The following is a 57,671-nucleotide window of genomic DNA, read 5'->3' on the forward strand; positions in this document are numbered from 1 at the left end:
TTCGATTCATCAAAAAATGATTATCTTAAAGGGCAGCAAGTTATCAGGCGATCATACGAAGATTTATTTGGTGAAAATTATTACATCCGTTACATTGGCAATATTCTTTACACTTGTATATGTGGAACTTGATGGAGGTAATTACACAAATTTAATTTATGGGTTGATTCTCACCTTGATTTTGAGTTTTTATTTAGTAAAAGATTTAGATAAAAAGGTAAAACAGCGAAAAGATTCTATCATAATTGAGCTTCCGGAGTTCGTTAATAAGGTGATACTTTTGGTAAATGCCGGTGACACGGTTCAAGGTGCCATAAAGAAATGTGTTGATCAAAACCAAAGTAAAGTATTTGATTCTCCATTATATTTTGAACTAAATGAAGCAGTAAACAAAATGTCATCCAACACTCCCTTTCAGGAGGTGATGAAGGACTTAAACTACAGGTGCGGAATTCAGGAAGTATCTATATTTACTACCACAGTAATGATGAATTACCGCAAAGGTGGGGCACTATTAGTTCAATCACTTAAGGAATTATCTGTTTCATTATGGGATAAACGTAAGACGATTACCAGAATTAAAGGGGAAGAAGCATCATCTAAACTGGTTTTCCCGATTATATTTATATTTGGTGCTGTATTACTAATCGTTATTTATCCGGCAATAGCAATTTTTTAACTATAAAAATTTCGTTATGAGGAGAGAAAGTAAATGGAAAAAAGCAGTTCTTTTTGGAAGAAATTTTGGAATGATGAAGAGGGGTTAGAAACAATAGAAGTATTGCTAATATTAGCAGTATTGGTTGCGATTGCTCTTTTATTTAAAGACAGAATTGAATCTTGGGCAAATAAATTATTTGACAATATTGATAAAAAGCTTCCAGGCGGCGAGTAAAAGCAAGAAGGGAGGCGTATAGGAATGAAGTCCTTTTTCAAGGATGAAAGAGGAAGCTTTACAATTGAAGCATCACTGGTATTTCCTTCATTATTGCTATTCACGCTGCTCGGTGTCTTCTTTTGTATCATTATTTTTCAAATAGGATCTGCGAATTATGCAGCTCAAAAAGCCGCTTCACAAACTGCTTATGTATGGAATAATTCTCATAAGGATTTAACAACAGGCGCATTTGATAAAAACTATTATGCGGGGTTGGATAAAGGCGGAGATGGATTATACTGGAGAATATTTGATGATGGCATTTTGCAAATATTTGGAATCAATGGGGGATTTCCGGGTGAAGGTGTAAAGGGAAGGAAACTTGAAAAAGCCAACAATGAGTTTGGTGAGGGTGCAATTAGTGTGAAATTATCGTATAGAAACAATATTGCGTTCAGCTATGTAGAAGCAGAAGCTGAATCATCATTGTATATCCCTTCCTTTGTAAAAAATATATTGGGACGTGATAATGTTGTGGCCACTTCAACCCATCTCGTTACCGAAAGCCCTGAACTAATTCGTAATTTTAACTTTGCTAAGTATGTATGGACAAAATCAGGAATAGGGGGGATGTTAAGTGGGGCTATGAATTCCATTACACAATTTTTCGGCGGGACTCCTGCCCCCTAAAATCGTAAGGTGTTGAGATTATGAAAAAAAAATTAAAACGCTTATTTTATAAGGATAATGGCTCTGTCTCCATCTATATGATCATTATTATATTGCCGATTTTTTTATTAAATGCATTGTTGATTGATACATTAAGAATTTTGTCCGCTGAGCGGGAAATTGAAAATGCTATAGATACAGCACTACGATCGACAATGGCATCATTTAATACGGACTTGGCAAATGTTGGATTGTTTGCGTATGGTGGGGACAACGATGTTAGTAATACCTTTAATGGTTATGTAAATGATCAATTTTATAATAATGGATTAAGTGGATATCAGAACCTTATTAGTCCAAGAATTGATTCCGCGACTGCTACTTTTGTAGAAGGTCGAGAACTTGTGGAATTAGATGTGTTCCGACATCAGGTATTAGAAAGTATGAAATACCAAGCACCAGTTCAAATGGGAGAATCTATTTTCACCCTACTTTCCGGGGGAAAGGGTATTTCACAGGAACAAATTGATAATGCGGAGAAATTGGTTGAGAATTATGAAGAGATTATTGGATTGATGAAGAAGAGGAATGCGGAGATTGAAGAAGCCCGTAAACAACTGGAACAAATAATTCAGGTAATTCAAGTTGATATACCTGAACGTGTTATTGGGACTGTACCAAACGGTGAAGAAAAACCAATTCCGAAAGATTTAAAAACTTTTAACCAAGTTCTCTTTTACTATGATCGGTACAATGAACTTAAAGACAAAGAAAAGTTATCCGATGATGAACAAAAAGAAATTGATAACTTTGAAAATGGTTTGAATGAAGAAACGTATATTTCAGTGGTGAATGTTGAAACGTTTGTTAAAGGCATTAATGATCATTTATTTGGCGAGAATGGAACTGTAACAAAACCAAAGGAAGGATCAGCAAAATTCTATAATGATAAAATCAATGATTTGATGGAACCAAATATGGAATTATTAGATGATCTTAAAAAGTTTACTTTAACAGATGCTTTTTTTAAGGATATAAAAACAAATATAGAGACTATTTATGAAGAAATAAGAATTGATAAGCCGATTAATGGGGAATTAAATATAGAAGATTACTCCATAGGTCAGTTGTTTGGCGCATTTTATCTTTCGATTTCCGGGAATTCTAAACCAATTGCAGAGTCTATTATTGAGTATATTCAAAACAAGTTAATATTATTACAAGAGAATCAGATTGTGCCTATAGAGGATTATATTAATAGATTTATAAAGTTAAGAAAAGATTTAAATAATGTTGATACAAAGAATGAAGAAGAAAAAGCAGATAAAAACTTTGGAGATCTGTGGGCTATTTTAAATGTATATAGTGACGTTAAAAATCAGATAGAAGTAGACTCTGAAATATACAAAGAGTTGAACAAATATGTTTTGGAATACAATGGAACATCGGGTGGTAGTGAAACAGTTGATGAACCATCACGTCTACAATTTATTAAAGATGCATTTAACCGCTTTAAAGAATTTGTTACTTTTATTCAAGGATTCCCCGAATCGGTTAGGAATGAGCTATATATTAATGAATATATTTTAGCTAATTATGGCACTCAAGCACCATATGAATTGATTGGGACTAAGGCTTACCAGTCCTTTAGTTACGCCACCAAACAGGCACAATATATAACATATGGTTATGCACAACCTGGGGTAAATTATTTTATGTTTATTAAAGATATTGCTTTGATTATGTTCGTCGCAAATCTTTTATCACAAGTGTTGCAAGGAGGATTTGCAGGTCCATTAGGATTTTTTAAGGCACTGGCTGCATCGTTAGCTACTACTCTAAATGATCTTCAAGAAATAACAAGAGGACCTCATTATGAATTAACTTGGTCACCGTTTAGCGCGTTTGGAAAAAGAGGTGTAAAGGTGACAATGCCCATGTTTTTACGGATAATAATGATGATGAAATCAACAACTAAATCATATAACAATGAAAAATTGAGAAGGTTACAGGCGGTAGTAACAAAGGAAACAAATCAAAAGCTAAATGATGCATCAACCTATCTAAAGGGTAATATAGAAGGAAAAATTAAATTATGGTTCATACCAGCATTAACGGAAATGCTGCCTAATGATTTTGGGAGAGTACAAGGAAGTTATTACTATATTGATAAGGATAAAGTCTATTCATATTAAAAAGGAGTGAATCTGTATGAAAAAAATATTATTATTATTTTTATTCACATTTGCGTTATTAGCCGGTTGTAGTGATGATTCGGGTGATAATAATGATTCAAATAATTCTAGTGATTCAAGTGAAAGTAATGAACAATCAATAAAAACCGATAGTGAAGAAAAGCAGGAGGATAAAAGCGTCTATCAGATTGGTGAAACAGCAACTATTACGAGTGACAGTTATGATTTCGATTACGAAGTCACAGTGACGGACTTTAATTTAGCTAATGAGGTTAATGATGTTACAATTGAAGAATTTATTGCCGGAGCAGGAGAAAGGGATAAATTTGCGGTAGTAGATGTCACAATAAAAAATATAAGTGATGAAGCTTATGTACCAAATGAAATGTTTTCTGCTAACTTTTCTGGATTCGATGAAGAAGGCGGTCATGTATCAATTGATGAATTTTTCACGGTAGGTGATAAAAAGTTAGAACCGGGAGATGAATTAAAAGGTCATTTAGTATATACAACTACAGTAGATTATGCGGATAAATTTTTATTAAAATATGAGGTAATGTCAGATGAAGAAACTCATTTTGTATTACCAAATCCGGAAATGTAATTAAGTTTTATAAAAAATATAGTTACCAGTTATTTTATTACGGTGAGGAATTAGTATTACTATTTCTTCACCGAATGTAATAATGATAAAAGAAATATTTTGCCTGGAGGTTATTATGAAAAAAATTCTTTTTCTATTATTAGCTATTTCATTAGTAGCAGGTTGTAGCAGTAATTCAAAAGATAATGATTCAAAAAATGAAGAGGAGCAGGCATCCAAACCTGAAACTCAGGAAGTAGCAGTACATAAAATCGAAGATACAGTGAAGGTTAAAAGTCATGATTTTGGTTTTTCTTATGAGGTAACTTTAAACAGTTATGACGAAAAAAAAGAATATAACGGAAAAACTGTTAAGGATTTAGTTGAAGGTGAAAGTTTGACAGGTGACTCCTTTGCTGTTGCAAACGTAACAATAAAGAACACTAGTGATCAAACATTTGTTCCAATGGAAAAATTAGAGCCGGTTTTTGATATCTCTGTCCCAATTGGAATTTATAAAGAGCTTTCTCCAAAATTAAATAATAGTTTAAAACCTGGGGATGAAATTACTGTAGATTTAGTATCGGGTTCTGGAAATAATAAGAATAATATATATCTGGTTTTTGAGTATATGAAAGACGAGGAAGCAAGATTTCTATTAAATAAAGTTGATGGATAATGCATTCATGGATTGTATTGCTGCCCTTAGGAATGGAATAATTCAGATAATATTTCATTCCTAAGTATAGTAACTAATGAGAAAAAAGATTCGGAACTAAATAAACTACATTTTAAAAAAGAGAAACCAATTGAATAAACTATTTATATTATTTTTAACAGTAGCACTTATGTTTGTGATAACTGGTCGCGACGGTGATTCTAGTGAAAATGAGAAATCAAAAGGGATAAATGAACAAACAACAGAATTGTAGGCTGCAGTAATGCTAACAAAAGAAATCGGAAACAAAGAGCGGAAAACTTTATGATATAGATGAAACAGTCAACGTTACTAATTTAGAAAAAGGATTTACATATGAAATCACTGTAAATAATACTGAGGTTACAAAACAATAAAAGGTACACTGGAATAGATAAATTGAAATCTGGAAAATTTGCAATTCTAAATATCGCTGTTAAAAATACGGGGATCAATCTATTAATCTAATAGAAAAAAAGGGTACAAGGGCATGTTAACAAACAATTTATTGTTTTAAGGTGAATTATTTTAAATGTGTATATTATTATCATACTAGTGAATATTCCATTAATTTAATATACAATTCAATCTGGAGTTATGTAAATAAGGATTTAGATAGTTGAAACAAAAATAGTCCAGAGCATTCAGCTAGTTTTCAATATCTCTTGACCAATAGGAATCTATAACAAAACTCTCCCTAAAATTTAATAATGGTCAACACCCTGGGAAAAAAGTCACTTGGATTTAGTTTCTGAATCAGAGACTAAGGAAAAACATATACCGTGTTTATGAATATTTGAAGAAACAAGTTTTCTATTAAATAATATTGATGGATAAAGTATTTATGGGTAGAGTTGCTTCCCTTAAGTTTAGATATACCAATGTTATGTTTGAGTATATAAGATATTCATAAATATAGGGGTGAAACAATTTGAAAAGGTTACTTATTTTATTTTTAGCAACTTCACTGGTATTAGTAATATCAGGTTGTAGTGATAATTCTGTTAATGAAAACAAAACAAATCAAGACACAAACGAAACACAAAGTGAAGATGTTAATAATAATAGTGACAATGAAAGTAAGAGTGAAAATGAAAAGAAGAAAATTTATCAAGTCGGGGAAACAGCTAAAATTATAAGTGGTTTGTATGATTTTCCATATGAAGTAACGGTAAACAGCTTTGAATTAATTAGAAAAGAAAAAGATGGAATTAACCCCAAAGAACTCTATGGTGGTGAACTGGAACCGGAAGAATCAATTGCTATAGCTAATGTAACTATAAAAAATATAAGTGATATGCCATTTATTCCAAATGAGAAAATTTCTGCTCAATTTTTAATGGAAGGTAAAGCATCACAAAATTCATTTGATCAATTCTTTACAGAAAGAAATGAAGAGTTAAAACCCGGAGAAGAAATAACAGGGAATTTAGCATATTTTAAGATGTACGATTCAAACGAAGATTTTCAGCTAGTCTATGAATTTAAAGATAAACAGGAAACCAAGTTTTTATTGCCGAATCCCAGCAAGTAATTTCTATAAATAAAACAATAGATAATATATAAAATGACAAAAAAGTTTATTTAGGGTACAAGGGCACGTTAACAATCAATTTATCAATTTAAGTTAAATTATTTTATATTAGTACATTGTTATCATGTCCCCCTATCCAATAATATTAAATTCAGTCATTTCCATGTTAAACGTTTTAGGGAAAAAAGAGGGAGGGTATCTTAATGAAAAAGTTAATAATCGTATTAATGCTAACTTTTATAGCAGTAGGTTGTAGCAATTCCAAAGAAAATAATGAAACTTCTGAAAGTGAAGATAATGCTGATCAAGAAATAGCTACACAAGGCAAAGTATACGATTCTAATGAAACCGCAAAAGTTATAGATTCGGATAGCGGATCTACATACGAAGTTACATTTAATAGTGCCAAGTTAATGGAAGAGTATAATGGTAAAACTGTTCAGGAATTTACAGGACTTGAGGAATTTAAATCAGATAAATATGTGGTGATTAATGCAACTTTCAAAAATACTAGTGAACACCCTATTAATTTAAAAGAACAAATCAATCCGGAATTTGGTAAATATGGAGTTGAATCGGCAGTATTAAGTAACTATGAGATGAAAATAGATAAGGGTATTAAGGCTGGAGAAAAATTTACAGTTGACTTGTTGTATCTCTGGCAAGATTTTGATGAAAATGTTAAATATTTCCTCACCTTTGAAAACTTTAAGGAAAATCAAACTCACATAACGGTACCTTATCCAGGTTAGTTTAACTAGGGTGGTTTTGCTGCCCTTAGGAATGGAATAATTCAGGTAATATTTCATTCCTAAGTACAGCAATTCATTAATTACTAAGTGTATAAAAGATTTGGAACTAATCAAATTGTATTAAAAAGGAGTGAAACCAATTGAATAAACTATTTATACTATTTTTAACAGTAGCACTTATATTTGTGATAACTGGTTGTGGCGATGATTCTAGTGAAAAAGAGAAATCAAACGGAACAAATGAACAAAAAACAGAATTAAACGATGACAATAGTAAAACTCAAGAAAGAGAGGGCAAAAATGTCTATCAAATTGGTGAAACGGCTCAAATTATTAGTGATTTATACGATTTCCCATATGAGGTTACTGTAAACAGTTTCGAATTGACTACCGAACCAGTGGATGGAGTTAAATTAGAAGAGAAGGTACTTGAAGTTGGCGAAAATGATCGCTTTGCAGTTGTAAATGTAACAATAAAAAATGTTAGTGACGAAGCCTTTGTGCCCAATGAAATGATATCCGCACAGTTAATTGGAGAAACAGTAGGTGAAAATTCATATGATGAAGAATTCTTTACTGACAGAAATAAAGAATTAAACCCTGGGGAAGAGATTACAGGTAATTTGGTTTATTTAAGTAACAATTTTGTAAAAGAGGATACTTTATATCTTGCTTATGAATATATGGCAACGGATGAAGAAACACGGTTTAAGTTACCAGTTTCTAAATAATTACAGAGATTCAAGGACTAAGGGTAGCTTGCTACCCTTAGAATTAAGAGAGTAGATTAGCTTATTAATCCACAACGTTTGTTGCAGATGTGAAAGTTAATAATAGTATTAATGGTGTACTTGGTTTAGTCGTAATGCTTGATGATTATAAATAATGTAATTTGTTCAATTTATAAACTGTTGCATATCAAAGGGTGTGATTACCTATATGTCCATATTAAAAAAAGAAAACGGGAGTATTACATTAGAAGCGGCAATGATTATTCCGTTATTTCTGGCATTGATATTATTGCTGACATCTTTTGTCAAAATAACAATAGCAGAAATGGCCTTGAAAGAGTCTGTCAGTGAAACGGCACAAACTGTTGCCCATTACTCGTATCTGACTTTGACAGCAGTAAATGCTATTGACCAAGCTACTGATGGATTTATTGATTCACTCGGGGAAGGGGCTGCGAGCAGAGCGGGGAATAGTGAAATTGCAAAAGTGCTAATGTCTAAGTTTGCAGATAAAGCAAAGGGTGCTATTCCATCTTCAGGGAAGCTATTAGAATCTGTTGATCAGTCTGTATATAAAGAGGTTGTAACTGAAAAATACAAACAAAAAGTAGGCAGTTCAGGTTTTTATAATGCTGATGGAATCAAAATTGTAAGTTCAAGTGTACCTACATCGACAGACAGTGCCATGGCAAAAGTGGAGGCAGAAGTAGAATTAAACCTTGTCATACCTTTTTTTGAAAAAACTATAAAAATAAAGAAAAAAGCTTTAGAGCGTGGATGGGTTGGAAATTAGTATGGAAAGGAGAAGATTGGATGTCGATTCATTTTTACATATTAATAATTTTTCTAGGTACCGCTGCATTTTATGATGTGAAATATTCCAGGCTGCCTAACTGGCTAAATGTTAGTGGGGTTATGGTTGGGTTATTGTATCACTTGTTATTTAATCAAATGGATGGATTTTTAAATTCATTTTTCGGATTATTGGCTGGCGGTGTTGTTATGCTGATTTTGTATATTTTCAAAGCTATAGGTGCTGGCGATGTAAAATTATTTGCAGCAATTGGGGCGATTTGCGGGCTGTTATTTACACTGTATTCCATGATGTATACGATTATCTTTGCCGGATTAATTGCAATCATTATTTTATTGTTTACAAAAACATTCCTAGTTAATATGACCTTGGCATTCTTTCATATTATCGAATCTATTAAAGATAAGTCGTTAACACCGTTGGACGAATTTAAAAATAATGTCTCGAATCGTTTTCCATTTATATATGCCGTAATACCAGGTGTTGTAACTTCATTTTATTATATGTATTTGGCTTAAGGAGGAAATTTAAGTGAATGAACTGTATAACTTTCATGTGGATTATGATCAAGCGAATGGACTATATATGAAACTGCGAAAATCAAAAGATAAAGGATTTGATAATCATGATTTTGAGAATTTGCAGCTAAAGATGATTCAGTCTAATACTATACCTAGGCTGATTCCAATGAGCTTCGAAGAAATTAATGGTGAGAGTACTATTTTTTATCGACTTGAGGGTTTAAGACAATTACGCCCTATCTCAAAAGAGAAGCCTTTAACAATGCAGGAGTATTATGCGCTATTTATAAACATTGTTCAGGCATTACAGGATTCTAGCAATTATATGCTAAGTGATCAGCAATATGTGTTAAACGAGGATTTTATCTATATTGGAAACGGTTATCATCAGGTTTATCTAACGTATTTACCAATGAATAAGATAAAAAACAAATCTTCCATTTATGAAGAGCTTAAGAAATTAATTCTAAATATGGCCAGTGAGGTACAGGGGCTAAAAGGTGTACAATTTAAAATGATATTAAGCTATATCAAGGATCCTGGCTTCAGCTTGCAAGGACTAAAACAACTGTTGAGCCAATTGCAAAATACACAACAACAGACAATGCAAGAGGAAACTGAAAATACTGTACCTGAACAGGATGAACAAACAACGATAATAAAAAAAGTCAAGAAATTGCCCCCACTACCAAGGAAAATGAAAACCTATTCTCTTTTATTTGGGGCATTGGCATTAGCAATTGTATGGAAATTATACGATAGCAGTCCAAATTCGATTATGCTCGGGGTTTCATCTGTTTTAAGTGTTTTAGTAATTGTGGCCGTGTATGTTTATTGGAAGGTTTGGCGTCCGGGTGTAGAACCGATTATTACTGAAAAAGAAGCAGCAATTAAGAAAAAGCAAAGTAGAAGCAAGCAGACAGTAAAAAGTGAAACAAAAATGGAAAAACTCCAACAAATTGATAAAGATTCAGAGCCAACGGAGGAGCAAGTTTTTCACCAGCATAATCAGGAAATAATTAACCAAGCGTTAGCCCAGCAAAGTGAAAGTGCTTCGGCATTACATATGAATAGTTCACCAATAGCTATAAGCGCGGAAGCCAATATTTCATCAAATCAAAGAGATCAAACGATGTTATTGGATGAAGAGGAAATGACTGGAGGTAAATTACCAGTTGTAAAAAACTATATTATAGTTGAGAGAGAAGACGAAGACGAGAGAGTTGAATTACAGAAGGACAATTATATTATTGGTCGTGCAGATAAAGGCACTGATTATGTTGAAAAGACTATAGGTGTATCTAGATTGCACGTTGAATTTATAAAGCTTGCTGACACATATGGCATTAAAGATTTAGGTTCAAAAAATGGAACGTTCATTAATGATGAAAAGATCATTCCATACAAAATACACGAATTAAAGAATGAAGATAAAATTCAAATAGGAAAAATAATCTATATGTATAGGGTGTCACAATAATGAAAGTTACGAAAGACGTTGATTTTGGATTATTGACCATGAAGGGTCCCGACAAAACGGTTAATGAAGATTACATCGAATTTACAACAAGCAATCTTAATCGGGATGATGAAGTTCATATCTTACTTGTTGCGGACGGAATGGGTGGCCACGCATTTGGAGATGTGGCAAGCTTTTATGCGTCGAATTATATTTTGAAATGGTGGAGAAACAAGCTGCTTCAGCATGATCATCCCGATCGTTTTTTAGAGGATTGCCAGGATACGATAGGCGGTATTTTCCAAGTGATTAACCAAAAGCTAATCGAAATTGGCCAACGTGAAAATTATCATTTAGGAACTACTTTAAGTGTGATCATAATGGTAAAAGATAAATATCTTGTTTGTCATGTTGGCGATACAAGAATATACCGAATGCGAAAAAAAGCAGATATTAAATTGGATGACAATGACGAAACAATTGATTTGAATCAATCCAAGAGCTTTGTCCAACTAACCAAGGACCATTCCTGGGCTAGAATGCAGGTTGAAAATGGGTCTATGACAGAAATAGAAGCAGAAAATGATGATAAATCGCATTTGCTGACACAATGCATCGGTGTGAAAGGTGATATAAATCCGTATATTTCAATGGATACTATTTTAGAGCAAGATCAATTCATTCTGTGTACTGACGGCTTGCATTCCCTGTTCACTCAGGATGAAATGTATAAACATCTCCGAGAAGGCTTGGAACAAGATACCCCTTTACAAAATACAGCAGAATATTTAATCGAATTTGCAAGAAATGCACCATATCAGGATGACGTTTCTATTCTGATATTTGCACCAAAAGGAAGAACAGATGTGCCATGAAGGTAAAGGTAAAGGATTGTATTAATGGAAAATATTTAGTAAAGAAATATCTGTGTGAAGGTGGAACATCACACCTTTACGAAGCTGAAGGTCCTGACAAACAAACAATTATTTTAAAAGTAATTAAACAGCCCTCAACATTATTTATTAATCAAATTAACAATGAAGCTAGAATACTGGCTTCGATAAATCATGCAAATATACCGACTCTATTTGATGTTATAACAATAAATAGCAATTATAAAGCAATTATTATGGAAATGGTTGCAGGTACAAACCTGGCAGATTTAATCGAATCGGAAAATAGAAATTTCGATTGGAAAAGGGTCCTGCATATCGGTAATCAAATTGCCAGTTTAATTCAGGTACTTCACAATATGAATCCAGCAATTGTAATACGGGATATCAAGCCATCAAATATTCTATTAACGAATGACAATAAAATATATTTAATAGATTTTGGTACCTCGGTTTATGAGAATAAATCAAATCAGACTTCTGCGCTGGGAACGATTGGATTTGCTGCACCAGAACAGTTTGAAAATGGTGTTATTGACAAACGCTCTGACCTCTTTTCACTTGGTGCTACATTATTTTATCTGATCTCAGGCGGCCAAAATGTTTACACTGCAAATAATAAGGATATATTGCAAGAACGCTTGCCGAAGTCATTTTCCAAAATAATAAAAAAGTTGACCGAGACAGATGTTAGAAAACGTTATGATTCCATTAAGGAAGTGAAAGAAGCACTATATAATGTGCGGGTATCATGGAGAGAACGGAAAAAACAATTTAGGTAATCATTTCTAAAAGAAGGTGATTGTTTGACTGATAAGTTTGAATTAAACGATGGGAATATTAAAAAAAACAGTGATACTGTAACGTTCGAAATTCCAAGGGAGAAAACAAACATAGCTGCAGAAGAACAATTAGAAGAATTAAAAAGAGATGCTTCTCTATTTTTGACTTGTAAAGGGTATGTCGTGGATGAATCAACTGTCCATATAGAATACAGCATTAATAGTGGATTCAAGTCATTGATCAATTATGTGTCATCGAATAGAGATTTAAAATGTAAAATTGCCCGAAATATATTAGCTGTTGATGATTTGTTTGGTACGCAATATACAACTATCCTGCATCCAGATAATATTTATGTCGATAAAAGTGGTCAGATTAAATTCGCGCACCGCGGTATACGATCTGTTTTACCGCCAAAGGAATATTCATCATCACAACTGCTTCAGGACTTAAAAAATGTTTTTCTATACCTTTTTAATGCCAGTGGGGATCAGGATATGATTATACATATCCAATCCGCAACTTCAATTAATCAGCTAAGTAATGCACTTGAGCTTGCTCCGATAAGTAACTATAACCAGCCAAATTCAACGACCGGGCTGCAGGCAGAGACGAAAAAAACGCAATCCAAAAATGCAGTTAAGCCATTCAATAACAAAATGGCAACAGGCAAACGGTCGTTAATTATCGGAACGGCTATTGGACTTATATTGGGTATGGTATTGGTTTATTTTGTCAAGGTGGTGCCAAGTTCAACAACAGCCAGTACAAAAGCCACAGAACTCAATGAACAGGAGGATGAAAATGAAGCATTGCGAAAACAGCTGAAAAATGAAGAAACCATTGTAAAAGGATACCGGTTTGCAATTGCAGGTAAAACGAAAGAAGCAATAGCTAGTTTTGAAAGTATTGAACCCCTTGATGAAAGTGAAAAAAGTTTGCTAGCAGAACAGTATTTTAAAATAAACACTTTGGAAAGTTTAACTAAACTAATAGAAATGGATGATTTATATCTTGTAAAAGCAGTTGGGAAATTAGTCGGGCTAAATTCCAAAGAAGCAAATGAAAAGATTCTTAGCATAGAGTCTGATAAACCCGAGATTATAATAGAACAAGCATGGTTGAATAAAGACTATAAACAAGTGTTGGAAATTTATAAAACAATTACCGATAATAAACGAGCAAAGTTGCTGGCTGCTAATAGTTATATAGAAACGGATAAACCAAAAGAATCATTGAAACTTGCAAAGGCTTTAAAAAACCAAAAGCTGCAATTGGCAAGTTTACAAAAGGAAAAAAAACTTGTAAAAGCTGACGATTCATTAAAAAAAGATGAAAAAGAGGATAAATTGAAAAGTATCGATAAGGCAATTGATAAATTAAAGAAATAGTTCTATAGATAAAATCATTGGTGGAGATGGTGGGGAATAGTATTCGATCTACAATCATGATAACGATTCAACAATCACCCTAGTAAAAATTATCCATTCTATAACCGACATATCATATTCCCATACAAAATATGATACTATAATAAAGTATAGTATGGGAGGGAAGATGAATGTCTGACTTTGATAATCATTCGCGAGTAGATAAATTTGAAAAACGAAGAAAAAATACGAAGCTTTTGTCTATCATGTTAGTTCTAGGCGGTATATTCATTGTTGCTCTGATCGGTCTGTTTATATTTGGCGGAGGCGATGACGAACCATCTGAACTACCAAATAATATATCAAGCAGAGAAACGTCAAGTGAATCTGATCAAAAGGCTGATGATGCGGAAACGGATGATTCCACAAATACTGAAGATAAGAATGCATCATCCGATGAAAAGAATACCGCTGACGATGAAGATACATCTGATGCTGATGAGGATAATAACACAGATGTTGAAACAGAGCCAGTTGAATCAAACGATGAAAATGTCGAATCAGCATACACTGGTGACTGGCAACCAATTGGTACACAGCAGCAGGGACCACATACAACAACCTATGATGAAGGAACACAGGATCGCAATGAAATGGAGAAAGCTATCCGTGTAGCGACTGGACTTCAGGAGGGTGACATGATTACATGGTGGCTAGAAAATGGTGGAGATCAAAAAGTTATTGGAACAGTTTCCAATAATGCACAAACAGAGACGTATCGTGTTTATTTATCATGGATGGAAAACCAAGGCTGGCAGCCAACAAAAGTAGAGGTTTTAAAAGAAAATGATAAAAAATAGCGATACACAATACAGGAGGCATTTCACGTGACAATTGGAATAATCGCTGCAATGGATGAAGAAGTAGAATTCTTATTGGAAAATATGGCAGATAAACAAGAAACAACTGTTGCAAATTGCTTATTTGTTGAAGGAACATTACAAGGAAAAGAAATTGTGTTACTAAAATCAGGTATTGGAAAAGTAAATGCAGCAATGGCTACAACTATTATGCATGAACGGTTTGCGCCTTCACACATCATCAATACAGGATCTGCTGGTGGATTTGCCAAAGATCTTGAGGTTGGGGATGTTGTCATTTCAACACAGGTAGTTCATCATGATGTAGATGTAACGGCGTTTGACTATGCATATGGACAAGTTCCGGGAATGCCGGCAATGTTTGCAGCTGATACAGAGTTAATTACGATTGCTGCTAAAGCTTGCGGCGGATTGGATATCCAATCAAAGGAAGGAATTATTGCTACTGGTGATGCGTTTATGGAAGATCCTAAACGTGTGGCATTTGTAAATGAAAAGTTTCCAACCATGATAGCGGCTGAAATGGAAGCAGCAGCTGTTGCACAAGTATGTTATCAATACAATAAGCCATTTGTTATTATACGTGCATTGTCAGATATAGCAGGCAAACAATCATCCATTTCTTTTGATGAATTTTTGAAAAAGGCTGCAAGAAATGCATCAGAATTAATTATGACTATGATGAAAGATTTGTAATATCCATCATTTACCTTCCGAATCTATAAAAATCCTATGTTATGATTTTTATAGGGGAAAGGGGAGGTATGATGAGCAAAAGGAAAGAATTAGAATTAAAACTTAAAGACTATAAACATTTTATAATAACGTTATTATTATTAAGCATTTACCTTTATTTGGGAGCGGTCATAAACACATATGTCCAGCCTGCCAATGATGGAGAGTTCTTATTTAATCTATCATTTGGCATAACATTGGTTATCATTTTGTTCGGATTACGCTTCCGCCGATTAAAGGCAAAATTGGAAGAGCGCGTATGATTCTCAATCATCGCGCTTTTTTTGTAAGAACAAAATGTTTAATGTCCCCGTCGTTCTTTGCGGAAATATTCATGGAAGACCTTCATTAATGCCCTTTTTTCTATTCGCGATACATAACTTCTGGAAATATTTAATTTCTTTGCTATTTCCCTTTGCGTCATTTCTTGATAATCATTTATACCGTAACGATAAATAATCACTTCTTTTTCTCTGCTATTAAGTATAGATAAGTAATCTTTCATTTTATCAATTTCCATGTTTAATTGAATATACTCAATTATATCTTCGCTTTCCGCTTCAAGTATATCAATTAGGCTAATTTCATTTCCTTCTTTATCCTGCCCAATTGGGTCATGTAAGGATACATCTTTTTTTACCTTTTTCAATGCCCGCAAATGCATCAGAATCTCGTTTTCGATACAGCGGGCGGCATACGTAGCAAGCTTTGTACCCTTATCGACAGAAAAGCTTTCAATACCTTTAATTAATCCGATTGTGCCAATTGAAATTAAATCCTCCATGTCCTCTCCTGTGTTTTCAAACTTCTTCACTATATGTGCAACTAGACGAAGGTTATGTTCAATTAGCTTATTACGAGCATCTTCATCTCCATCCTGCATTTGTTTAATGTATTTTGCCTCATCTTCTGGTGGAAGTGGCTGTGGAAAGGCATGATTTTTAACGTACGATACAAAAAATAGCGCTTCTTTAATAAGTAATGCTAGAACACTTAGTATCCCTGACAAACACATACACCTCCTAAAATGATTACTGGGCATTTGCCTATATAATTATCCTTATGAAGGTGTTAACAAAATTGTGTCTGTCCGTAATTCAAAACTAAAAAGAAAAAGTGACTTTCCTAAAAAGTCACTCAAAGTTATTTTTCTTATAAAGTTGAATCGCATCTTCATATGCATCGCTTCTATGGTTCGTAACAGGCTTTACACCATTTTTGTGTGCCGCCCGTGAAATCATGTGGCCGGAAACCGGTGCGGTTAGCAGCGTAAATACAATTGCCAGCAATAACTTTCCGCTTATAATGGAATGGGTCACATATAAAAACAAAAAAGCACCAATCAATACACCAGCTATGCCTAATGTGGATGCCTTTGTAGCGGCATGCAGTCTGGTATAAACGTCCGGAAATCGAATAACACCAATTGAACCAGACAGGATGAAAAAGGTTCCCGATAATAAAAGCAGCACAATGAGAATATTTAAGATGATGTTAATCCACGTTTCGATCAATGATAACACCCTTTTCAAGAAATTTAGCTATAGCTAAGGTTCCAATAAATAATAGGATACCAATTAATAAGATGACGTCATTTAGCTTGGTCGTGACGATAATAATAGCCAATAATGCTGCTAAACCCATTAAATTGATGCCGATTCCATCTAATGCTACTGCTCTATCCGCATTAGATGGGCCTGCAAGTGCGCGATATAAGAGCAATAATAGTGAAATGGAAATTCCTATGACACATATTATTGTTGATATTTTAATCATTTGTTCAGTCAATTCAAGGAGATTATTCATCGTGTCACCTCCATAATTGCTTTTTCAAAGGTATTTTTAATTGCCATTATCTCATCTTCAATATCATCTATATCCATCGCATGAATGTAAATATGAGAGTTGTCATTTGATATTGCTACCGATAGGGTACCAGGTGTTAACGTTATTAAATTGGCTAACAATGTAATTTCCCAATTACTTGTTAAATCTGTAGGCATGGAAAATATTCCTGGTTCTATATCCAGTTTAGGCTTATACACCAGCTTAACAATATCGATATTTGCCGAAATTAGTTCCTTTATAAATAGGAGGATAAGCTTAATAATTTTGTACACCCGCCTTAGGTAAAACGAGTCCGGGACGAAACGATTTAGTAAAAGTAATAATAGAATCCCCCATATGTATCCTGCAATAAAACTAGGAACAGTATAAGATTCACTAAGGAACATCCACATTAACGCGATAATTAAATTAATCACAATTTGAAAGGCCATCGTTCATTACTCCTTTAAAACAGAATCAATATAAACTTCTGGATCTAGCAGGTAGGATGAAATCGTGTCAATCGATGGATATATAAATTCTGCCCCTATTCCTAGAATAACAGAAAACGCCAGCAAGAAAACAATTGGTCCAACCAGCCCTTTTGTCGGTTTCTTTACGAATGATTCATCCTTTTCCCCCCAAAAGCCCTGAATAAATATTTTCATAATCGAATATAGAATTAAAAGACTTGATAGTAAACCTAGAACGACGATAACAATTTCATCATTTGTTAATGCACCTTTTAACAATAAGAGTTTCCCAATAAACCCGCTAAATGGTGGTATACCTGCCAGGATAAATGCAGAAACAAATAATAGCCATCCAAGAACCGGGTAGTAATGAATGAGGCCGCTAAATTTCCGCAGATCTGATGTGCCGGCTACATAGGCTATCGTTCCAACAAGTAAGAAGAGGGCACATTTTATGATCATATCATGTACCAGGTAATAAACGGCACCACTGATAGCATCCTGATTAAATACACCGATTCCCATTATAATAAATCCAATGGCCGGAATAATGTTATAGGCTACAATCAATTTAATATTGGATGTAGATAATGCACCGATAATTCCGAAGACCATCGACAAACCAGCAAACCAGATGAATGCTTGGTGTGTTAAATCTAGCTTATAGACAAAAATTAACGAGAATACTCGTAAAATGGAATAGATTCCTACCTTAGTCAGCAATGCACCAAATAATCCGGAGATAACTGGATTTGGAACAATATAGGATTTGGGCATCCAATAATACAATGGGAATAATGCTGCTTTTGTTGCAAAAACAAAAAATAGCAGTACAGCAATTGTCGTAAGGATTCCTTTTTGTTCAACCTCCTGGACACGCTCAGCAATATGTGCCATGTTTACTGTACCCACAACAGAATATAGAAAAGCAACAGCCGTTACGAATAAAACAGACGAAAACAAATTGATTAACACATATTTAATCGATTCCCGTAATTGAACTTTGCCTCCTCCTAACACAATCAGTGCATAGGAAGCCATCAATAGTACTTCAAAGAACACGAACAGGTTAAACAAATCACCTGTTAGAAACGCACCAGATACTCCAGTGATCAAAAAGAAGAAAAATGCATAAAAATAATGTGTTTCTTCTTTTATGTTCATGGAATGGGGGGCATAAAAAGCACATGCTGTTGCGATAATATTTGTAGTTAGTACAAGTGTTATCGCAAGTGGATCAGCTACTAGGATAATCCCATAAGGTGCTTCCCAGCCTCCAGTTTCTAAAATAACTGCTCCATCAGTAAATACTATCCACGCAATATAGGAAACTAACCCTAAATTACTAATGGTTAAAATTCGTGTTAACCATCTGGAAACAGTTACTTTTTTATGAAAAAAAGCAAGAATGATTCCTGATATTAACGGGATGATGATTGGCAGTACCGCTAAATTACTCATACTCATGTTCTTCACCCCTCAATTGTGCCATGTCATCTGTTTTATTTTCTTTAATTGCCCTGTATGTTAGAACTAATAGAAGACTTGTTATACCAAAGCTAATGACAATTGAAGTTAATATTAGTGCTTGTGGCAAAGGATCTACATAATCCTTAATTCCTTCTATTAAAATTGGGGGTTTAGCTCTTTTTAATTCACCCATCGTTAAAATAAATAGGTGAGCACCGTGTGATAAGAGAACCGTGCCAATAATAATTCTTAGTAATTGCTTTTGCAGCAGATTATAGATAGCAGTAGCAAATAAGATACCTGCAAGGATCGAAATAATTATCTCCATTTTAGTCCGCCTCCTTATTTTTCTTTAGTTTAATGAGGCTAAATATGGCAAGAGCAGCTATACCTAACACAGTAATTTCGAACAAGGTATCAAATCCACGCATGTCTACTAGAATTACGTTTACAATATTATGTCCGCCGCCTAGCTTGTATGATGTTTCGATAAAGTAGTTTGCAATAGAATCAAACCATTTACTGCTATGTGCAGAGATCCCGATAATTGTCATTAAGGCTCCAAATCCAACAGAAATAACAATGTTTACGGCTTTTGAACGTTTCGTCTCATCCCGTTTTCGCAGTTTAGGCATATGATAGAAGCAAAGTAGAAATAGAACTACTGATACGGTTTCAATTACCAGCTGTGTCAACGCTAAATCAGGTGCACGGTAGATTACGAAAAGAACTGCAACTCCATATCCTACGACCCCTGCAATTAAGATGATTGCAACATTGTGTCTGGCAAATATGGTTCCAACCGCTGCGACAATCATAATAAGCACTACAGATAGGTCAATAATCCTTACATCGGATAAATTGTTAAATTGGATTGTAAAGCCATCTGTTGCACCCATCGTGATAAATGTAAGGGTCAATGTGGTTCCTAATATGATGGCAACGTACAATCTAAGTGATCCTGTCATGTATTGTTTCGTAACGCCGTTTGATACGGAATTTAGTTTATCTAGTACGATGTCATAGAATTTAAACAAGCTAAGTTTCCCTGGCAGGAACCGGTAAACTCCTGCCCATTTTTTCCGTGTAAACGTGAGGATAGTACCAATTCCAACTACAATAAGTGACATCATGAATGCTGGTGAATCCCAACCGTGCCAAAACTTAATATGCTGATCAGCAGTCACTGCACCTTTAATTGCATCAGCAGCATGAGCAAGAAATGTTCCGTTAACTAAATTTGGGAACAGTCCAATAATAATTACACCTAAAACCAGGACGATAGGTGAAATCAGCATGCCAATTGGTGCTTCATGCGGTTTTTTTGGTAACAGATTGAACTGTTTTTTCCCTCCGAAAACTCCGAAAAAGAAATACATCGAGTAAACAAAAGTAAAAATGCTTCCGAATACCGCCAAATATGGTATTACCTGAACAAGGAAATCAGCAAAACCGCTTATTCCGGCAGTTAAATCGATACTGGAATCGAAAAATAATTCTTTACTATAAAATCCATTGAAAAATGGTAAAGGCACACCTGCCATTGAGAACGTTCCGAATAAAGCAAGTGTTGCTGTCATTGGCATGAAATTCAACAAGCCACCAAGTTTTCTAATGTCTCTTGTACCGGTTTCGTGGTCAACGATACCGGCAACCATAAATAGACTTCCTTTAAACGTAGCATGGTTTAAAATATGGAAAACCGCTGCATAGACAGCAATCTCTGTGCCAAATCCGAGCATTGCCATAATCATCCCTAATTGACTAATTGTTGAAAATGCAAGAATCGCTTTTAGGTCAGTCTGTCTCACAGCCATGTAAGATCCCCAGCACAATGTAACAATCCCGACAATGCTTACAATGATAAAAAACCATTCGTATCCAGAGAAAATAGGGGAAAAGCGAGCCACCAAGAACAAACCAGCTTTTACCATTGTTGCTGAATGCAAATATGCACTAACAGGTGTTGGGGCTTCCATTGCGTCAGGCAGCCATATATGAAAAGGAAACTGTGCAGATTTCGTAAACGCTCCTAATAGAAGCAGCACTAATATAAAAGGCAAATATGTACTGTTTAATATAATATCTTTTTGCTCAATCATGGATTGAATACTAGTTGTGCCAGTTATAACAGAGAGTAATATGAACGCACCAAACATGCTTAATCCGCCAAATACAGTAATCAGCATCGATTTTAATGCGCCATATCTTGAACGTTCATTAAAATGCCAATAACCAATTAATAAGAAAGAAGAGATCGATGTCAGTTCCCAAAAAGTATAAAGGACAAATATATTATCCGATAAAACAACACCCAGCATAGCTGACATAAACATTAGCAGATATACGTAAAAATGTCCTAAACGCTCACCCTTACCTAAATAATAAATAGAATATAAAACAACAAGGGCACCTATACCGCTTATTAGCAGCACGAATAACAAACTAAGACCATCCAAGTAAAAGTCAAAGTTTATTCCTAATGCCGGTATCCAATCAACGGTTTGGTTCACCGTCGTAAAATCAGAACCAACAAATTGTATGTAATATAGAAAAATAGCTAAAGGGATGAAAAATACAAAGATTCCAGTATGTATTTTATCTTTGATTTTACTTATTAATGGAACGAAACATGCAAGTAGAAGTGGTATTAAAACTGTAAATATCATTTCATTGGATTCCTCCTAGTAATAGAGTATGCGTTTTTAGATCATATATAATGACACTAGCTATGCTATATATGAAATGTATTTGAGGACTGATCAACTGAAACAAAATCCGAGGATAAGGCACGTGGTTAGGAAATTAAACAGAAAGTTCCACTAGCCTAATGCAAAATCTTCTATGTATATTATATAGTTAAAAGTATGCTTCATAAAGTTTTAATAAAAAGATTTTCAAAGGATAGCTTATCATATAATGGGGGCATAAAAAATAAAAAACCCCTATCATTCATAAAAATGACAAGAGTTAACAAAATGATACACGTTATTATGCTGCAAGGCTTCATTAACTAGAACACTTTATTTTATGTGTCAACGATCTTTTTTGAATTTCTTGCTCTATTAAGTAGAGAAAATCCGGGCTTAAATTTAATTCATTTGCTTTATAATAAGATTCTAATAATAATTCATCTGACAAATGCTCCATAAAATTAAGCCTCCTATTAAATAGTTAAATCAAGTGTTTTTTAAGTTATTAATAATTTACCACGAATGAAATAGTAGAACAAGGTAGGAGTTATCTACAATAGGGTGTAGATAACTTGTGTATAAAATATTTAAAACGACCATAGATGTTGATTTGAAAGTGTGGATATTGTTAATAAAGTTATCCACAGCGCAAAAATTGAAAGAATTTGTCGAACGGTTTTTCAAAATAATACCTTTTCATTGCATATTTTTGAAAAGCTGACGTAAAAGGACAAATTTCAATTTTGCTTTATTATTGTACAAAGTTATTATAGGATTATGTATAATGAAACTTTGTTGTATTGTGTTCGTTTTATAGGATAACTAGTAAAAGATGATACCCATAAATCAACAGGTTGAAACGTACAGTTGAAAAGAAAATAATGAGGTGTGCCAGTTGTTAAAAAAGTTTTTGCCAAATGAACATGTGAAAAGTATTTTTGATATTCACCCGGACGCTTTAAAGCTAAAGGGCATAAAAGGGATTATTACAGATTTGGACAACACGCTTGTTGCATGGGATGTAAAAGATGCAACACCGGAAATTGTTCAATGGTTTAAGTTAATGAAGGAACATGATATTAAAGTCACGATCATTTCAAATAATAATCAGGAACGGGTGAAGTTTTTCTCCGAACCATTAGATACACCTTACGTATTCAGTGCGAGAAAACCGTTAAGCAAGGCTTTTAAAACGGCTGCAAAAGAAATGCATTTGAACAAGGACGAGATAGTTGTAATTGGCGATCAACTGCTGACAGATGTATTAGGTGGAAATTTTGCTGGATTTTACACAATCTTGGTTGTGCCAATTGTACAAACTGATGGCAAAATAACAAGAATTAACCGGAAAATAGAACGAAGAATTCTTAATTATATGCGAAGAAAAGGAAAAGTTACTTGGGAGGAATAATGTTGGAAAAGTTAAACTGTCAAGGATGTGGTGTACAGATCCAAACATCCAAACCGAAAGAACTCGGCTATACACCAAGTTCAGCACTTACGAAAGAAACGGTTTTGTGTCAACGCTGCTTTAGGCTGAAGCATTATAATGAAATACAGGCAGTGTCGGTTACAGATGATGAATTTTTAGAAATGGTTAGCGAAATTAGAGATACCGATAGCTTAGTTGTTCACATAATCGATATATTTGATGTGAATGGAAGTTTAGTAAAAAGTTTGCCAAGAATTACGAGAGACAATCCAATTTTGCTGGTTGGGAACAAAATGGATCTGCTGCCGAAATCAACAAACAATCGGAAACTGATGCAATGGCTTCGTTCACAAGCAAAGGATGCGGGAATGAATGTTTCGGACGTTTATCTGATTTCTTCTGTAAAAGGGCATGGTCTGGATGAATTAAAACAAGCGATTGAGAGATATAGGGATAATCAGGATGTATACATTGTAGGGACTACAAATGTGGGGAAATCAACTTTAATTAATCGATTAATTAAAGATTCATCTGGTGTAAAAGATGTAATCACAACATCTTATTTCCCGGGAACGACACTTGGTTTTATTGAAATACCATTAGATAATGATACAGCGTTAATTGATACACCTGGTATAGTTAATAAGCAGCAGATTGCACATTATATATCTGATAAAGATTTAAAAGTAATTACACCAAATAAAGAAATTAAACCACGAATTTATCAGATAAATAGTAAACAGTCCTTATTTTTCGGTGGACTTGGTCGATTAGATTTTGTGAAAGGTGATAAACAGTCATTTGTTTGTTATTTTTCAAACCAGTTACCAATTCATCGGACAAAGCTGGACAATGCTGATAAGCTATATGCCGAACATAAAGGAGAGCTGCTGTCACCACCGAGTCAGGAGACTTTAGAATTGCTTCCTGAACTGAGGGAAAGTACTTTTCGTATAAATAATGAAAAAGCCGATATTGTATTTCCTGGACTTGGCTGGGTAAGCGTAAGTGGTGACATTACGGTGACTGCACACAGTCCTAAAGGTGTAGCGGTTTCTATACGAAAGGCTATAATATAGAATTTTTGGGGGGGATACCGATGAATTATCAATTTGCATTAATTGGTTTTCCAATAAAGCATTCTTTATCGCCATGGATACACGAACAATTTTTAAAAAAGTCTGGTTTGAATGGTACTTATTCGATTATTGAAATAGATCCCAATGAGCCATTAGATGAAACAGTAAGAGAGTTAAAAAATAGTCAAATCAACGGGTTCAACGTCACCGTTCCATATAAAAAGCGAATTATTCCTTATCTGGATGAATTGGATGAACAGGCAATGGAAATTGGTGCAGTAAATACTGTCGTAAATAGAAATGGCAAATGGATTGGGTATAATACGGATGGAAGTGGATATGTACGTGCATTTGAAAATAAATATCCAGGGATCATATCCAACCCGAAGTATAAAATACTATTAATTGGTGCTGGTGGTGCTGCGAGAGGGATTTATTACGCATTAACTGCTGCCGGATGTCAGCGTATCGATATTGCAAACCGTACGAAGTCAAGTGCTGAAGAAATAGCTTCTTTGAAAAAAGACTCAACAAAGACATCCCTTTTAACAATTGAAAAGGCTGAAGCGGCATTTGATTATTATGATATTGTTATTCAAACAACATCTGTTGGTATGAAGCCCTATCACGAGAAATGCATTGTAAACATTGATCGGGTTAAGGCCGGCAGTGTCGTTAGTGATATCGTCTATCAGCCAATAAAGACTGCCTTTTTACAGCAGGCTGAGCAATTAGGTGCAAGGATACATTATGGACATACGATGCTACTCTATCAGGCACAATACGCATTTGAAATATGGACAAACCACTATGTATCCATTGATGAAATGGATAATGAACTACGGGAGATTTTGGAAGGAAGGTAATAGAAAATGTTAACAGGTAAACAAAAACGTTATCTACGTTCAGAAGCACACCATTTAAAGCCGATATTTCAGGTAGGCAAAACGGGTGTTAATGAAAATATGGTCGGACAAATAAACGATGCTTTGGAAAAGCGGGAATTAATTAAGGTAAGTATTTTACAAAATTGCCTTGAGGATAAAGATGATGTTGCAGCACAATTAGCAGCAGGAACTAATGCAGAAATTGTGCAGATCATTGGAAATAATATTGTTTTGTATAAGGAGTCAAGGGAAAACAAAAACATTGAATTACCTTAAAAATGGATTGACACTATGCCTTCAAATAATTAACTTTGAAATACTTTTTTAGTTAATCTTTTAGGTCCTGTGACTTTTTGGCAATGTTTGACACAATAGAAAAAGGAGTTTGTTATGAAACGTGTTGGGATTTTGGGTGGAACATTTGATCCTCCTCACTTAGGACATTTAGTCATTGCCGAAGAAGTAAGGATTGCACTTCTTTTGGATGAGGTATGGTTTATCCCGTCATATGAACCACCCCATAAGGAAAAAGCAAGAACAAGCTCTCTAGATCGAATCGCAATGGTTAACCTGGCAATAGATCATAACGAAGCTTTTAAACTAAATACTATTGAGGTTGAGCGTTTAGGTAAATCCTATACGTTTGATACGATAAGAGCTTTAAATGATGCATACCCGGACATCGACTTTTACTTTATTATCGGTGCCGACATGGTTGAGTATTTACCACATTGGAATCGGATTAATGACTTAATAGAAATTGTAAATTTTGTTGGGGTTAAACGAACTGGGTACAATTTAAATACGGATTATCCGATTCAGAAAATAGACATACCGATGATCGATATTTCATCTACTTTAATAAGGAACCGCATTTTAACAAAAAAATCAATCCGATATTTAGTTCCGCAAGATGTGGAAGCATTCATTAAGGGGAAAAGGCTGTATGAAAATAAATGAAGCTGTTATAGCTGTTCAGCAGCAATTGACGGAAAAAAGGTTTAAACATACGTTACGGGTTGCTGAAACTGCTGTAATTCTTGCAAAAAAAAATAATATATCCGAGGAAAAAGCTGAGCTTGCCGCAGTTTTACATGATTATGCAAAATTTCGCCCGCTGGATGAAATGAAAAGGCGAATCCTAACAAGTTCTCTGCCGAATGATTTATTACAATACCATCATGAATTATGGCATGCGCCTGTTGGAGCTGTAATGGTAATGGAAGAGCATGGTGTAACAGACAGGGAAGTACTAGGTGCAATCCATTATCACACGACAGGAAGGGCACATATGAATGGGTTGGAAAAGGTAATCTTTTTGGCCGATTATATTGAACCAGGAAGATCGTTCCCTGGGCTTGAGGATGTCCGTGAAATGGCACAGGTAGATTTAGATCATGCCTGCTGGCTGACGTTAAGAAATACAATTAATTTTCTGATGGGTAATAAATCCCGAATTTATCCAGATACTTTTCATGCATATAATGATTTAACGACAAGTTTAAATGGAGGTAACTAATTGATGGAAACAATGGAGATTATTGAAACAATTGCAGAAGCGTGTGATGATAAACGTGCAGAAGATATTATTGCATTAGATATGAAAGAGGTATCATTAGTTGCGGATTATTTTTTAATTTGTCATGGCTCAAACGAACGACAAGTTCAAGCAATAGCAAGGGCGATAAAAGATGCTGTTGAAGAAAACGGTATAGCCATTAAACGACTTGAGGGCTTTGAACAGGCTAGATGGGTTTTAGTTGATGCTGGAGATGTAGTTTGTCATGTATTTCATAAAGATGAACGATCCTACTACAATTTGGAACGTCTCTGGGGAGATGCCTCCAGGGTAGATTTAAGCATTGGGCAAGAAGGTTGACAATATGGCATATCAGCAAATGGCAAATTTGTACGATCAGCTTATGGGTGACGCTCCCTATGATCAATGGCTGGCTTTTACAGAAGAAATTTTCCGGCAATCTGGTAAAACAATTCAACATGTAGCAGATCTTGGCTGTGGAACTGGCCAATTAACTACTCGACTTGCCGGCGCCGGCTTTGACACTATAGGGGTAGACTATTCGGAGGATATGCTGAGCTATGCACAACAACGATCAAGTCAGGAAAATTTGACAATTCAATGGATCCATCAAGATTTACGGGAGCTGGAAGGATTAACGAATCTCGATGCGGTTGTGAGCTATTGTGATGTGATTAATTATATAACATCAATTGAAGAGCTATCCAAGGTATTTTGTAATATACATGGGATGTTAAAGCCTAAAGGGATATTTATTTTTGATGTACATTCGATATTTCACGTTCAAAACAATTTTGTTCAGCAAACCTTTGCTGATGTAAACGATGATATATCCTATATTTGGTTTTGCACTGCCGGTGATGACATTGGTGAAATGTACCATGACTTAACGTTCTTTGTTGCGGATGGGGATAAGTTTGCCCGATTTGAGGAAGCACATCACCAGCAGACATATTCTATTGAAGTATATAAAAGTTTATTAACAGATGCCGGATTCGAAAATATAAATTTGTATGGCGATTTTTCTTTAAAAAAGGAAAGTGTATACGATGGGACAGAAAGAATCTTTTTTGTTTGTGAAAAAAGATCGGGAAAATAAAACTTTCCCGATCTAATTTTTTTGACAAGGAATTTTTAAATTAATGTCGAATTATAGTATATAATACCTCGTTTTATGATTTTTTCTCCGTTTTATACTTCAGGCAAGGATGTGATACGATGATAGTTGAACTGCTGAAAAAAAGTATGTTCTTTATATTAATTGGCGCTGGAATCATTATTTTTTTCTTCATAGGTAATGATGATAGCAAGGGCAGTACCGATTCTCCTTCCAATTTCACCTCTACTATCGATACTCAAAAAACTGCTCCCCAAAATGATGAAAAAGATGAAGGTTACGCCATTGTAGATGTAAAGGGTGAAATTCTTAAGCCAGGTGTATATGAAATAAGTTCCGATTCTCGTGTGAATGATGTAATAAAGATGGCAGGAGGTTTTACGGAACAGGCTGATCAAACAATGGTGAATCTTGCTCAAAAAGTTCAAGACGAAATGATTATTCTGATTCCAAAAATAGGAGAAATAGAGTCAAATACTAGCGAAGGGCAAAATACAAGCAAAAAAATAAGACTTAATTATGCCACACAAGAAGAAATAGAAAGCTTAAATGGAATTGGTCCGTCAAAAGCGCAGGCAATTCTTCAGTATCGTGAGGAAAATGGATTGTTCCAAACAGCTGATGATTTGCTAAATGTACCAGGGATTGGGGCCAAAACACTTGAGAACTTGAAAGAGGATATTCAGGTACCATAAATTGACGAAAAATAATATCTCAATGTAAACTTAATAAAAGAATAATAAAGGGGCTTTATGACATGGAAAGGATTTCTTGGGATCAATATTTTATGGCTCAGAGTCATTTGTTAGCATTAAGAAGTACTTGTACCAGGTTAATGGTCGGAGCAACGATAGTTAGAGATAAACGTATTATTGCAGGTGGATATAATGGGAGCGTGTCTGGAAGTGTGCATTGCATTGATGAAGGCTGTTATGTAATCGATGGACATTGTGTTCGTACAGTTCATGCAGAGGCGAATGCATTATTGCAATGTGCAAAATTTGGCGTTCCAACGGATGGAGCAGAAATATATGTAACCCATTTTCCCTGTCTTCAATGCTGTAAACAAATCATCCAAAGCGGAATTCAAACGGTATATTATGCAGCAGATTATAAAAATCATCCATATGCAGAAGAGTTATTCAAAGAAGCAGGAGTAAAAACGCAAAAAGTGGAATTAAATGACTTGGCGATTGATTTGGAATATGAAGCAAAAGCAGAATTTGTAAAAGACCTGTTAGACCAATTGGATTCTTCAGGATCCGACAATGAGCAGGTTAGAGTGCTTAGACAAGAAGCAAAACATTTATTTAAAGTTTAAGCATTCGTAAATGTTATATCTTTTTCTACGCATTTTCCTTAAAATGGAATAATTACTTCGCATTTAATGATTTTAAGAATAATTTTAGGAACAGTAAAAATTAAATACTAATGGTAAGGTGAGTTTTCAGTGAAAGGATATTGGCATTTCCCTGCAATTGCGGCTGTAATAAGTATTTTAACGGTTACATTTAGTGATTGGTTTATTGCGGGATTTCTTATTTGGCTTTTATTTTTGCACTATCGACAAAGGCTTAGGGGGATACCAATCATTGTCTCCTTGGCCGCCTTCCTCTTTTTTTACTTCTATATCCCGGCGATACATTCTCCTCAATTAGTCGATCTCCCCGAAGAAGAAGCCAGCGTAACTGGAAAAATTAATGGGAATGTAACCAAAACCTCAAAAAAAGTGGAATTTGAACTTCTAGAGCAATCTTCCAATAATAAAATCCTCGTCATTTACTTTATAGACAAGAAAATGCAATTCCCAAACCAACAGAATGAAAGCTTAAAACATGGTGCTGCATGCAGAATTACTGGTAAATTAGAACTTCCGGACAGCAGCACTAATCCGGGACAGTTTAATTATCAAAACTATTTATTAACTAAAGGAATTTCCTGGCAGTTAATTGTGGATTCGCTTGAAAATATGGACTGCAAAGGTTCATCACCACTAAGTAAATTGTATACAATCCGCAGCGGCTTAATTGATCTTGTTAAAAAAAATGTTAGTCCTGAAACAGGAGCATGGCTTAATGCGTTAGTGCTTGGCGATGATTCGGCATTAAACGAATCGACAGTTGAATTGTTTCAACGCTGGGGATTATCGCACATTTTGGCTATTTCAGGATTACATGTTGGGTTATTCATTTCATTGCTTTATTTAATAATGATTAAATCTACTCTGTTTACAATCGAGAGAGCACAATGGATAATGGTGATCTTTTTGCCATTTTATGCATTTATTGCTGGTGGAGAACCGTCAGTTTGGCGGGCAAGTACGATGGTTGTATTATTCATATTGTTAAATAAATTTAATGTTAAATTCAGTGTTACGGATGCTCTAAGTATCGTGTTCCTGCTTCTGATTTTGGAAGATCACTATATTGTCTATAATATTGGATTTCAATTTTCATTCTTAGTAACATTTGGTTTACTTCTATCCAAACGGTGGTTCTCGCAAAATAATGGATCCTTTTTTGCAGTACTAAAAATTAGCTTTGTGGCACAAATGATGATCCTCCCTCTTCAGCTTTCGTATTTTTATACATTTCAGCCATTATCCATTTTATTAAACGTAGTGGTTGTCCCATATTTTTCATTAATTGTTATACCATTGATGTTTATTCTGTTATTTTTTTCATCGTTTACCGGTTTTATAACACAACTAATCGATACATTTTTTGTGCATATTAACAATTTGGCCCTTTCTATTATTCAATATATCGACTCAATTGCATACTTTCCTTGGATTATTGGACCGATATCTATTTGGAGCACGATTATGTACTACACATTATTTATTCTTCTTATGAATTATATGCAAACTAAATCATTAAAGCTTGCATTTGGCTATGGTGCTGGAATTAGTCTATTATTAGTTGCACTTTCTTTAAAACCATATTTTTCGCCAAGTGGATCAGTTACAATGCTTGATATAGGTCAGGGAGATTCCTTTGTCATTGAATTACCATATAGAAAAGCGGTTATTTTTATTGATGCGGGTGCAGCACATTCCTTTGAAGATAATAAGGCGACAGATAAAAATTTTAACCAAATAATTAAACCCTATCTTTATTCCAAAGGCATTTCGAGAATTGATGCCATATTTATGTCGCATGAGGACATTGATCATATTGGAAGTGTTTCATTTATGATAGAACAGATGGAGGTAGAGACTGTAATAATAAGTGATTATTTTCAACTTGATAAATCTACAGAATTCATGTGGGAAAATAAGGGTGTTGAAATAGAGCGCGTTGCTGGAGGTGAACAAATTATAATTGAAAATCAATTATTTTCCATACTTTCCCCAATTTCTAACAAAAACTCAACAAACGATAATTCGCTTGTATTACACACGGAATTAGGTGGAAATAAGTTATTGTTTACCGGTGATGTCGGAAAGGAAACGGAAAAAGAAATAATCAAGAATTACCCAGATTTAAAGGTGGACATTCTTAAAGTTTCTCATCACGGAAGTAACACTTCAACAGACCAAACATTTCTAGACCAAATAAATCCTAAATACGCTCTAATATCTGTTGGCGAGAATAATTTCTACGGTCATCCAGCAGATAACGTCATTTCTGTACTAAAAAAAGAAAATGTAATCATATTCAGAACAGATAATGATGGTGCAGTGCGGTATCAATTCGAGAAAGACCAAGGAACATTTATGAGGTTTTTACCATAGGTTAATATTAAACATAACGCAAAAAGAGACTGTAGCATCAGTCTCTTTATTATACATCGTATTATATGTGTTTAGGTAAAACAAAAGCTTCTATGTTTAATTATTGCAGAGAGATGTTCGATTATTTCCCTATAACGCTAATAGCAGCACCAATTGCAAAAATTAGGACAAAGAATACAAAGGAAAAACCAAAACCTTTCATGGAATCAACTACATCATTATTTTTTGATTGTACGTCTTTTTCAAATTCGTTCACATCTACCCCTCCTAGTTCCATTTTAGTATAAAATAAATGCGTCAAAAAATCCACTTATGAACGAAAAAGTTCATAATTAATTATTCATCTCCATATTTAGAAAGAGTTAACATCTATAGTTTTTGTTTGAATGGTCAATCTATAAGTAAACAAACATCGTTTAAAATGTGGTTTCCTAGGGCCGTGTTTTAAGCGTTTATATAGATTTTAGAGGGGATTGTCGGAAGCAATTCCCTCTAAATTTGCTTGCTATTCCACTATAATGGTTTTACGATATTATATATACATAATTGGAGTGAATCGTATGACGTATTTAGATGTGTTGAAGCAAGTGAAAAATAAACAAATTTCACCAGTATATTTATTATATGGAACAGAAGCTTTTTTCATACAAAATTTAAAAAAGCAAATTACAAAAGCCGTATTGCCTGCCGGCGATTATGAAAATTTATCTGCATATGATTTGGCGGAAACTCCAATTCAAGAGGTAATAACGGACGCTGAAACATATCCATTTTTCGGCGAAAGGAAATTAATTATTGCACAAAATCCAACATTTTTAAAAACAAAATCAGAAAAATTGCCGTTTGAACATGATGTAGAGGCATTGCAAAATTATCTCGCACAACCTGCAGAATCCAGCGTTGTTGTTATCATCGCACCATTTGAAAAAATTGATGAGAGAAAAAAAGTAAGCAAATTACTAAAAAAAAATGGAACAGTTGCCGTATGCAGTCCAATCAAGGAACACGATATTTCTAAATGGATTAAGAATCTTACCGATAACGTAAAGATAACAATCGCTCCTGATGCATATGATGTACTGGAGATGGAGCTTGCCGCAAATCTTCACTTGCTGCAAAATGAAATATCCAAATTGGCACTGTTTGTTGGGGAAGGCGGTACGGTAACAAGGGATATTGCCGAGAACTTAATTTCCCATACTTCTAATAGTTCCTCGTTAAGGCTTGTCGATGCCGTGATTGAAAGGGATTTACGCAAAGCCATTTCCATTTTTAAAGACCTGGAAAAAATGAAAGAAGAACCAATAGCACTTATTGGGCTGCTGGCATTTCAATTTCGTACGATTTTAAGGGTCAAACTTTTAAAACAAAAAGGATATAGTCAACCGCAAATGCAAAAGCAGCTTGGTGCACATCCATATGTAATTAAGGTAGCAATGGGCAGGGAGCAGAGGTTTACAACAATAGCACTGCAAGAGATTCTGAACAAGCTAGCAGAGGCAGATGCAACGATGAAACAAGGGAAAATGGAAAAGGAAATAGCTTTTGAACTTCTATTATACGATTTAATAAAATCGAAATAAGCTGCAACAAAAAAACGATCCTGATTTGGGATCGTTTTGTGTTATCCGGAATTATTATGCACCAAGCTCGTTAACTTTTTGTGCTAAACGGGACTTTTTACGGTTTCCGTTATTTTCATGAATAATTCCTTTTTGGACAGCTTTATCGATTTTTTTAGCAGCTGTTGCTAGAGCAGCTTTAGCATTTTCGATATCTTTTGACTCAACAAAACTTTCAACACGTTTGATTTGAGAACGCATATCTGTTTTATATGATTGATTTTGTACTCGGTTATTATTATTTACTGTTACACGTTTGATTGCAGATTTAATATTGGCCATTGTTTCACCTCCTAAACAAACAACTTGCATCTTACAGTTGTGAACAAGAGTCATTTTACCAAACAGACGACCTGTTTTCAATAGCTTTGTGAAGCAATACGCTATTTTGTATTTTTTTTAGTGGAAATGTGAAGTCTATGGATAATGATAGTGTTACAAAATTCATCATGAAAGGGTGCACAGTTATGGGAAATAAAGAGGCAGATTTTCAGGTGCGGACAGACTTGGCGATTGAAGCTAAGGATATGTATGTTGAAAAGAATAAAGAACAAAACGACGAAAATATCAAAGGTGTAACGATAAAAGAGCGTGAGGAAGACGGGATTAAAATATCATATGTGGAAATTGATGATGAAGGTACAAAGATTTTAAACAAAAAAAAAGGCACGTATATCACTATATATGCGGATGGGGTTAAAAAACAGGACACGACACGACAGGAATCTGCAGCCAAATTATTAGGAAAAGAATTGGAGCAATTATTAGCGAAAAATAACCTTCCTAATGATGCTACTGGTTTAATAGTCGGTTTAGGCAATTGGAACGTCACTCCCGACGCACTTGGACCAATGACTGTTGAAAAAATCCTCGTGACTAGTCATTTATTCAAACTTCAATATGAGACTGTTGCTGATGGATACAGACCAGTAGCCGCAGTAACCCCAGGGGTGATGGGGGTTACAGGTATAGAAACAAGTGACATTATTTTTGGTATTGTAGAAAAGTTTAATCCGGATTTTGTCATAGCGGTAGATGCTCTTGCTTCGAGATCAATTGAGCGTGTTAACGAAACAATCCAGTTATCTGACTCAGGTATACATCCGGGATCTGGCGTGGGCAATAAGCGAAAAGAAATCAGTCAGGATACTTTGGGAATTCCCGTTATAGCAATTGGAGTTCCAACAGTGGTAGATGCTGTTACAATTACGAGCGATACAATTGATTTTATATTAAAGCATTTCGGGCGTGAATACCGTGAACAGGATGCTCCATCTAAAGCCCTGACACCAGGAGGATTTGCTTTTGGCAAAAAAGAATTTAACGAAGCAGATTTACCTGACGAAGAGAAACGAAAAACGTTTATGGGAATTGTGGGAACTCTATCTGAGGAGGATAAAAAGGCATTAATAAAAGAGGTATTAACCCCTATTGGCCACAATCTAATGGTTACACCAAAAGAGGTTGATGGCTTCATGATAGATATGGCACATGTTATTGCCTCAGGTGTTAATGCCGCACTCCATGAAAAAGTTGATGTCGATAATCTTGAGTCATTCTCACGATAATCTTGTATTAGTTCTATCATTTTAAAAAAATTAGAAGATTTTGTTCTAGTTTCTGAATATGCGTCATAGATTTTACCAATGACAGTTCAGAAAGGATGGAACAATGGTCTATAAAAATGATAACAAGAACACGAATCGAATAGTAAATCGTTTATATAAAAAAGGTGGAATATACTTAATCTCTGTCATTATTTTATTTGTTGTCATTGGCATTTTAACAACCGTTTCTCCTGCTTATCGGTTTTCATCCCATGCAATAACAGAATGGACAAGTGAGATTAATGGTTCCACCTTTTTGCATTTGTTAGGAATGGAAAATAGAGCGTTTCAAGAAGCGTTTCCTGAAGATGAAAAGCTGCCAAACCTATCTTCTACACTATTTCATTTGGCAACCAATATTAAGCCAAATGATCCAACGAGTCTGCTTGGAAATGAATTGCCGGGATTTGCTTTATTTGGTACAAAAATCGTTGTTGCGGGTGAAGGGACAGATTATACAAATTTACCGGTTGAATCATCTCCACCGCTTGAAGAAACCTTGAAGGATCGGGAAGCAGTGGTGGATGAGCCTGAAGATATTGAGAAAAAGGATAATGGCAATAAGAAAGGCACCCCCAGTACTGGCGAAAAGGATGTAGTATTTATATATAATACACATAATACAGAATCATTTATGCCGCATTTACCTGATGTTACGGATCCGAATTTGGCATACGATAAAAAAGTTAATATTACCAGGGTTAGCGACAGACTAGCAAAGGGTTTAGAAGCAAACGGAATTGGTACAAATGTAGATCATACGGACATCATGAACATACTAAACAAGAAAAATTGGAAATATCCCAAGGCTTATGCTGCGTCCCGTCCAGTTGTTCAAGAAGCTATTAGTTCAAATAAAGACTACCAATATATATTTGATATACATAGGGATGCTATCGCTAGAGAAAAGACAACAGCAGAAATTGATGGTAAGACTTATGGAAGAATTGTGATTGTGATTGGCGAGGAATACGCGAATGAGAAGAATTTGGCTTTGGCGACAAAGCTGCACAAAATGATAGAAAAAAAATATCCCGGGTTAAGCAGAGGCGTTGTTACGAGGGGCGGTCTGGGCAATAATGGTGTATATAATCAAGATCTGACAGAAAATGCACTGCTTTTTGAATTTGGTGGAGTTTATAACAAACTAGAAGAACTATATCGTTCTGCAGATGCTTTGGCAGACGTATTCAGTGATTTCTATTGGGATGCGGAGAAGGTAAATGCTGATTCAGAGGAGGGATAGCAAATGGTTCGATCCTTTATTATTCTATTGCTGCTGGCAGTATTTTTCCTGACAGGGATGCTTCTTGGGATTGATCGCGGTCAAAATGCTGATGGAAGCTCTAGTGGTTCTGAGAATAAAATAGAAGAGATTGTTGTAAAAACACCAAAAGAAGTAACTACTATAGAAAATAATGAAGCTTCTTTGGAAAAAGTAAGTGATCAGACAATTAGCGCTGAATCCTCTCCCCAATTCACACAAAAGATGGCATCCATTCTAGAGACAGGGATCAAGTGGTTTTATGACATGGTAGTTTTAATTGTATATCAGATTGCTGAGCTATTTTTTTAATTCACAAACCCTTCATCATTATTTATTTAATGATGAAGGGTTTTTGTACGGTAACACGTATTAATGATTGAATGTATTGTAAGCAATTGCTATAATCAATGCTAGTTAATGTCGCATTAAACATGTAGGAGTGAACATCACTGATGGTGAAAAAACAAAAAAACGTCCGGAATTTTTCGATCATTGCCCACATAGACCATGGAAAATCTACGTTAGCAGATCGTATTTTGGAAAATACAAAAGCGCTAACACAGCGTGAAATGAAGGAACAGTTTCTAGATGCTATGGATTTAGAACGTGAACGTGGAATTACGATTAAATTAAATGCTGTACAGTTACATTATGAAAGCAAAAGCGGGGAAGAGTATACGTTTCATTTAATTGATACCCCGGGGCATGTTGATTTTACATATGAGGTTTCGCGAAGTCTTGCTGCGTGTGAAGGAGCTATTCTTGTGGTGGATGCAGCACAGGGAATCGAGGCACAGACACTTGCAAATGTTTATCTTGCTTTGGATAATGACTTGGAAATTATCCCGGTTATAAATAAAATAGATTTGCCGAACGCTGACACAGACCGTGTTACAAAGGAGTTAGAGGATGTCATTGGAATTGATGGTGACGATGTAATACTAGCGTCGGCGAAGGATGGTATTGGAATAAATGAAATTCTTGAACGTATCGTTGAAGCTATACCTGCACCTCCAGGAGATGATGATGAGCCGTTAAAAGCATTAATTTTTGATTCTTTATATGATCCTTACCGCGGGGTTATTGCCTATATATGTGTGAAAGAGGGTTCCGTTAAAATTGGTGATAAGATCAAAATGATGGCAACCGGAAAAGAGTTTGAGGTCAATGAAGTCGGAGTATTTACCCCCAAACCATTAAATAAAAAGGAACTTACCGTTGGGGATGTTGGATATCTGACAGCATCAATCAAAAATGTAGGCGATTCACGTGTCGGGGATACAATAACACTGGCCAGCAATCAGGCATACACACCATTACCAGGTTATAAGAAATTAAATCCAATGGTTTTTTGTGGCTTGTATCCAATTGATTCAAACAAATACAATGATTTAAGAGAAGCTCTCGAGCGCCTGGAACTAAATGATTCCTCATTACAGTATGAAGCGGAAACATCGCAGGCTCTTGGGTTTGGTTTTCGCTGTGGCTTTTTAGGATTATTGCATATGGAAATAATTCAAGAGAGAATCGAGCGGGAATTCAATATTGATTTAATTACAACTGCTCCAAGTGTTATTTATGAAGTAGCGAAAACCAACGATGAAATGATTGAAGTCGATAATCCCTCTGTTATGCCCGATCCTCAAATGGTTAAAGAAATTCGAGAGCCATATGTCAAAGCAACTATAATGGTGCCAAATGACTATGTTGGGACCGTTATGGAAATCTGTCAAAAAAAACGAGGTCAATTTGTGGACATGGAGTATCTAGATGATATTCGTGTAAACGTCCTTTACCATATACCATTATCAGAGATTGTCTATGATTTCTTTGATCAATTGAAATCCCAAACAAAAGGCTATGCCTCTTTCGATTATGATCTTATAGGATATCGTACTTCTAATCTTGTTAAGATGGATATTCTGCTTAATGGTGAAACAATTGACGCATTATCATTCATTGTTCATCGTGATTTTTCATACGAACGGGGAAAACAGATTGTAGATAAACTTAAAGAGCTAATACCTAGACAGCAATTTGAGGTACCTGTTCAAGCAGCAATAGGAAACAAAATTGTTGCACGTTCTACCATTAAGGCAATGCGGAAAAACGTTTTATCCAAATGTTATGGTGGGGACATTTCGCGGAAACGGAAATTGCTCGAGAAACAAAAAGAAGGTAAAAAGCGGATGAAAATGGTAGGATCGGTAGAAGTTCCGCAAGAGGCATTTATGGCAGTATTACAAATGAATGATGATTAAAACGAAAGTGACTGGGATGGGGGAAAACTTAAATTGTTTGACCCTATTCTTTTTGCGGTCAAATTAGTAAGCAGGAGAGGATTTAATTGATACAATCTGTGTATACTCATATACCATTTTGTCAGCAGATATGTCATTATTGCGATTTTACCAAGTTTTTTTATAACGAAAAGCTTGCTGATGAATACGTGGAGGCTCTTAAAAATGAAATAAATGTAAATGTAAGTGGTAAAAATAATAAAGTAAACACAATTTTTATTGGCGGAGGAACTCCAACAGCTTTAACAATAAAACAATTAAGAACTATATTAGAAACAATTAAAGATAAATTTGATGTGGAAAACTGTGCTGAATACACTATTGAGGCTAATCCCGGAGATTTCGACACCGATAAGATTAAAATGCTTAGAAGCTATGGTGTAAACAGAATTTCGCTGGGTGTTCAGGTGTTTGATGATAAGATGCTTGAGGAAATTGGACGCTTGCATAAAATAAAGGATGTTTATACAACGGTTAATCACTTACAGAAATATGGCTTTTCCAATATCAGCATTGATTTAATTTATGCACTTCCAAATCAAACGGTTGATAATTTCAGACATACCTTAAATGAAGCAATTCAGTTTAATCTGCCGCATTATTCAACCTATGCGCTTCAGATTGAGCCCAAGACTTTATTTTACAACAGGTTTAAAAAAGGGAAGTTACATCGTCCGAAACAGGAAGATGAGGTGGAAATGTACGACTTGCTAAGACGCACAATGAAACAAAATGGCATTGAACAATATGAAATAAGTAATTTTGCTAAACCGGGATATGAAAGTAAACATAATTTAACATATTGGAACAATGATTATTATTATGGGTTCGGTGCTGGAGCACATGGTTATTTACCAGGTAAGCGAACAGGAAATATTAGACCACTGCCTGCATATGTTAAGCAGGCTATGGAAAACGGTAAGCCGATATTATCTACTGAAAAAATAGGTTTTAAGGAAAATATTGAAGAAGAATTATTTTTAGGTTTGAGAAAATTAGCAGGTATAAATAAAACTGTATTTAAGCATAAATTTGGTTTTGAATTAGACAGCTTATATGAACAGCAGATATCCAAACTCGTTCAAAAAGGATGGTTGCAAAACAATGCAGATTCTGTTCATCTGACAGATCAGGGAGTTTTATTTGGGAATGAAGTATTTGAACAATTCCTTTTGGATGACGAAGATATAAACCATCTGCGTTGACAAAGAAATAAGGATTTGATAATTTATTAATAGAATTAGCACTCGTTAAAGGAGAGTGCTAACAGAGGTGATCATCATGTTAACAGGTAGACAGTTGTTGATTTTACAAGTCATTATTGATGATTTCATCCAGTCGGCACAACCAGTTGGATCACGTGCTATTTCAAAAAAAGATAACATTTCTTTTAGTCCTGCCACAATTAGAAATGTAATGGCGGATCTAGAGGACATGGGATTTTTGGAAAAGACTCATTCATCTTCCGGAAGAATTCCGTCAGAAAAGGGATATCGATTTTATGTTGATAATTTATTATCACCAGAAATTATATCTGATGATGTTAACGTATTTAAACACGTCATTCAAGATGGTATTTTTGAATTTGAACAGGTCGTTCAAAAATCTGCCGAACTGCTTTCAGATTTAACGAATTACACATCTATAATTTTGGGTCCGGAGGTATTTGAAACAAAATTAAAGCAATTGCAAATCATCACTTTAACACCGCAAACAGCGGTTGCCATCTTAATAACGAATACGGGACATGTGGAACATCGGTCTTTTTCTATTCCTAACGAGATGTCGGCATCAGATTTGGAAAAAATGGTCAATATTTTAAATGATCGGCTGCATGGTGTACCTATTTTACAGTTGCCTGAAAAATTAAATACCGAAGTACGATCACTTATAAGATTGTACGTAAGTGATTTTGAAAAATCGTTTGACTATTTAAAAGCTGCTTTTTTCAATGAACATCCCGTGAAACTATATGTTGGCGGTAAAACAAACATGCTGATGCAGCCTGAATTTAAGGACATTGACAAAGTACGTTCATTCTACGCAATGATGGAAAAAGAAGATGAAATTGCAAATATGCTAAAAGCAACAACGGACGGAATTAAAGTGACAATCGGACACGAAAACAAGGTGGATGCTATAAAGGATTGTAGTCTAATCACCGCAACCTATCATTTAGGTGAGGAGCAAATGGGTACGATTGCTTTACTTGGTCCAACAAGGATGGAATATAATAAAGTAATTACACTATTAAATGCTCTATCAAACGAAATGACAGAAGCATTATATATGTGGTATAAAAACAATGAATGAGAATAAATAGTGTATTCTGGGGCTTGGTTTTCGGGTCTAATCGATGGGAGTTTATTTCCCATCACTTCTTTATGTTTTTGAGTTTATTTTGAATACTATTCATGGTATAGTCTAACGTGGCGATTTTACAGAGGAGGTGGCTATTATGGCAGAAGAAAAAGAATTAAACAAAGAAGAAATCTTGGGAAATAATGAACCAGAATTGACAGAGGTTATTGATGCCGATGAAAAGGAGCAACAGCATTTAGATTCAGACGAAAGTAAAATGGAAACACTAAGAGAAGAAGTTGAAAATTTAATAAAAGAGAAAGATGAGCTTTATCAAAAATTGCTTCGAAATCAAGCAGAATTTGAAAATTTTAAAAAACGCTCACAAAAAGAAAAGGAAAAAGAGCGCAAATATAAATCTCAAGACTTAGTGAATGAACTTTTACCCGCGATTGATAACTTTGAAAGAGCATTGCAGCAAGAGGTTACTGAGGCAAATGCAGGTTTTGTAGAGGGGATTTCAATGGTTTACCGTCAGCTGAAGGATGCCCTTAAACAACATGGTGTAGAGGAAATTGAAACAAAAGGACAATCATTTGACCCTAATCTTCATCATGCTGTTATGCAAATAGAAGATGATGAAATGGAATCAAATATCATTGTAGAGGAATTACAAAAAGGATATTTACTTAAAGACAGAGTTATTCGACCAGCAATGGTAAAAGTTAATAAATAATGGATGCAGTTAAGGAGGAAATGGATTATGAGTAAAATAATCGGAATTGATTTAGGAACAACAAATTCATGCGTATCAGTGATGGAAGGCGGGGAAGCGGTAGTTATTCCGAACCCGGAAGGTAATCGTACAACACCATCTGTAGTTGCCTTTAAAAATGGCGAACGTCAAGTAGGCGAGGTTGCAAAACGCCAAGCAATTACAAACCCTAACACAATCCAATCCATTAAACGTCATATGGGTACAGATTATAAGGTGAAAATTGAAGACAAAGAATATACTCCCCAAGAGGTTTCAGCAATTATTTTGCAGCATATTAAATCATATGCAGAAGATTACTTAGGCGAAAAAGTAGAAAAAGCAGTAATTACTGTTCCAGCATATTTCAATGATGCTGAACGTCAAGCAACTAAAGATGCTGGTAAAATTGCGGGTCTTGAAGTTGAACGTATTATTAACGAACCAACTGCTGCAGCATTGGCCTATGGTATCGATAAGGATGATCAGGATCAAACAATTCTAGTATATGACTTAGGCGGCGGTACGTTTGATGTTTCTATCTTGGATATTGGTGATGGAACATTTGAAGTAGTATCAACTGCGGGGGATAATCGCCTAGGTGGAGATGATTTTGATGAAGTTATCATCGGTCATCTTGTACAGGAATTCAAAAAAGAAAATGGAATTGATCTTTCAAAAGATAAAATGGCAATGCAGCGTTTGAAAGATGCTGCTGAGAAAGCGAAAAAAGACCTTTCAGGTGTAACACAGACACAAATTTCATTACCATTTATTACTGCAGGTGAGGCAGGACCATTACATTTAGAAATGAGCTTGACTCGTGCTAAGTTTGATGAATTATCTTCTGAGTTAGTTGAACGCACAATGGTTCCAACTCGAAAAGCACTAAGAGATGCTGATCTTTCTGCAAATGAAATTCATAAAGTGATTTTGGTTGGTGGGTCTACTCGTATACCAGCTGTTCAAGATGCAATTAAACGTGAAACTGGAAAAGAACCTTCAAAAGGTGTAAACCCTGATGAAGTTGTGGCGCTTGGTGCTGCAATTCAAGGCGGTGTACTTCAAGGTGATGTAAAAGACGTTGTGTTATTAGACGTTACACCACTTTCATTGGGAATTGAAACAATGGGAAGTGTATTTACGAAATTGATTGAACGTAATACTACCATTCCAACTAGTCATTCACAGGTTTTCTCAACTGCTGCTGATAATCAAACGGCTGTTGATATTCACGTGTTACAAGGTGAACGTGAAATGGCAGCAGATAACAAAACACTTGGCCGCTTCCAATTAACGGATATTCCACCAGCACCACGCGGAGTACCACAAATTGAAGTATCGTTTGATATCGATGCTAACGGTATTGTAAATGTACGTGCTAAAGATATGGGTACGAACAAAGAACAATCGATTACAATTAAATCTTCTTCTGGACTTTCAGATGAGGAAGTAGATCGTATGGTACAGGAAGCTGAAGATAATGCTGAAGCTGATAAAAAACGCCGGGAAGAGGTTGAACTGCGTAATGAAGCAGATCAATTAATCTTCACTACGGATAAAACGATTAAAGACCTTGGTGATAAAGTATCAGATGATGAGAAACAAAAAGCAGAAGATGCTAAAGAAGAATTGAAGAAAGCAATTGAATCTGATGATGCAGATCAAATCAAAGAAAAGAAAGAAGCATTGCAAGAACAAGTTCAACAGCTTTCAGTTAAACTATATGAACAAATGCAGCAGGATGCACAAGCAGCACAGACTCAAGAAGGTCAAAATGGTGATGACGATGTTGTAGATGCAGATTATAAAGAAGTAGATGACGAAGAAGACAAAAAATAATAGTACTGCTTAAATTTTAAAGTCAAAGTCAGGATACCCTTGACTTTGACTTTTTTTCGTTTGGTTGCTTTCAAGGACCAAATGATGATAAGATTAAAAGTATTGCAATAGTGTCGGGAGAGTGATTGACAAGTGAGTAAGCGTGATTATTATGATGTACTTGGCGTTGGAAAAGACGCTTCTAAAGAAGAAATAAAAAAAGCCTATCGGAAATTGGCTAGAAAATACCACCCTGATGTTAATAAGGAAGCGGATTCTGCTGATAAATTTAAAGAAGCTAAGGAAGCATATGAGGTTTTGAGCAATGAACAAAAACGTGCTCAATATGATCAGTTTGGTCATGCTGGTGCACAGGGTCAGGGCTTCGGAGGATTTGGCGGCGGAGCTCAGGACTTTGGTGGTTTTGGCGATATTTTTGATATGTTCTTTGGTGGAGGTGGCCGCAGACGTGATCCGAATGCACCTCAGCAAGGAGCAGATTTACAATATACACTTGTGTTAGATTTTGAAGAAGCAATTTTTGGTAAGGAAACTGATATCAGTATTCCAAAAGAGGAGAACTGTGATACATGCCATGGATCTGGTGCTAAACCGGGAACAAAAACTAAAACGTGTTCGCATTGTAATGGTTCGGGACAACTAAATACGGAACAGAATACTCCATTTGGCCGTGTTGTGAATAGAAGGGTATGTCACCATTGTAATGGTACAGGAAAAATTATTCCCGAAAAATGTAATACATGTGGTGGAACAGGAAAAGTGAAAAAGCATAAAAAGATCCATATTTCTATACCGGCCGGAATTGACGAAGGACAACAAATTCGTGTTTCTGGAAAAGGTGAACCTGGAGTAAATGGTGGTCCAGCAGGCGACTTGTATGTGGTAGTTCAAATAAAAGCCCATGAGTTTTTCGAGCGTGAAGGTGATCATATATATTGTGAATTGCCTATTACATTTGCTCAAGCAGCTCTCGGTGACGAAATTGAAGTTCCAACAGTACATGGCAAGGTTATGCTTAAAATACCAGCGGGAACACAGACAGGCAAGGTGTTCCGTTTGAAGGGTAAAGGTGCGCCGAATGTTCGTGGCTATGGTCATGGAGATCAGCATATAAAGGTTCGTATTGTTACCCCTAGCAAATTAACAGACAGGCAAAAGGAATTGCTGAGAGAGTTTAATGAAATAGGCGGCAATGAGGCAACAGATGAACAGGATGGATCATTTTTTCAGCGTTTTAAAAAAGCGTTTAAAGGTGATTGATAAGTGTGGCGGACAATGCTGTATGTCATATATTTCTTTAGTAAAAATGGTGTTGGTGATCAACACCATTTACATATATAGTGGAATTATTAAAGAAGAATCTGTTAATTACAAAGGTTTTTCTGAGAAATGGGTGGGTTGTAATGAAATGGTCGGAAATATGCATTCATACGACAAATGAAGCTATTGAGCCAATTTCCCATATACTTCATGAAACTGGTGCAAGTGGCGTGGTAATTGAAGACCCGTTAGATTTAATTAAAGAGCGTGACACATCATACGGGGAAATCTATGAATTGGATCCAAAAGAATACCCTGAGGAAGGTGTATATGTCAAGGCATATTTACCTGTTAACAGTTTTTTAGGTGAAACCGTTAATGAGATTAAACAGGCGATAAATGGATTAATGCTTTATGATATTGATCTGGGACATAATCAGGTAACGCTTAGTGAGATTAATGAAGAAGAATGGGCGACCGCATGGAAAAAATACTATAAGCCTGTCAAAATATCAAAAAAGATTACAATCACACCAACATGGGAAGACTATCCACCAGTATCAAGTGATGAACTAATTATAGAATTGGATCCTGGAATGGCCTTTGGAACTGGCACCCATCCTACTACTGTATTAAGTATTCAAGGTCTTGAACAATTTATTAACAAAGATGACGTTATTATTGATGTTGGATGTGGGACAGGTGTGTTAAGCATTGCTTCAGTTTTGCTTGGGGCAAAAAAGGTGTATGCGTATGATTTGGATGAGGTAGCGGTAAAAAGCACTAAACTTAATACCAAGCTTAATAAAGTAGATCAGCAAATTTTAACGAAACAAAATAATTTGCTTGACCATGTTCATAAAGAAGCTGATATTGTTGTTTCAAATATTTTAGCTGAAATTATTGTTCGATTTATTACCGATGCATGGAATAATTTAAAGCATAATGGATTGTTCATTACTTCTGGTATTATTCAAGCGAAAAAAGCCCTTGTTAAAGGGGAATTGCAAAAAAATGGGTTTGAAATTATTGAAGTGAATGAAATGGAAGATTGGGTTTCTATTATTGCAAAGAAGATATAGATAAAAGTAGGTGCACATTATGCAACGCTATTTTGTTCCAGCGGAGAACTGGTACGAGAATGAAGTAGCTATTTCGGGAGACGATGCTCATCATATCTCAAGGGTAATGCGGTATAAAGAAGGCAGTATGATTATTTGTAATCACCCAGATGGCCGAGCAGCGAAATGTGTCGTTACTTCTGTCGGCCAGGGAGACGTTACAGTTCATGTTGATGAATGGCTTAATGAAGACTCTGAATTGCCGGTTAACGTCACAATTGCTCAAGGCATGCCAAAAAGTGATAAAATTGAATATGTTCTGCAAAAAGGTACAGAATTAGGGGCTAGTGCATTCATTCCATATCAAGCTGAAAGGTCAGTCGTATTTTGGGATGCGAAAAAAACGCAAAAAAAAATAACACGATTATCCAAAATTCTTAAAGAAGCAAGTGAGCAAAGTCATCGTAACAGTATACCAGATTTAAAACCTGTTATGGGGATTAAAGAGTTAATTGAAGAAAGCAAACAATATGATGTTAAAATCTTTGCTTATGAAGAAGAAGCAAAAGTGTCCGAGCATCAATCATTTGGGAAATTAGTAAATTCTATTAAAGCGGGGCAGAACGTACTTGTTTGTATTGGTCCAGAAGGCGGTTTTTCTGCAAATGAGGTCGAAACGTTTAAAGAAAATGATTTTTCCTCTGTAAGATTAGGGCCGCGAATATTGCGTACAGAAACCGCTCCTCTTTATGTTTTGGCTAGCATTTCCTACCATTTTGAAGAATTGAGGTGTAGATAATGCCAACAGTTGCATTTCATACATTAGGCTGTAAAGTTAATCATTATGAAACTGAAGGAATTTGGAACATGTTTAAGGATAATGGATATGAACGTGTTGATTTTGACCGTCAATCAGATGTCTATGTTATTAATACATGTACTGTGACGAATACTGGCGACAAAAAAAGTCGTCAGGTAATAAGGCGTGCTGTTCGGAAAAACCCGGAAGCCGTTGTTTGTGTAACCGGTTGTTACGCACAAACCTCACCAGGAGAAATTATGGAAATCCCTGGTGTTGATGTTGTAGTTGGTACACAAAACCGTAAAAGTATGATTGGTTATATAGAGGAACACCTGAAAACACGTGAACCAATTAATGGTGTTACAAATATTATGAAAAACCGAGTATTTGAAGAAATGGATGTTCCAGAATTTACAGATCGAACACGGGCTTCATTAAAAATACAGGAGGGCTGCAATAATTTCTGCACATTCTGTATCATCCCTTGGTCAAGGGGTCTATTACGTTCCAGAAAACCTGAAGATGTAATTGTTCAAGCACAACGCTTAGTTGATGCGGGGTATAAGGAAATTGTACTAACTGGAATTCATACTGCAGGTTATGGTGAAGACATGAATGACTATAATTTTGCGAAACTGCTTCGTGAATTGGAAACGGAAGTTGATGGATTAAAACGTATTCGTATTTCATCAATAGAAGCTAGTCAAATAACAGATGAAGTAATTGATGTGCTGGATAAATCCGAGAAGATAGTACGTCATTTACACATACCATTGCAATCTGGATCTAATACAGTTCTTAATAGAATGCGCAGAAAGTATTCTAGTGAATTTTACAAACAAAAAGTAGACAGAATTCGTAAAGCACTGCCTGGCCTTGCTATTACTTCTGATGTTATTGTTGGTTTTCCGGGGGAAACTGAGGAAGAGTTTATGGAAACGTACAATTTTATTAAGGATGTAGGTTATTCTGAACTTCATGTTTTTCCATTTTCAAGACGAACTGGAACACCGGCAGCCAGAATGCAAGATCAGGTTGAAGATAAAGAAAAGGAAGACCGGGTGCACCGAATGATTGAATTATCTAATCAGCTGGCAAAAGAGTATGCATCTGAATATGAGAATGAAATATTGGAAGTAATTCCAGAGGAACGTATGCCAGATCAAACTAACCCTAATTTACTTGTTGGTTACACGGATAACTATTTGAAAGTAGTCTTTACCGGAAGTCAAGACATGATCGGCCAAATAGTACGTGTGAAAATTAACAAGTCAGGTTACCCTTATAATGAAGGAACTTTTGTCAGGATCATGGATGATGCTACTAATAAAAATATAAAAGTGACATCTTAAATCCCGGAATTTTCCGGGATTATTTTTTAAATAGATTTTTTAAGTAAACCATGCTATCATTATCAAGAGGTACGTACAACAGATCTGAAAGGAAGTTATCAATGAGTAAAGAACTAGCAAAATATATTGACCATACGCAATTAAAACCAGATACAACTGAAGAGAAAATTAGTCAAATTGTGAAAGAAGCAAGTGAACATGGATTTGCATCAGTATGTGTTAATCCTTACTGGGTTTCGTATTGTTATGAGCGTTTAAAGAATACTGATGTAAAAGTATGTACAGTAATCGGTTTTCCTTTAGGAGCTGCTACAACTGAAACTAAAGTATTTGAAACGAATCAAGCAATTAAAGATGGAGCAACTGAGGTAGATATGGTAATCAATATCGGGGCATTAAAATCAAATAACGATGATGTTGTTCGTAATGAAATTGAAGCAGTTGTGAACGCAGCTAAGGGAACTGCATTGACGAAAGTTATCATTGAAACGTCTTTATTATCTGAAGATGAGAAAGTGCGGGCATGCAAATTGGCGAAAGAAGCTGGTGCTGATTTCGTTAAGACATCAACTGGATTTTCCGGTGGTGGTGCAACTGTTGAAGATATTAAATTAATGCGTCAAACAGTAGGAAATGAAATGGGAGTAAAAGCTTCAGGAGGAGTACGTGATCTGGAGTCCACTGAAGCAATGATTGATGCTGGCGCTACTAGGATAGGTGCCAGTGCTGGTGTAGATATTATAGCAGGGAACAGAGGAACGTCTGATTATTAAAAGATAAATTTCTCATCCGTAATTTGGTTTTCTATTTTCTTCTTTGAAAATCTGTTGACCTGTTTGATAGGTTATATTATAATTACAGAAGGCATGTTATTCAATGCTAATATGCCTGTACAATCTTGTTTTATGCTTCGGAGGGAGGGGAAATTAGCATGTCAAATACAACTCGCGTTCGTAAAAACGAGTCTCTTGAGGATGCTCTTCGTCGCTTCAAGCGTAGTGTATCAAAAAGTGGAACACTGCAGGAATATCGTAAGCGTGAACATTATGAAAAACCTAGCGTTAGACGTAAGAAGAAATCTGAAGCTGCTAGAAAGCGTAAATACTAAAGTGGGTGCCTAAGCATGTCATTACTGGAACAGCTGAATCAAGATATGAAGCAAGCGATGAAGAATAAGGATAAGGATTCCCTTAGTGTTATTCGGATGGTAAAGGCTTCATTGCAAAATGAATCGATTAAACTTGGTAAAGATCATCTTTCAGAAGACGAAGAGTTAACTATTTTGTCTAGAGAGTTAAAGCAAAGAAAAGATTCCCTCCAAGAATTTAAATCAGCTGGACGTGATGATCTTGTTAAAAAACTTGAAATTGAAATCAATATTTTACAGGAATATATGCCGCAACAGCTAACTGAAGATGAGCTTGCGGCAATAGTTCAGTCAACGATTCAAGAAGTTAATGCAACATCTAAAAAAGATATGGGTAAAGTAATGAGCGCAATTATGCCAAAGGTTAAGGGAAAGGCAGATGGCTCTAAAATAAATCAGCTTGTGCAAAAGCATTTAAGCTGATTACATTACTTGAATACGTACAAAAAGGTCCCTGCCAAGATTGGCAGGGACCTTTTCATATAGTAAAAAAGAAAGAATATCAGTAATGTAATGTGTTAAAATTAAAGTTGGCGTATATGGACTTTTATGTTTAAAATGAAACCTATATATAATAGTTTTCGTATAATTATTGAGAAATAAAAGGGGGTGGTATATCTTGCGGGGAAATAGGCTGCTTGCATACATATTATTAGTTTTAGCCATTATGCTATTATCAAGCAATGATGGTCATGTTATTCATGCTGATAATGAAGGCAATGGGAAGTTAGTATACGTTATTCCAGTTGAAGATGAAGTCGAAAAGGGATTGGAAGCCTTTCTAACTAGAGCGACAAAGGAAGCCCAGGAAGAAGGAGCAGATCACATCATATTTGAAATAGATACGCCTGGGGGACGGGTAGATGTAGCTGGACAGATAGCTGAACTCCTTCAAAATCTTGAAATCCCTACAACTGCCTATGTGGTAAACCAAGCATTGTCTGCCGGTTCTTATATTGCCTTAAATATGGATACAATTTATATGAATCCACAAGCAACAATGGGGGCAAGCGGTGTGATAAATCAAGATGGAACTGCTGCAGACAAAAAAGCGCAATCCGCATGGCTGTCAGCTATGAAAAGTGCAGCAGAATCTAAAGGAAGGGACCCATTATATGCCGCGGCAATGGCAGACCCCAACATTGACTTACCCGATTACGGGGCACCTGAAGGAGAGTTTCTTACATTAGATCCTTCCGCAGCATTAGAGGTAGGATATTCAAACGGTACTGTAGAGGATCGGGTAGAATTATTAGGGGAGCTAGGATTAAGTAAGTCAACAATTATTGAAATGGAACCCACCTTATCGGAAGAACTTGCAGGAATTTTGACAAATCCGGTTGTAGTCCCAATCCTGTTATCGATAGCTAGTCTTGGACTAATTGTAGAGCTTTATTCTCCTGGTTTTGGTATTCCAGGAATAATGGGATTATTATCACTGGTTTTGTTCTTTTATGGACATATTGTAGCAGGACTAGCAGGATTTGAAGCAATTATATTACTCGTACTTGGTATTATATTAATTGTAGCAGAGTTTTTTGTACCGGGTGGTATAGTTGGGATTTTAGGGATAGGATCTGTCGTTTGGTCATTGTTATTGTCCGGTCAGGATTTAGGCCATATGACTATGAGTATTGGTATTGCATTCATAGTGGCTATTGTAGCAGCTGTTGTTTTATTTAAGACGATTGGGATGGAGAAAGGATTTTTCCGGCATATTATTTTGAAGGATCAAACTTCAACGGAATTGGGCTATGTATCATCTGTTAACCGTCTTGAACTGATTGGACTAGAGGGGGTGACTGTTACACCGTTACGACCTTCTGGAATAGCCTCATTTGATGGCGAAAGAATCGATGTTGTCTCTGACGGGAGCTTTATTCATCAGGATAAATCGATTAGGGTAGTAAAAGTGGAAGGAGTACGGGTTGTAGTTCGTGAAATATAAGAAATAGATATATTAGGAGGAGTTAGAAAATGGAATTAGAACAACTAATGCCGATTATTATAATCGGGGTTATTATTATCGCTGTAGCAATTTTATTTACGTTTATACCGGTAATGCTATGGATTAGTGCATTAGCGGCAGGTGTTAAAGTTGGAATATTTACTTTGGTCGGAATGCGATTACGCCGTGTTGTTCCATCAAGAGTAATCAATCCTTTAATTAAAGCACACAAGGCAGGATTGAATTTAAGCACCAACCAGCTGGAAAGCCATTACTTGGCAGGTGGTAATGTAGACAGGGTTGTTAATGCATTAATTGCTGCACACCGTGCTAATATTGAGTTGAGTTTTGAACGAGGTGCTGCAATCGATTTAGCTGGCCGTGATGTACTGGAAGCTGTACAGATGAGTGTAAATCCGAAAGTAATTGAAACACCATTTATTTCAGGTATTGCCATTGATGGTATTGAAGTTAAAGCCAAAGCACGTATTACAGTCCGTGCAAATATTGACAGACTTGTTGGTGGTGCTGGTGAGGATACTGTTATTGCACGTGTTGGTGAAGGAATTGTTAGTACAATCGGTAGCTCTGATACACATGCAAAAGTATTAGAGAACCCTGACTCTATTTCCCATAATGTATTAAGCAGGGGACTTGATGCAGGTACTGCCTTTGAAATTTTGTCCATTGATATTGCTGATATTGATATAGGCAAAAACATTGGTGCAATCCTTCAAACTGATCAAGCAGAAGCGGATAAAAATATTGCCCAAGCGAAAGCAGAAGAAAGACGTGCAATGGCTGTCGCACAGGAACAAGAAATGCTGGCACGGGTTCAAGAAATGCGTGCACACGTTGTTGAAGCGGAGGCAGAGGTACCAAAAGCACTTGCTGAAGCTTTACGATCTGGTAATTTAGGTGTTATGGATTATATGAACTATAAAAACATTGATGCTGATACAGATATGCGTGACACAATTGGAAAGCTATCTAAAGATGACACAGAAGAAAACGAGTAATATGTCTGACTTCTATGTAGAGGAGGGCTATGATGGAAGGAATATTTGATGCTATTTTCGGAAATTTTCTTGTAGTTTTGGCCATTATTGGCGGAATTGTTGGTTTCTTAAAAGACAAATCAAAGAATGACTCTGATAGGGATCATAACAAACCAAATCGGGTTCCGAAACCAACTGCAACCCCCTCTGGAGGGAATTACCAGTCCCAACATCAGTCACCGCCAGTTCAAACATATATGAACACACAAACAATGGAAGAACAACAAGAGGAACAAATGCAGCAGCTGGCAGAGCGCATGAATGCAGACCGAGTACAAAGGGCGGATAATCGTCAACATGATGCTATCATTGGCAGTACGCTTAAAAAGCGAAGCAGTTTCGATGCTCACAATAAAATGAAGATGAAAAAACAGGTTAAACGAAATCTAACAGGAAAAGGATTGACTGATGGTATTATAATGGCAGAAGTTTTGGGGCCTCCTAGAGCGGTTAAGCCATATAAAAGTGTGATAGAAAGTCGCAGAAGTTAGAATTATAAAGGGTTCAAAGGATTAGAATGCATGTAGTGCATTTTATCCTTTGAACCCTTTTTTTGTTCTTATCTATTGACACTTGTCATAAACATGAATGTGAGAGGGGGCTCTGTATACGTGAAAAGTTTGCATCAACGAATAGGTCCGTGGTTAACGAAATACTTGGCACTTCCTTCCGATGTAATACTAGAACTGCCTCGGATAACAATGATCGGGCAAATACATGTTTATATCGAGAATCATCAAGGACTTGTTACTTACTCTGAAACGGAGCTTAAACTAAAAACGAAAAAAGGATTTATCCAAATTCTTGGATCATCGTTTGTACTGAAAACAATGTTGCCTGAAGAAATTTTACTGGAAGGTACGATTACTGAGGTTAAATTTTTACCAGGATAATTCTCTATTTGCTGGAGATTTTTTAAAGGAGGAGGACATGAAGAAGATACAAGGATCATATATAACTGGTAATGTAACAATATTAGTAAAAGGAAATATGCCAGAGCTGTTTTTTCAAAAATGTGTAAAAAGAGGAATTCCTGTTTGGGAAATTAAAAAGCAAGGAAAAATGGAATGCAGCGGAAAAATCAGGCTCCATGATATAAAAGATATTAAACGGATCAGAAGAGAAACGAATTACAAAATAACATTTATCGAGAAGTCAGGAACTCCATTTTTATTTAAACGATTGACCCGGAGGAAAGAAATAGTTTTAGGACTTTTAATCAGCATAATATTAATTATCTTTCTATCTAATATAATCTGGGAAGTAAAAATTACGAATGTTTCAAAGGATATTGAAAAGAAAATTGTAAAACAACTTAATAATTACGGAGTCCATCCTGGTGCGTGGAGTTTATCACTAGAACCAACAAGTGTTATACAACAAAAGCTGGTGAAAGATATTCCGGAATTACTGTGGGTTGGTGTAGATAAAAAAGGGACAACCTATTTTCTTGAAGGCGTTGAGAAATCAATTGTAAAGGAAAAGGAAGTACATGGACCAAGGAATCTTGTAGCAACCAAAAAAGGTGTTATAAAAAATATGTATGTTTCAAAAGGCCTTTCGAAGGTTAAGGTAAATGATTATGTGGAGCCTGGTGACATTCTCGTTTCAGGTAAAATTGATTCGATTGGTGATTCAGATAAAAAGAAAAAAGAAGGGAAATCAAAATTTGTTGCTTCAGAAGGTGAAGTAATTGCGGAAACATGGTATAAAACAAAAGTAACGGTGCCGTTAGAAGCAAATTTTGAATTGCTCACTGGTGAAAAGGAAAAGAAATATTCTTTAAAATTTGGCGACTTTAAAATACCAATCTGGGGTTTTGGTAAGTCAGAATTTAAAAACATTCATAAGGAACTTAACGAAAATCCAATTCATTTTTTTAAATGGACATTACCGATTCATTTTGTTGAAACCACATTAAGTGAAAAGACGTATAATAAGGTGAAACGAACGAAGGAAGAAGCAATCAAAATAGGAATAAAACAAGCAAAAAGTGAGTTATTGCTCAGACTTCAATCCGATGCAAAAATAATCTCGGAAAAAATTTTGCAAGAAACAACCGAGAATGGTAAAGTTAAATTAATCTTATATATAACAGTAGAAGAAGATATAACAAAAGCAGAACCTATAAATCAAGGAGATTGATTATGTCGGAGAACTTAAGTACAATTGATTTACAAATTACTAATCCAAATGAAGCGTTATCATTATTTGGTACTAATGATAAATATCTGAAGCAGCTTGAAGAACAATTAAATGTTTCAATTGTAACTAGAGGGGAACAAGTCAGTGTTTCTGGAACAAAAGATGATATCAAATTAGTCCAGGATATATTATTAACATTATTAGCTATTATACGAAAAGGATTAACGATATCGGAGCGCGATGTTGTATATGCAGTTGAATTAGCTAAGAATGGCAATATTAATCAATTGGAAACGCTATTTGAAGATGAAATTACTAAAAACGTTAAGGGAAAGTCAATTCGAGTAAAAACATTAGGACAAAAAAGCTATATAGCGGCAATTAAAATGAACGACTTAGTGTTTGGTATTGGCCCAGCAGGTACGGGGAAAACTTACCTGGCAGTGGTTATGGCAGTTCATGCGCTGAAGAACGGTTTAGTAAAACGAATTATTCTTACTCGCCCAGCAGTTGAGGCGGGTGAAAGCTTAGGTTTTTTACCGGGAGATTTAAAGGAAAAAGTTGATCCATACTTACGTCCATTATATGATGCCCTGCATGATGTTTTAGGTGCCGAACATACTGCGCGTCTTATTGAGAGGGAAACGATTGAAATTGCGCCGCTTGCCTATATGCGCGGAAGAACGCTAGACGATGCATTCGTCATTTTAGATGAGGCACAAAATACTACCCCGGAACAAATGAAAATGTTTTTAACGCGACTAGGGTTTGGATCTAAAATGGTCATTACCGGGGATATCACTCAGGTCGATTTGCCTAAAGGTGTAAAGTCCGGATTACATGTGGCAAGTCAGCTTTTATCCGACGTAAAAGGTATTTCTTTTATTCATTTAAATCAAACAGACGTTGTTAGACACCCTTTAGTTCAGCGAATTATCGACGCATATGAACAAACAAATTAGATTATCCATTTTGTAAGACCCTTTTGCAATTGGGGTCTTATTTCTATATTTATGTTTCTGAAAGCGGGGGGAAGACATGAAGAAAAAGTTTAGCGATTTTATCGATTTACTATTAAATATGAAATCAATGTGGGTGACTATATTTATACCTGTCGTCGCATTAGGGGTCTTTTTCTTCATGCTGACATTGAATAATGTTTCTACAGAGACATATGATATTGAACGCTTTAATTATGCTAAAGAGACAATTCGTTCGCCTATAACAATAGAAAATGAACAAGAAACGAAGCGCAAAACACGAGAAACTGTTCAGTCTATAGAAGATAGATATGATATATCACAGGAAATTACAGATGAACAAATCGGCTACACGAGCGAAATATTTGATGCTATTGGAAAGCTGGAAGAAAGTGACGGAAATTCCGAACAGGATTCAGAAGGTAAAGAGGCTGTGTTATTAACTACACAGGAAAAGGTTCAACGTCTTCAGAATATACTTTCTCCTGAAATAACAGAAAAGATAAATGACTCTTTATTAATTAACCTGCTTGAGGCAACTCCAAAAGAGCGCCAGGAGGGTAAAGAATTATTCATCACTTCATTATCAGAGGTGTTGAATAATGGTGTCCGAACTGAAAATGTTCAAAGTGCTACGGCTGAACTAAAACAAAAAGTGAAATATTCAAACGTAGGTAATGATGTCAGACAAGCTTTAATACCCTTGAGTGAATTTGCAGTTGTGGAAAATTCATTTTTTGATGTTGAGAAAACGATGGACGCAAGAAAAGAGGCAGCTAGCAGTGTTGAGCCTGTTATAATTAGGGCTGGAGAAATCATTGTCAGGGAAGGGCAGACTATTACGAACGAAATTTATGAGGAGTTGAAGCTGGTAGGTTTATTAAATAAGGAACGAAATGTGTATCCTCTTATAGGCTTAGCCTTATTGATCGTATTAGTCATGGGTGTCATTTTTTATGAAATGTATGCAATTGATAAGAGAAAGCAGTTGGATAAAGGGACTGTAGCATCCATTTTATTAATAAGCTTTATTGTTATAACGTTAATGAAAGTAGTAAGTCTATTTACAACTCAGATCAATCAATTATTCTTTATTGTACCTGCAGCAACAGGAGCGCTCTTGTTAAAACAGTTAATAAACGAACGAATAGCCATCGTTCTAGCTATTTTGTACGCTATATTAGGTAGTATTATTTTCAATGGAGAAATTCCGGGTTCATTAAATATTGAAGCGGGTATTTATTTCTTTTTCTCGCAAATTGGCGGCATTATCTTCTTAATGAATGTTAAAGATAGATTAGCAATTGTAAAAGCTGGACTAGGGATGGCTGCTGTAAATATTATTACTGTATTCTTATTCTTATTTCTTTCATTTGAAAAATATTCATTAAGTGATCTAATTTATCAGTCGGGTTTTGGATTTGCTTCTGCTATCTTATCTGCCGTTTTGACTATTGGTTTATTACCTTTCTTTGAAACAGGATTGGGGATTTTATCAGATATAAAGCTCTTGTCATTATCGAGTGCAAACCAGCCGTTACTACGCAAGATTTTAACGGAGGCACCTGGAACATACCATCATTCTATAATGGTTGCCAATTTAAGTGAAACAGCATGTGAAGCCATTGGAGCTAACGGATTATTGGCCAGGGTAGGGGCATATTACCATGATATTGGAAAAACCGTAAGGCCACATTATTTTATTGAAAATCAGTTGTCAATTAAAAATCCGCATGATGTAATTGAGCCAAGGCAGAGCGCGGAAATAATTATTAACCATCCCTATGATGGGGCAAATATGTTAAAAAAACACAGATTACCGAAAGAAATAATTGATATTGCATTGCAGCATCACGGTACGACACTATTAAAATTCTTCTATTATAAAGAAAAGGAAACGAATAAGCATGTAAAAGAGAGTGACTTTCGTTATCCCGGTCCTAAACCGCAAACGAAAGAAGCAGCGATTGTGTGTATTTGTGATTCAGTTGAAGCGGCGGTTCGATCATTAAAGGAACCAACAGAGCAAAAAATAGAGGAAATAGTCTCCTCGATTATCAATGATCGTTTAATGGATGGACAATTAAATGAGAGTCCGCTAACAATGAAAGAATTGCATAAAATCCATAAATCTATTTGTGAAACGTTAAAAGGGATTTTTCATTCAAGAATTCAATATCCAATGAAGGAGGCAAAATAACATGCATATTGATTTTCATGATCAAACCAACACGGTTCCTGAAGATTTTGTTGATATGCTGCAGCGGTTATTAGTATTTGCTGCGAAAAAAGAAGGGATATCAAATGAGGCGGAAGTGTCGGTAAGTTTTGTTGACAATAACGAAATTCATGAATTAAACCGAAATTATCGCCAGCAGGATAAGCCAACAGATGTAATATCCTTTGCAATGCAAGAAATGGTTGAAGGGGAGTTGAACGTTGTAGGAGATGATATGCCTCTAACATTGGGTGATATC

64 protein-coding genes (2 of these 64 cut by a window edge) are annotated in these 57,671 nt (G+C 35.5%); 54 read left to right on the top strand and 10 right to left on the bottom strand.

The genetic code is table 11. The features are described from left to right. From IEV74_RS01455 to IEV74_RS01540, 19 genes are all read left to right on the top strand, one after another. Nucleotides 1-679 carry the 3' portion of a type II secretion system F family protein gene (locus tag IEV74_RS01455; RefSeq protein ID WP_188453567.1) on the top strand. Its footprint begins 188 nt before the window's first position, so the window shows 679 of its 867 coding nt (coding positions 189-867); its start codon lies beyond the left edge, outside the window; its stop codon occupies nucleotides 677-679. 33 nt (nucleotides 680-712) lie between these two features. After that, complete coding sequence (locus IEV74_RS01460) at nucleotides 713-895, top strand: Flp1 family type IVb pilin (protein ID WP_188453568.1); 183 nt, start codon at nucleotides 713-715, stop codon at nucleotides 893-895. A gap of 24 nt (nucleotides 896-919) precedes the next feature. Further along, nucleotides 920-1,567 (top strand): TadE/TadG family type IV pilus assembly protein, encoded by a 648-nt coding sequence (locus IEV74_RS01465; protein WP_188453569.1) that lies wholly within the window; start codon nucleotides 920-922, stop codon nucleotides 1,565-1,567. A gap of 20 nt (nucleotides 1,568-1,587) precedes the next feature. Further along, entirely contained in the window at nucleotides 1,588-3,741 is a 2,154-nt protein-coding gene (locus IEV74_RS01470; RefSeq protein WP_188453570.1) for a hypothetical protein, read from the top strand. 16 nt (nucleotides 3,742-3,757) lie between these two features. After that, complete coding sequence (locus tag IEV74_RS01475; RefSeq protein ID WP_188453571.1) at nucleotides 3,758-4,345, top strand: DUF4352 domain-containing protein; 588 nt, start codon at nucleotides 3,758-3,760, stop codon at nucleotides 4,343-4,345. A gap of 115 nt (nucleotides 4,346-4,460) precedes the next feature. Then, nucleotides 4,461-5,003 (top strand): lipoprotein, encoded by a 543-nt coding sequence (locus tag IEV74_RS01480; RefSeq protein ID WP_188453572.1) that lies wholly within the window; start codon nucleotides 4,461-4,463, stop codon nucleotides 5,001-5,003. Between the two features lie 130 nt (nucleotides 5,004-5,133). After that, nucleotides 5,134-5,256 (top strand): hypothetical protein, encoded by a 123-nt coding sequence (locus IEV74_RS19825; RefSeq protein WP_268233823.1) that lies wholly within the window; start codon nucleotides 5,134-5,136, stop codon nucleotides 5,254-5,256. Nucleotides 5,257-5,952: 696 nt separating this feature from the next. Beyond that, entirely contained in the window at nucleotides 5,953-6,555 is a 603-nt protein-coding gene (locus IEV74_RS01485) for a DUF4352 domain-containing protein (protein WP_188453573.1), read from the top strand. A 203-nt stretch (nucleotides 6,556-6,758) separates the two neighbouring features. Beyond that, complete coding sequence (locus tag IEV74_RS01490; protein ID WP_188453574.1) at nucleotides 6,759-7,307, top strand: hypothetical protein; 549 nt, start codon at nucleotides 6,759-6,761, stop codon at nucleotides 7,305-7,307. A 140-nt stretch (nucleotides 7,308-7,447) separates the two neighbouring features. After that, nucleotides 7,448-8,038, top strand: a complete 591-nt coding sequence (locus IEV74_RS01495) for a DUF4352 domain-containing protein (protein ID WP_188453575.1) — start codon at nucleotides 7,448-7,450, stop codon at nucleotides 8,036-8,038. 208 nt (nucleotides 8,039-8,246) lie between these two features. Next, the gene (locus IEV74_RS01500; protein WP_188453576.1) at nucleotides 8,247-8,831 is read left to right on the top strand and encodes a TadE/TadG family type IV pilus assembly protein; all 585 of its coding nucleotides are present in this window, start codon (nucleotides 8,247-8,249) and stop codon (nucleotides 8,829-8,831) included. A gap of 20 nt (nucleotides 8,832-8,851) precedes the next feature. After that, entirely contained in the window at nucleotides 8,852-9,370 is a 519-nt protein-coding gene (locus IEV74_RS01505; RefSeq protein WP_188453577.1) for an A24 family peptidase, read from the top strand. A 13-nt stretch (nucleotides 9,371-9,383) separates the two neighbouring features. Next, nucleotides 9,384-10,853, top strand: coding sequence for a DUF6382 domain-containing protein (locus IEV74_RS01510; RefSeq protein WP_188453578.1), 1,470 nt, complete (start codon nucleotides 9,384-9,386; stop codon nucleotides 10,851-10,853). Beyond that, on the top strand, nucleotides 10,853-11,707 hold the full coding sequence (locus IEV74_RS01515; RefSeq protein WP_188453579.1) for a PP2C family protein-serine/threonine phosphatase: 855 nt from the start codon (nucleotides 10,853-10,855) through the stop codon (nucleotides 11,705-11,707). The genes IEV74_RS01510 and IEV74_RS01515 overlap by 1 nt, the downstream gene beginning before the upstream one ends. Continuing rightward, entirely contained in the window at nucleotides 11,704-12,507 is an 804-nt protein-coding gene (locus IEV74_RS01520; protein WP_188453580.1) for a serine/threonine-protein kinase, read from the top strand. Before IEV74_RS01515 ends, IEV74_RS01520 begins: the two co-directional genes overlap by 4 nt. A 24-nt stretch (nucleotides 12,508-12,531) precedes the next feature. Then, on the top strand, nucleotides 12,532-13,899 hold the full coding sequence (locus IEV74_RS01525; protein ID WP_188453581.1) for a type VII secretion protein EssB/YukC: 1,368 nt from the start codon (nucleotides 12,532-12,534) through the stop codon (nucleotides 13,897-13,899). A gap of 170 nt (nucleotides 13,900-14,069) precedes the next feature. Then, a complete protein-coding gene (locus IEV74_RS01530) occupies nucleotides 14,070-14,738 on the top strand; it encodes a YrrS family protein (RefSeq protein ID WP_188453582.1) in 669 nt (222 codons plus the stop codon). A 27-nt stretch (nucleotides 14,739-14,765) separates the two neighbouring features. Then, nucleotides 14,766-15,455 (top strand): 5'-methylthioadenosine/S-adenosylhomocysteine nucleosidase, encoded by a 690-nt coding sequence (gene mtnN, locus IEV74_RS01535; RefSeq protein ID WP_188453583.1) that lies wholly within the window; start codon nucleotides 14,766-14,768, stop codon nucleotides 15,453-15,455. A 71-nt stretch (nucleotides 15,456-15,526) separates the two neighbouring features. Then, complete coding sequence (locus IEV74_RS01540; protein WP_188453584.1) at nucleotides 15,527-15,757, top strand: YrhC family protein; 231 nt, start codon at nucleotides 15,527-15,529, stop codon at nucleotides 15,755-15,757. Between the two features lie 38 nt (nucleotides 15,758-15,795). Here the strand turns inward: IEV74_RS01540 and sigK are convergent, their stop codons facing one another. The 8 genes from sigK to IEV74_RS01580 form a co-directional block, all read right to left on the bottom strand. Continuing rightward, the gene (gene sigK / locus IEV74_RS01545) at nucleotides 15,796-16,503 is read right to left on the bottom strand and encodes an RNA polymerase sporulation sigma factor SigK (RefSeq protein ID WP_188453585.1); all 708 of its coding nucleotides are present in this window, start codon (nucleotides 16,501-16,503) and stop codon (nucleotides 15,796-15,798) included. A gap of 124 nt (nucleotides 16,504-16,627) precedes the next feature. Further along, entirely contained in the window at nucleotides 16,628-17,008 is a 381-nt protein-coding gene (mnhG, locus tag IEV74_RS01550) for a monovalent cation/H(+) antiporter subunit G (protein WP_188453586.1), read from the bottom strand. Next, a complete protein-coding gene (locus IEV74_RS01555; RefSeq protein ID WP_188453587.1) occupies nucleotides 16,989-17,300 on the bottom strand; it encodes a monovalent cation/H+ antiporter complex subunit F in 312 nt (103 codons plus the stop codon). The genes mnhG and IEV74_RS01555 overlap by 20 nt, the downstream gene beginning before the upstream one ends. Continuing rightward, nucleotides 17,297-17,773 carry a Na+/H+ antiporter subunit E gene (locus tag IEV74_RS01560; RefSeq protein WP_188453588.1) on the bottom strand — a complete coding sequence of 159 codons (477 nt, stop codon included), beginning with the start codon at nucleotides 17,771-17,773 and terminating at the stop codon, nucleotides 17,297-17,299. The genes IEV74_RS01555 and IEV74_RS01560 overlap by 4 nt, the downstream gene beginning before the upstream one ends. Nucleotides 17,774-17,779: 6 nt before the next feature. Next, nucleotides 17,780-19,255 (bottom strand): Na+/H+ antiporter subunit D, encoded by a 1,476-nt coding sequence (locus tag IEV74_RS01565; protein ID WP_188453951.1) that lies wholly within the window; start codon nucleotides 19,253-19,255, stop codon nucleotides 17,780-17,782. Continuing rightward, nucleotides 19,248-19,592: a Na(+)/H(+) antiporter subunit C gene (locus IEV74_RS01570; RefSeq protein WP_188453589.1), complete on the bottom strand. Its 345-nt coding sequence runs from the start codon at nucleotides 19,590-19,592 to the stop codon at nucleotides 19,248-19,250. The genes IEV74_RS01565 and IEV74_RS01570 overlap by 8 nt, the downstream gene beginning before the upstream one ends. Before the next feature lies 1 nt (nucleotide 19,593). Next, nucleotides 19,594-21,933, bottom strand: coding sequence for a Na+/H+ antiporter subunit A (locus tag IEV74_RS01575; protein WP_188453590.1), 2,340 nt, complete (start codon nucleotides 21,931-21,933; stop codon nucleotides 19,594-19,596). A gap of 340 nt (nucleotides 21,934-22,273) precedes the next feature. Further along, nucleotides 22,274-22,414, bottom strand: coding sequence for a sporulation histidine kinase inhibitor Sda (locus IEV74_RS01580; protein ID WP_188453591.1), 141 nt, complete (start codon nucleotides 22,412-22,414; stop codon nucleotides 22,274-22,276). A gap of 438 nt (nucleotides 22,415-22,852) precedes the next feature. On the opposite strand from IEV74_RS01580, the gene IEV74_RS01585 reads away from it, so the two are divergent. From IEV74_RS01585 to IEV74_RS01635, 11 genes are all read left to right on the top strand, one after another. After that, on the top strand, nucleotides 22,853-23,368 hold the full coding sequence (locus tag IEV74_RS01585; protein ID WP_188453592.1) for a YqeG family HAD IIIA-type phosphatase: 516 nt from the start codon (nucleotides 22,853-22,855) through the stop codon (nucleotides 23,366-23,368). A gap of 2 nt (nucleotides 23,369-23,370) precedes the next feature. Continuing rightward, nucleotides 23,371-24,468 (top strand): ribosome biogenesis GTPase YqeH, encoded by a 1,098-nt coding sequence (yqeH, locus tag IEV74_RS01590; RefSeq protein WP_188453593.1) that lies wholly within the window; start codon nucleotides 23,371-23,373, stop codon nucleotides 24,466-24,468. A gap of 20 nt (nucleotides 24,469-24,488) precedes the next feature. Continuing rightward, nucleotides 24,489-25,334, top strand: coding sequence for a shikimate dehydrogenase (gene aroE / locus IEV74_RS01595; protein WP_188453594.1), 846 nt, complete (start codon nucleotides 24,489-24,491; stop codon nucleotides 25,332-25,334). Nucleotides 25,335-25,340: 6 nt separating this feature from the next. After that, nucleotides 25,341-25,631, top strand: a complete 291-nt coding sequence (gene yhbY, locus IEV74_RS01600) for a ribosome assembly RNA-binding protein YhbY (protein ID WP_188453595.1) — start codon at nucleotides 25,341-25,343, stop codon at nucleotides 25,629-25,631. A 114-nt stretch (nucleotides 25,632-25,745) separates the two neighbouring features. Next, nucleotides 25,746-26,315 carry a nicotinate-nucleotide adenylyltransferase gene (locus IEV74_RS01605; protein WP_188453596.1) on the top strand — a complete coding sequence of 190 codons (570 nt, stop codon included), beginning with the start codon at nucleotides 25,746-25,748 and terminating at the stop codon, nucleotides 26,313-26,315. Beyond that, nucleotides 26,302-26,874: a bis(5'-nucleosyl)-tetraphosphatase (symmetrical) YqeK gene (yqeK, locus tag IEV74_RS01610; RefSeq protein WP_188453597.1), complete on the top strand. Its 573-nt coding sequence runs from the start codon at nucleotides 26,302-26,304 to the stop codon at nucleotides 26,872-26,874. The genes IEV74_RS01605 and yqeK overlap by 14 nt, the downstream gene beginning before the upstream one ends. A 3-nt stretch (nucleotides 26,875-26,877) precedes the next feature. Then, a complete protein-coding gene (rsfS, locus tag IEV74_RS01615; protein WP_188453952.1) occupies nucleotides 26,878-27,234 on the top strand; it encodes a ribosome silencing factor in 357 nt (118 codons plus the stop codon). 4 nt (nucleotides 27,235-27,238) lie between these two features. After that, nucleotides 27,239-27,994, top strand: a complete 756-nt coding sequence (locus IEV74_RS01620) for a class I SAM-dependent DNA methyltransferase (protein WP_188453598.1) — start codon at nucleotides 27,239-27,241, stop codon at nucleotides 27,992-27,994. A gap of 119 nt (nucleotides 27,995-28,113) precedes the next feature. Then, nucleotides 28,114-28,707, top strand: a complete 594-nt coding sequence (locus IEV74_RS01625; RefSeq protein WP_188453599.1) for a helix-hairpin-helix domain-containing protein — start codon at nucleotides 28,114-28,116, stop codon at nucleotides 28,705-28,707. Between the two features lie 62 nt (nucleotides 28,708-28,769). Continuing rightward, complete coding sequence (locus tag IEV74_RS01630) at nucleotides 28,770-29,333, top strand: ComE operon protein 2 (RefSeq protein WP_188453600.1); 564 nt, start codon at nucleotides 28,770-28,772, stop codon at nucleotides 29,331-29,333. A 129-nt stretch (nucleotides 29,334-29,462) separates the two neighbouring features. Further along, nucleotides 29,463-31,748, top strand: coding sequence for a DNA internalization-related competence protein ComEC/Rec2 (locus tag IEV74_RS01635; protein ID WP_188453601.1), 2,286 nt, complete (start codon nucleotides 29,463-29,465; stop codon nucleotides 31,746-31,748). Nucleotides 31,749-31,869: 121 nt separating this feature from the next. Here IEV74_RS01635 and IEV74_RS01640 read toward each other — a convergent pair whose 3' ends face one another. Continuing rightward, nucleotides 31,870-32,004 carry a YqzM family protein gene (locus tag IEV74_RS01640; RefSeq protein ID WP_099158565.1) on the bottom strand — a complete coding sequence of 45 codons (135 nt, stop codon included), beginning with the start codon at nucleotides 32,002-32,004 and terminating at the stop codon, nucleotides 31,870-31,872. Nucleotides 32,005-32,308: 304 nt separating this feature from the next. Between IEV74_RS01640 and holA the strand changes: the two genes are divergently transcribed. Beyond that, nucleotides 32,309-33,331: a DNA polymerase III subunit delta gene (holA, locus tag IEV74_RS01645; RefSeq protein WP_188453602.1), complete on the top strand. Its 1,023-nt coding sequence runs from the start codon at nucleotides 32,309-32,311 to the stop codon at nucleotides 33,329-33,331. Between the two features lie 54 nt (nucleotides 33,332-33,385). On the opposite strand, the gene rpsT is transcribed toward holA, so the two are convergent. Further along, complete coding sequence (gene rpsT / locus IEV74_RS01650; RefSeq protein ID WP_188453603.1) at nucleotides 33,386-33,652, bottom strand: 30S ribosomal protein S20; 267 nt, start codon at nucleotides 33,650-33,652, stop codon at nucleotides 33,386-33,388. A gap of 185 nt (nucleotides 33,653-33,837) precedes the next feature. On the opposite strand from rpsT, the gene gpr reads away from it, so the two are divergent. The 23 genes from gpr to ybeY form a co-directional block, all read left to right on the top strand. Next, nucleotides 33,838-34,938 (top strand): GPR endopeptidase, encoded by a 1,101-nt coding sequence (gene gpr, locus IEV74_RS01655; RefSeq protein WP_188453604.1) that lies wholly within the window; start codon nucleotides 33,838-33,840, stop codon nucleotides 34,936-34,938. Between the two features lie 103 nt (nucleotides 34,939-35,041). Continuing rightward, nucleotides 35,042-36,223: a stage II sporulation protein P gene (spoIIP, locus tag IEV74_RS01660; protein WP_188453605.1), complete on the top strand. Its 1,182-nt coding sequence runs from the start codon at nucleotides 35,042-35,044 to the stop codon at nucleotides 36,221-36,223. A 3-nt stretch (nucleotides 36,224-36,226) separates the two neighbouring features. Beyond that, on the top strand, nucleotides 36,227-36,553 hold the full coding sequence (locus tag IEV74_RS01665) for a hypothetical protein (protein WP_188453606.1): 327 nt from the start codon (nucleotides 36,227-36,229) through the stop codon (nucleotides 36,551-36,553). Between the two features lie 143 nt (nucleotides 36,554-36,696). Next, nucleotides 36,697-38,505: a translation elongation factor 4 gene (lepA, locus tag IEV74_RS01670; protein WP_188453607.1), complete on the top strand. Its 1,809-nt coding sequence runs from the start codon at nucleotides 36,697-36,699 to the stop codon at nucleotides 38,503-38,505. Nucleotides 38,506-38,591: 86 nt separating this feature from the next. Then, nucleotides 38,592-39,749, top strand: coding sequence for a radical SAM family heme chaperone HemW (hemW, locus tag IEV74_RS01675; protein ID WP_188453608.1), 1,158 nt, complete (start codon nucleotides 38,592-38,594; stop codon nucleotides 39,747-39,749). A gap of 76 nt (nucleotides 39,750-39,825) precedes the next feature. After that, nucleotides 39,826-40,857 (top strand): heat-inducible transcriptional repressor HrcA, encoded by a 1,032-nt coding sequence (gene hrcA / locus IEV74_RS01680; protein ID WP_188453609.1) that lies wholly within the window; start codon nucleotides 39,826-39,828, stop codon nucleotides 40,855-40,857. A 145-nt stretch (nucleotides 40,858-41,002) separates the two neighbouring features. Next, on the top strand, nucleotides 41,003-41,581 hold the full coding sequence (gene grpE, locus IEV74_RS01685) for a nucleotide exchange factor GrpE (protein WP_188453610.1): 579 nt from the start codon (nucleotides 41,003-41,005) through the stop codon (nucleotides 41,579-41,581). Nucleotides 41,582-41,608: 27 nt separating this feature from the next. Beyond that, the gene (gene dnaK / locus IEV74_RS01690; RefSeq protein ID WP_188453611.1) at nucleotides 41,609-43,441 is read left to right on the top strand and encodes a molecular chaperone DnaK; all 1,833 of its coding nucleotides are present in this window, start codon (nucleotides 41,609-41,611) and stop codon (nucleotides 43,439-43,441) included. 132 nt (nucleotides 43,442-43,573) lie between these two features. After that, nucleotides 43,574-44,701, top strand: coding sequence for a molecular chaperone DnaJ (dnaJ, locus tag IEV74_RS01695; RefSeq protein ID WP_188453612.1), 1,128 nt, complete (start codon nucleotides 43,574-43,576; stop codon nucleotides 44,699-44,701). 143 nt (nucleotides 44,702-44,844) lie between these two features. Next, on the top strand, nucleotides 44,845-45,783 hold the full coding sequence (prmA, locus tag IEV74_RS01700) for a 50S ribosomal protein L11 methyltransferase (RefSeq protein ID WP_188453613.1): 939 nt from the start codon (nucleotides 44,845-44,847) through the stop codon (nucleotides 45,781-45,783). A 19-nt stretch (nucleotides 45,784-45,802) separates the two neighbouring features. Continuing rightward, nucleotides 45,803-46,561, top strand: a complete 759-nt coding sequence (locus IEV74_RS01705) for a 16S rRNA (uracil(1498)-N(3))-methyltransferase (RefSeq protein WP_188453614.1) — start codon at nucleotides 45,803-45,805, stop codon at nucleotides 46,559-46,561. Next, nucleotides 46,561-47,916, top strand: coding sequence for a tRNA (N(6)-L-threonylcarbamoyladenosine(37)-C(2))-methylthiotransferase MtaB (mtaB, locus tag IEV74_RS01710; RefSeq protein WP_188453615.1), 1,356 nt, complete (start codon nucleotides 46,561-46,563; stop codon nucleotides 47,914-47,916). Before IEV74_RS01705 ends, mtaB begins: the two co-directional genes overlap by 1 nt. 101 nt (nucleotides 47,917-48,017) lie before the next feature. After that, nucleotides 48,018-48,689, top strand: coding sequence for a deoxyribose-phosphate aldolase (gene deoC / locus IEV74_RS01715; RefSeq protein ID WP_188453616.1), 672 nt, complete (start codon nucleotides 48,018-48,020; stop codon nucleotides 48,687-48,689). A 158-nt stretch (nucleotides 48,690-48,847) separates the two neighbouring features. Beyond that, entirely contained in the window at nucleotides 48,848-49,024 is a 177-nt protein-coding gene (gene rpsU / locus IEV74_RS01720; protein WP_072887896.1) for a 30S ribosomal protein S21, read from the top strand. Nucleotides 49,025-49,039: 15 nt separating this feature from the next. Beyond that, entirely contained in the window at nucleotides 49,040-49,486 is a 447-nt protein-coding gene (locus tag IEV74_RS01725) for a GatB/YqeY domain-containing protein (RefSeq protein WP_188453617.1), read from the top strand. A 244-nt stretch (nucleotides 49,487-49,730) separates the two neighbouring features. Further along, the gene (locus IEV74_RS01730; RefSeq protein WP_188453953.1) at nucleotides 49,731-51,011 is read left to right on the top strand and encodes an NfeD family protein; all 1,281 of its coding nucleotides are present in this window, start codon (nucleotides 49,731-49,733) and stop codon (nucleotides 51,009-51,011) included. Nucleotides 51,012-51,040: 29 nt separating this feature from the next. Then, the gene (gene floA / locus IEV74_RS01735) at nucleotides 51,041-52,030 is read left to right on the top strand and encodes a flotillin-like protein FloA (RefSeq protein ID WP_188453618.1); all 990 of its coding nucleotides are present in this window, start codon (nucleotides 51,041-51,043) and stop codon (nucleotides 52,028-52,030) included. A gap of 32 nt (nucleotides 52,031-52,062) precedes the next feature. Then, entirely contained in the window at nucleotides 52,063-52,560 is a 498-nt protein-coding gene (locus IEV74_RS01740; RefSeq protein WP_188453619.1) for a YqfB family membrane protein, read from the top strand. Nucleotides 52,561-52,680: 120 nt separating this feature from the next. Next, nucleotides 52,681-52,962: a sporulation protein YqfC gene (yqfC, locus tag IEV74_RS01745; RefSeq protein WP_188453620.1), complete on the top strand. Its 282-nt coding sequence runs from the start codon at nucleotides 52,681-52,683 to the stop codon at nucleotides 52,960-52,962. 37 nt (nucleotides 52,963-52,999) lie between these two features. Then, nucleotides 53,000-54,214: a sporulation protein YqfD gene (gene yqfD, locus IEV74_RS01750; protein ID WP_188453621.1), complete on the top strand. Its 1,215-nt coding sequence runs from the start codon at nucleotides 53,000-53,002 to the stop codon at nucleotides 54,212-54,214. 2 nt (nucleotides 54,215-54,216) lie between these two features. Continuing rightward, the gene (locus IEV74_RS01755; protein ID WP_188453622.1) at nucleotides 54,217-55,176 is read left to right on the top strand and encodes a PhoH family protein; all 960 of its coding nucleotides are present in this window, start codon (nucleotides 54,217-54,219) and stop codon (nucleotides 55,174-55,176) included. A gap of 76 nt (nucleotides 55,177-55,252) precedes the next feature. Then, nucleotides 55,253-57,394 carry an HD family phosphohydrolase gene (locus IEV74_RS01760; RefSeq protein WP_188453623.1) on the top strand — a complete coding sequence of 714 codons (2,142 nt, stop codon included), beginning with the start codon at nucleotides 55,253-55,255 and terminating at the stop codon, nucleotides 57,392-57,394. 1 nt (nucleotide 57,395) lies between these two features. Beyond that, on the top strand, nucleotides 57,396-57,671 hold the 5' portion of the coding sequence (gene ybeY / locus IEV74_RS01765; RefSeq protein ID WP_188453624.1) for an rRNA maturation RNase YbeY. It continues 189 nt past the right edge of the window; the window shows 276 of its 465 coding nt (coding positions 1-276); it begins with the start codon at nucleotides 57,396-57,398; its stop codon lies beyond the right edge, outside the window.

Origin of the sequence: Virgibacillus oceani (assembly GCF_014638995.1) — a bacterium.
GTDB classification, from domain to species: Bacteria; Bacillota; Bacilli; order Bacillales; family Amphibacillaceae; genus Virgibacillus_E; species Virgibacillus_E oceani.

Excerpts from the sequence above, each read along its gene's own strand:
- IEV74_RS01460 (WP_188453568.1), top strand. The coding sequence starts at position 713 with ATGGAAAAAAGCAGTTCTTTTTGGAAGAAATTTTGGAATGATGAAGAG.
- IEV74_RS01465 (WP_188453569.1), top strand. The coding sequence starts at position 920 with ATGAAGTCCTTTTTCAAGGATGAAAGAGGAAGCTTTACAATTGAAGCA.
- IEV74_RS01470 (WP_188453570.1), top strand. The coding sequence starts at position 1,588 with ATGAAAAAAAAATTAAAACGCTTATTTTATAAGGATAATGGCTCTGTC.
- IEV74_RS01475 (WP_188453571.1), top strand. The coding sequence starts at position 3,758 with ATGAAAAAAATATTATTATTATTTTTATTCACATTTGCGTTATTAGCC.
- IEV74_RS01480 (WP_188453572.1), top strand. The coding sequence starts at position 4,461 with ATGAAAAAAATTCTTTTTCTATTATTAGCTATTTCATTAGTAGCAGGT.
- IEV74_RS01490 (WP_188453574.1), top strand. The coding sequence starts at position 6,759 with ATGAAAAAGTTAATAATCGTATTAATGCTAACTTTTATAGCAGTAGGT.
- IEV74_RS01500 (WP_188453576.1), top strand. The coding sequence starts at position 8,247 with ATGTCCATATTAAAAAAAGAAAACGGGAGTATTACATTAGAAGCGGCA.
- IEV74_RS01505 (WP_188453577.1), top strand. The coding sequence starts at position 8,852 with ATGTCGATTCATTTTTACATATTAATAATTTTTCTAGGTACCGCTGCA.
- IEV74_RS01515 (WP_188453579.1), top strand. The coding sequence starts at position 10,853 with ATGAAAGTTACGAAAGACGTTGATTTTGGATTATTGACCATGAAGGGT.
- IEV74_RS01520 (WP_188453580.1), top strand. The coding sequence starts at position 11,704 with ATGAAGGTAAAGGTAAAGGATTGTATTAATGGAAAATATTTAGTAAAG.
- IEV74_RS01530 (WP_188453582.1), top strand. The coding sequence starts at position 14,070 with ATGTCTGACTTTGATAATCATTCGCGAGTAGATAAATTTGAAAAACGA.
- IEV74_RS01540 (WP_188453584.1), top strand. The coding sequence starts at position 15,527 with ATGAGCAAAAGGAAAGAATTAGAATTAAAACTTAAAGACTATAAACAT.
- IEV74_RS01555 (WP_188453587.1), bottom strand. The coding sequence starts at position 17,300 with ATGAATAATCTCCTTGAATTGACTGAACAAATGATTAAAATATCAACA.
- IEV74_RS01560 (WP_188453588.1), bottom strand. The coding sequence starts at position 17,773 with ATGGCCTTTCAAATTGTGATTAATTTAATTATCGCGTTAATGTGGATG.
- IEV74_RS01565 (WP_188453951.1), bottom strand. The coding sequence starts at position 19,255 with ATGAGTAATTTAGCGGTACTGCCAATCATCATCCCGTTAATATCAGGA.
- IEV74_RS01570 (WP_188453589.1), bottom strand. The coding sequence starts at position 19,592 with ATGGAGATAATTATTTCGATCCTTGCAGGTATCTTATTTGCTACTGCT.
- IEV74_RS01575 (WP_188453590.1), bottom strand. The coding sequence starts at position 21,933 with ATGATATTTACAGTTTTAATACCACTTCTACTTGCATGTTTCGTTCCA.
- IEV74_RS01580 (WP_188453591.1), bottom strand. The coding sequence starts at position 22,414 with ATGGAGCATTTGTCAGATGAATTATTATTAGAATCTTATTATAAAGCA.
- aroE (WP_188453594.1), top strand. The coding sequence starts at position 24,489 with ATGAATTATCAATTTGCATTAATTGGTTTTCCAATAAAGCATTCTTTA.
- yhbY (WP_188453595.1), top strand. The coding sequence starts at position 25,341 with ATGTTAACAGGTAAACAAAAACGTTATCTACGTTCAGAAGCACACCAT.
- IEV74_RS01605 (WP_188453596.1), top strand. The coding sequence starts at position 25,746 with ATGAAACGTGTTGGGATTTTGGGTGGAACATTTGATCCTCCTCACTTA.
- yqeK (WP_188453597.1), top strand. The coding sequence starts at position 26,302 with ATGAAAATAAATGAAGCTGTTATAGCTGTTCAGCAGCAATTGACGGAA.
- rsfS (WP_188453952.1), top strand. The coding sequence starts at position 26,878 with ATGGAAACAATGGAGATTATTGAAACAATTGCAGAAGCGTGTGATGAT.
- IEV74_RS01620 (WP_188453598.1), top strand. The coding sequence starts at position 27,239 with ATGGCATATCAGCAAATGGCAAATTTGTACGATCAGCTTATGGGTGAC.
- IEV74_RS01625 (WP_188453599.1), top strand. The coding sequence starts at position 28,114 with ATGATAGTTGAACTGCTGAAAAAAAGTATGTTCTTTATATTAATTGGC.
- IEV74_RS01630 (WP_188453600.1), top strand. The coding sequence starts at position 28,770 with ATGGAAAGGATTTCTTGGGATCAATATTTTATGGCTCAGAGTCATTTG.
- holA (WP_188453602.1), top strand. The coding sequence starts at position 32,309 with ATGACGTATTTAGATGTGTTGAAGCAAGTGAAAAATAAACAAATTTCA.
- rpsT (WP_188453603.1), bottom strand. The coding sequence starts at position 33,652 with ATGGCCAATATTAAATCTGCAATCAAACGTGTAACAGTAAATAATAAT.
- gpr (WP_188453604.1), top strand. The coding sequence starts at position 33,838 with ATGGGAAATAAAGAGGCAGATTTTCAGGTGCGGACAGACTTGGCGATT.
- spoIIP (WP_188453605.1), top strand. The coding sequence starts at position 35,042 with ATGGTCTATAAAAATGATAACAAGAACACGAATCGAATAGTAAATCGT.
- IEV74_RS01665 (WP_188453606.1), top strand. The coding sequence starts at position 36,227 with ATGGTTCGATCCTTTATTATTCTATTGCTGCTGGCAGTATTTTTCCTG.
- lepA (WP_188453607.1), top strand. The coding sequence starts at position 36,697 with ATGGTGAAAAAACAAAAAAACGTCCGGAATTTTTCGATCATTGCCCAC.
- hrcA (WP_188453609.1), top strand. The coding sequence starts at position 39,826 with ATGTTAACAGGTAGACAGTTGTTGATTTTACAAGTCATTATTGATGAT.
- grpE (WP_188453610.1), top strand. The coding sequence starts at position 41,003 with ATGGCAGAAGAAAAAGAATTAAACAAAGAAGAAATCTTGGGAAATAAT.
- dnaK (WP_188453611.1), top strand. The coding sequence starts at position 41,609 with ATGAGTAAAATAATCGGAATTGATTTAGGAACAACAAATTCATGCGTA.
- prmA (WP_188453613.1), top strand. The coding sequence starts at position 44,845 with ATGAAATGGTCGGAAATATGCATTCATACGACAAATGAAGCTATTGAG.
- IEV74_RS01705 (WP_188453614.1), top strand. The coding sequence starts at position 45,803 with ATGCAACGCTATTTTGTTCCAGCGGAGAACTGGTACGAGAATGAAGTA.
- mtaB (WP_188453615.1), top strand. The coding sequence starts at position 46,561 with ATGCCAACAGTTGCATTTCATACATTAGGCTGTAAAGTTAATCATTAT.
- deoC (WP_188453616.1), top strand. The coding sequence starts at position 48,018 with ATGAGTAAAGAACTAGCAAAATATATTGACCATACGCAATTAAAACCA.
- rpsU (WP_072887896.1), top strand. The coding sequence starts at position 48,848 with ATGTCAAATACAACTCGCGTTCGTAAAAACGAGTCTCTTGAGGATGCT.
- IEV74_RS01725 (WP_188453617.1), top strand. The coding sequence starts at position 49,040 with ATGTCATTACTGGAACAGCTGAATCAAGATATGAAGCAAGCGATGAAG.
- IEV74_RS01730 (WP_188453953.1), top strand. The coding sequence starts at position 49,731 with ATGCTATTATCAAGCAATGATGGTCATGTTATTCATGCTGATAATGAA.
- floA (WP_188453618.1), top strand. The coding sequence starts at position 51,041 with ATGGAATTAGAACAACTAATGCCGATTATTATAATCGGGGTTATTATT.
- IEV74_RS01740 (WP_188453619.1), top strand. The coding sequence starts at position 52,063 with ATGGAAGGAATATTTGATGCTATTTTCGGAAATTTTCTTGTAGTTTTG.
- yqfD (WP_188453621.1), top strand. The coding sequence starts at position 53,000 with ATGAAGAAGATACAAGGATCATATATAACTGGTAATGTAACAATATTA.
- IEV74_RS01755 (WP_188453622.1), top strand. The coding sequence starts at position 54,217 with ATGTCGGAGAACTTAAGTACAATTGATTTACAAATTACTAATCCAAAT.
- IEV74_RS01760 (WP_188453623.1), top strand. The coding sequence starts at position 55,253 with ATGAAGAAAAAGTTTAGCGATTTTATCGATTTACTATTAAATATGAAA.